Source organism: Bradyrhizobium sp. WSM2254 (genome assembly GCF_000472645.1).
GTDB classification, from domain to species: Bacteria; Pseudomonadota; Alphaproteobacteria; order Rhizobiales; family Xanthobacteraceae; genus Bradyrhizobium; species Bradyrhizobium niftali.
In genome coordinates, this window is the sequence record NZ_AXAB01000001.1 from 55,641 (window position 1) to 112,170 (window position 56,530).

Sequence of the window (56,530 nt, forward strand, 5' to 3'; positions counted from 1 at the left end):
CTCGTCGAGGGCAAGCTCGAAGTGCTCAAGAGCGACACGGTGGTCGCTATCATCGCCGAGCCCGGCGCCGTGTTCGGCGAGATGTCCGTGCTGCTCGGGCTGCCGCACACCGCGACGGTGCGGGCCAGCTCGGATTCGGTCATCTATGAGTTCGAGGACGCGGCGTCATTCCTCATCCAGAAGCCGGAGGTGGCGCTGCTGCTCGCGCGCACGCTGGCGCAGCGGCTCAACGCCGCCAATACCTATCTTGCCGATCTCAAGCGGCAATATGCCGGCCACGGCACGCATCTGGCCATGGTCGGCGAAGTGCTTCAGAGCATGATCAACCTGCCGCCGCTTGAGGTTTCGCCAGGCTCGGATCGGCAATCTGATCCAAGAATGTAAGCCAGTCCGGCGGTGCCTCGACAAAGGCTGCCGGCCGCTTCAGCGGCGCGTCGAGGTCGATCCACTGTGCCTCGCCCGCCGCCAGCCAGAACGCCTTGTTGGCATCGAGATCCAGCACGATATGCGTCGGCGGCCGACCCGGCTGCAGGCCCGCGTTGAACACCCAGGTCTGGCCCAGCCGGTCGAACCACGAGCCATCCGTGATGAAGGGCGACTGGTGCACATGGCCCGAAATCACCATCGACGGCTGATACTGCATGATCCACTGCACCACCTCGACATCGCCGAAGAAGCGCTTGCCGCCCCAGCTCGTCGGCGAATTCGCCGGCGGCGCGTGATGCGCCCAGATCCAGCGCTGCGGCCGGTTCGCCGCGGCATCGCGGAGCTGGTCGGCGATGCGCTGCTTGACCAGTGGTCCATCCCACCACGGGCACACCGTGAACAGGGTGTCGCCGATGGTGAGGCTGTCGCCGTCGCAGGCAATGCCGAGCTCCCGCACCTCCGAGATCCAGCGCGAGATCTTCTCCCCCTCCGCACTGCGCTCGTCGAGGTCGTGATTGCCGGAGCAGAGGATCACGCGGGTCTTTCCGGCAAGCAGCGCGAGGTATTTTTTCACCACCACGATCTGCGCACGAAAGTCCACCATCGAGCCGATGTCGAGCGCATCGCCGGCGAAGATCACGAGGTCGAATTGCGGCGCCGCGCTGACCAGCCAGTCGAACTGCGGCAGCGCGTAGTGCAGGTCAGCCACGACCAGGCAGCGCATTTGAAATCCGTTCGCGAGATTGAAAATGTCTGGGAATTCCAAAACGGCAAAAAAGCAAGAAGCAGACCAGCACGGCCGCCCCTTCGCGTCAATCCAATGAGGGCGAGCATGCCGCGGCGTCTCGCGGTATGCAAGGCGCCCGGCGTCGCAGGTCTGGACCGGACCATCGAATTCTGCTGTCGTGGCGCACCCTCAACCGCCCGTGTCCGCATGACCTCCTTCAAGACCATCCGTGCCCGCGCCGAGAAGCGCAAGGGCGGCCCCAAGGCGCTGGACCGACTGATGCCTGACAAGCCCGACCTCAAGCGCCTCGCGAAGCTCGGCGACGACCGCATCCTCGCCGAGATGACCAAGCGGGTGTTTTGCGCGGGCTTTGCCTGGAGCGTGATCGATTCGAAATGGGACGGCTTTGAAGAGGCCTTCCTGCATTTCCAGCCGGCCAAGCTGACCTTCCAGCCGGAAGACTATTGGGAAGGCCTGCTGCGCGATGCGCGCATCGTGCGCAACGGCGCCAAGATCATGTCGGTGCGCGACAACGCCGCTTTCGTCCAGGCGATCGCAAAGGAGCACGGCAGCTTCGGCAAGTTTCTGGCGAAGTGGCCGTCGTCCGAGGAGATCGGCCTGCTCGATCTCCTCACCAAGCGCGGCAGCCGGCTGGGCGGCAACACCGGCCAGATGCTGCTGCGCTTCGTCGGCTGGGACGGTTTCGTCACCTCCAGGGACGTCGTGGCCTGCCTGCGCGGTGCCGGCCTCGATATCGGCGAAGAGGTGAAGTCGAAGGGCGATCTCGCAAAAGTGCAGGCGCAGTTCAACGCCTGGGCCGAGGAGACCGGTCTGCCCTACACATATCTGTCACGCATCTGCGCGCTCTCGGTCGGCGAGGTCAGGAGCGAGTAACGGACCACGAGACATCAGGAGAAGAAGAATGGCCAAAGCCTATTGGGTTGCCACCTACCGCGCGATCAAGAACCCCGACGCCATGGCGGCCTATGCCAAGCTGTCGCGCCCGGCGATCGAGGCGGCCGGCGGCCGTGTGCTCGCGCGCGGGATACCGGCTGCGGCCTTCGAGCTCGGCCAGATGGAACGCGTCGTTCTCATCGAGTTCGACAGCGTCGAGCGCGCCAAGGCCGCGTATGCGAGCCCGGCCTATCAGGCTGCTTATGATTTGCTCGGCGACGGTGCGGACCGCGACATCCGGATCGTTGAAGCCGCAGATTAGGGCCGCGCACAGGCAGATCGTGGACATCCTGTGGCGATCCCGTGCCGTCTGCGCGGCAGATGCAACGCGCGATCACGAAATACATTTCACCGGAACATTTGCGCGCAGCATCCGTTCGGAAATTTGAGCCAGGCGAACCAGGGCGCAGGGAACGCCCGCTGTGGCCCAAATCAATGAAACCCGAAACGACAGAAACGGAGCAGCGCATGAAGCTCACATCCGCGCAGGTGAAGCAGACCATCACGCAACTCGGCGCCCAGGTGCTGCCCGACGAGCATCCCGCCGTGCCCCAGCTCAACAGCATGTTCGGTGAGCACACCTTCTTCGTCGACGAAAGCGGACTCAAGGTCCTCGAGCCCACGCCGTCGCCAGGTGCAGAACGCGAGACCGGCGAAGTCGTCAGCCTCGCCGACTGGGCCGATGCAGACCTGACACGCCTGACGGCGCACGAGCCCGAGCCGACCGGCGTGATCGTGGTGTTCGAGCAGATGAAGCATTGATTGGTGCGGGCCGATCGACACGTTTATTGGTGGCGGGTTTGAAAGATCCCGTCACCGGATCGCGAAAAGCCGCATTTGCTGCCTCTACGACAGGTTTGGAGACGCGTCGCGGACAAAGAGGTCGCGTTCGCTGAGCGCCCTGTCCATCCGTTTCAGATGCCGAAAGTCAGCTGCGGCTCCGGATCATCCCCGTCCTGGAGGGCAGACAGCGATACGCCCAAGAGCCTGATGCGCTTGGGCAGCGGCATCTCGACTTCGAGCAGGCCGCAGGCCAGCCGTTCCAGATCGTCCCGGCCTGCAACCGGTGTTGGTGCGGACCTGCTACGTGTGATGATCTCGAAGTCGGCAAATTTGATCTTCAAGGTGACGGTGCGGCCGCGGTTGCCGGTTGCCTCGCAATGGCGCCAGACCTTGTCGACGAGAGGCTTGAGCTCGGCGACCAGCGCGTCGAATTCGTCGAGGTCGGTTGAGAACGTGTTCTCCGCGCCGATGGACTTGCGGATCCGGTTGGCCCGGACCGGACGTTCGTCGACGCCGCGTGAGATCCAATAGTAATAGGCGCCCGACTTGCCGAAATTGGCGTTCATGAATTCCAGCGTCTGGTTACGCATGTCGCGACCGGTAAAGATGCCGAGCGCATTCATCTTCGCACTGGTCGCCGGGCCAATGCCGTGGAACTTGCCGACGGGCAGCGCCTCGACGAAGGCGGGTCCCATCTCCGGAGAGATCACGAACTGACCGTTGGGCTTGCGATGATCGGAGGCGAGCTTGGCCAGAAACTTGTTGTAGGAGATGCCGGCCGAAGCGTTGAGCCCCGTCTCGGCCTTGATCTTCTCGCGGATCCGCAGCGCGACGTCGCGCGCGAGCGGGATTCCCTGCAGGTTTTCAGTCACGTCGAGATAGGCCTCGTCGAGCGACAACGGCTCGATGATCGGCGTGTGCTCGGCAAAGATGTCGCGGATCTGCCTGGAGATCGCCTTGTAGACCTCGAAGCGCGGCTTGACGAAGATCAGATCGGGACATTGCCGCTTCGCAGTCACCGAGGGCATGGCAGAGCGAACGCCGAACTTGCGGGCCTCGTAGCTGGCGGCCGCGACGACGCCGCGTTCGGCGGAGCCTCCGACCGCGACCGGCTTGCCACGCAGGTCCGGATTATCGCGCTGTTCCACGGACGCATAGAACGCATCCATGTCGATATGGATGATCTTGCGCACCGGCGAAGTGTCGCCAGTCACCGTGTCGGATTCGCTCATGGGAAGATGATACAATCGCGCAAGGAGAAGCGCGAGATCGTGAGCAATTGGTTCCCGGCCACGCGTGTAGGAAGCTCCGGAATGAAACAGCTCATCCAGGGGCTTGCAGACTCTCAGGCTTGTGAGTGGCAAGCATGGGCACGCGATCTAATATGAGCCCGCGGAGGACAGCCCATGCAATACAGCTCCGAGCTCATTCAGACGATGCGTCAAGCGCTGGAGACCGTGATGGCGAGCGTACCGGCCCATCAATCGGTCTTTGGTCTGAAAGCGGCTGTGGCCGAATGCATCCTGAAGGCCGCCGCGCACGGCCAGACATCCTACGATGGGCTGGTCACGTCCGCCTCGGACCAGATCCAGACGATGATCTCGATGCTCAGCTAGGCGCTGGCGTAAAGACGGTCACAAGGCTGGCGCACCCGACACGATTCGAACGTGTGACCTTTGCCTTCGGAGGGCAACGCTCTATCCAGCTGAGCTACGGGTGCAGTGGGGCCTCATTTAGCCGATTGGCGAGGGGCGGGCAACCGCTTCCGCCGTGTTCGGCCGGGCTGATTTGCGGGCAATGCGGCCAGGAACCGGCAGGCTGTCGCGGCCAAGCCGTTTTGCCGCATAAAGCGCCTGGTCGGCCAGGTCCAGCAGCGGGTCGGGGGTGCCGTCGGCTTCGCCGGGAATGTGGCTGGCGACGCCGACGCTGAGGGTGACGTGGTCGCCGACTCCCTTGGCGCCATGGGCGATCCGCAAGGCCATGACGGCGATGCGGATCTCGCCATCTCAGGCCACCGCCGCCACCGGCATGGCATCGCTCGGGCCGAACAGCTTTCGCACCTCGCTGGCCGGCTTCGGCGCGCTGAACAGATAGCCCTGCATCTCGGTGCAGCCGAGCGTGCGCAGCAGCTCGCGCTGGGCTTCGGTCTCGACGCCCTCGGCGACCGTGGTCATGTGGCTCGCGGCGGCGATGTTCACCACCGCCTGCACGATCACCGGCGCGCCGCTCGTCTCCGCGATGTCGGCGACGAAGCAGCGGTCGATCTTGATCTTGTCGAATGGGAAGCGCTTCAGATAGCTCAGCGAGGAGTAGCCCGTGCCGAAATCGTCGAGCGCGATGCGCACGCCGATCGCGCGAAGCTGGTGCAGGATCGAGAGCGCCGCCTCGTCGTCGCGGATCAGCACGGCCTCGGTGATCTCGAGCTCGAGCCGGCGCGGATCGAGCCCGGAGGCGGCGAGCGCGCCGGCGATCCTGAGCGCCAGCGTGTCGCATTTGAGCTGCACCGGCGAGACGTTGACCGCAACCCGCGCATGCGACGGCCAGGTCGCGGCTTCGTTGCAGGCCATGCGCAGGACCCAGTCGCCGAGCTCGTTGATCAGGCCGGTATCCTCGGCGATCGGAATGAACTCCGCCGGCGAGATCCCGCCGCGTTCGGGATGGCGCCAGCGCAGCAGCGCCTCGCAGCCGGAGACCTCGCCCGAGCGCAGATCGACCAGCGGCTGATAGTGGATCTCGAAGCCGCCGTTCACCAGGGCCTGACGCAAATCCTGCTCCATGGTCAGGCGCGCCTTGGCGCACGCGTCCATCTCCGGCTCGAAGAAGCGGTGGGTGCGGCGTCCCTCGGCCTTGGCGCCGTACATCGCGAGGTCGGCGTTCTTGATCAGCTGGTCGAGATCGTTGCCGTCCTGCGGCGCCAGCGCAATGCCGATGCTGGCATCGGTGGAGAGCTGGTGGCCGAAGCAGTGATAGGGCTGCCGGATCGCCTCGTAGATCCGCGTCACGAAGGACAGCACGTCGGCACGGGACTGGATGGCGGTCTGGATCACCGCGAACTCGTCGCCGCCGAGCCGCGCGATCAGATCACTCTTCTTGAGGCAGCCGCGGAGGCGGGTGGCGATCGCCTTCAACAGCTCGTCGCCGACGTGATGGCCGAGCGAATCGTTGATGCCCTTGAATTCGTCGACGTCGATGTAGAGCAGCGCAAACTGCCCGCCGTCGGCGACCTTCGCCAACTCGCGTTCGATCTGCTCGCGGAACAGCGTGCGGTTCGGCAGGTCGGTCAACGCATCGTAATGCGCCATATGCGCGATCTTCTCGTGGGCGCGCCGCCGCTCGGTGACATCCTCGACGACATTGATGATGTAGCGCGGCTCGCCGGACTTGTCGCGAATGCCGATCCGGGTCGAGGTAATGTAGCGCCGTCCGGTGGTCGGGGTCGTCCAGACGTGCTCATCCAGAAACAGTCCGTCCGGAGATTGCAGCAGCTTGTCGTCGTCCCGGGTGACGATCTCGGCGGCGTCCGCCGGGTAAAGGTCGAACGCGGTCTTGCCGACGATCGTCTCGGGGAATGCGCCGAGTTGTTCCTCGGCCACGTGGTTGGCCAGGAGGTAGCGCCGCGTCCGGGCGTCCTTCACGGTGATGCGCGAGGGAATATGGTCGATGATCTCGCGCAGGAAGGTGTGGTTGCGATCGCGCTCCTGTTCCAGGCCGCGGCGCTCGGTGATGTCCTCGATCGTGGCGACCCATCCGCCCTGCGCGAGCGGCGTGTTGATGACCTGGAAGGCGCGGCCGTTGGCCAGCTGATGAGTTCGCGTGGAGACCGTGCCTTCGGCGACGATCCTCACGACGTCGGCGCAAAATTCCTCGACATCGCCGTCAAACGCGTCACGTTCCTTGCGATGGTACATCGCCTCGCGGATGTGACAGCCGGGCTTGATGACGTCGTGGGAGAGGCCGAACATGTCGGCGTATTGGCGGTTGCAGGTGACGATGTATCCGGCGGCATCGTACAGGATCAGCCCTTGCGACATGTTGTTCAAGGCCGTGTCGAGCCGCAGCCGCTCCGATTCGATCCGCGCCTGGGCTTCGCGGTTCTGCCGGTTGATCTGGCGGATGATCAGAAAGAGGATCAGCGTGATCACGGCGGCCGATAGCGCGGCGGTCGTGACCATGAAGCCGGTCTGCTGCCGCCAGTCGGCAAGCGCCGCGTCCGTGGTGTTGGTGGCAACGATGACCAGCGGGAAATGCTTCAGCGACACGGCCGAGCCGAGCCGCTCCTCGCCGTCGACCGGGCTCCTGACGCGAAGCGTTTGCTGGCCGCCCTTGGTCAGCACCTTGTGCATCAGCGGCGCAGTCTTGAAGCTCCTGCCGATCAGCTCCTCGACATGCGGATAGCGCGCCAGCATCTTGCCTTCGCGATCGAACAGCGAGATGGCAGTGCCTTCGGCGAGCGCCACCGATGCGAAATAGTTCTGGTAGCTGTCAGGATCGATCCGCCGGACCATCGCGCCGACGAACGTGCCGTCCGGCAGGCTCAGCCGTCGTGCGACGACCGTGGTCCATTTGCCGATGATGAAGCTGCGGACGGATTCCAGGATGACCGATTCGGCCATCGGATCGGATTTGAACGTCTGGAAGTAGGCTCGCGATGAGATGTTGATCTTGGGCAGCGGCTGGGCCCGCGACCAGTTGATCAGTTCGCCGTCAACATCGTAGATCGCGATGTCGCCGAGATAGGAGACCGAGCTGATCTTGCTGCGCAGCATCTGGTTTGTGGCAGAGCCGGACATGCGCTCGCGGAACATCGCGGGCGAGGTGATCCCCGGCAGGTTCATCTGCCCGATCAGATCGGCGGCGACGACGTCGGAATCCTCGAATTGCTGATCGAAATGCCGCGCGATCAGCTGCACGGTGTTTTCCAGCTCGCGCTCGCGGTTGGCGAGGGTTCGCTCGCGGAATTCGCCGACGGCCATGGCGGTCACGGCGAAGATCCCTGCCACCAGCAGCGCGCCGCACAGGGTCAGCCACAGGACAGGACCACGCCGCGCCAAGGCCGCCCAGCCGTTCTTCGCGGCTAAGGACATTCCGGCTGCTACCGTGGAAAAGACCTGGCGCATTCCCCCTCCCTGGAGGAACACGAATACACCGCACAAATGGCGTAAACCTTAGGAAAGCCAGTTACCTAAGCATTAATGCGGTTGTGCCGTCCCGGCCGCATGCAGCGGGGCGGGAATCGCTCCGCGGTTGCGCGATGCGCGCAACAATCGCTGCGCTGCATCGTTAGCGGCGGCTTAATGCGAGGTGCCCGCGCTCTTGTCACCGCCGCGATTGCGCAGCCGTCCGACCACGCCGGTCGGGAAGAAATAGACGCTGGCAATGAACAGCAGCCCGAGCCACAGCAGCCAGCGGTCGGGATGCAAAAGTCCCGGCAGCAGCGGCAGCCCGGCTTCCGACGCCGCCTTGGAGGCGACTCCCATCAGTGATTGCAGGTAGTTCTGCGCGAGGATGAAGATGGTGGCGCCGATGATCGCGCCGTAGATCGTGCCCATGCCGCCGATCACCACCATCAGCAGGATGTCGAGCATGATCGAGAAGCTGAGCGAGGTGTCGGGGCCGGCATAGCGCAGCCACAGCGCATTCAGGATCCCGGCGCTGGCGGCGACGAGGGCCGCGAGGCAGTTGGCGTAGGTCAGGTGGAACACGGTGCGGAAGCCGAGCGCTTCGGCGCGGAAACGGTTCTCGCGAATCGCCTGCAGCACACGGCCGAACGGCGAGTTCACCACACGCAGCAGGGCGAGGATCATCACGGCCGATATGGCGAACACGAGGTAGTAGGTGAGGATGCGGCCGTTGACCTCGAAGCCGAACAGGTTCCTGGAGATCAGCACCGTGCCGGGGCGCAGCAGTTCGGGCAGCTGGAAGCTGCGGCCATCCTCGCCGCCGGTCAGCCAGGACAGCTGCGAAGCCAGTACCTGGAAGGCAGAGGCGACCGCCAGCGTGATCATGGCGAAGAAGATCGCCGCGACGCGCAGCGAGAACAGTCCGATCGCGAGCGCGAGCAGCGCCGCAAGCGGCAGGCCGACGACGATGCCGGTTGCGACCGCGGCCCAATTCGGACCCATCCCGTACAGCGCGATCGCGATCGCGTAGCTGCCGATGCCGTAGAACATGGTGTGGGCGAACGACACCGAACCGGTATAGCCGAGCAGGAGGTCGTAGGAGGCGACCAGCGCGGCGAAGACGCAGATCTTGGCCGCGACGTTCAGCGCCCTGGCGCCGGGAAACAGGAACGGCGTCGCCGCCAGCGCCAGGATGATGAGGACGAGGACGAGCGTGAGCACGCGGCTGCGCGGCGGATCGCCGGAGAGGATCATCATCGGCTGGTCACCGCATAGAGGCCGCGCGGCCGCCACATCAGGACGGCGACCATCAGCAGGATGTTGGACACGAGGGCGAGTTTCGGCACCAGGAAGCCGCCGTAATTGGCGACCATCGCGACCAGGATCGCGCCGATGAAGCAGCCGCCGATCGACCCGAGCCCGCCAATGATGACGACGATGAAGATCAGCACGGTGAGGTCGTCGCTCATGGAGGCGTGGACCTGCTCGCGGTAGAGCGCCCACATCACGCCGCCGAGGCCGGCGAGCGCGGAGCCCGTCATGAACACGCCGAGGAACAGGCGGCGAATGCGATAGCCGAGCGCCTCGACCATCTCGCGGTTCTCGACGCCGGCGCGGATCAGCAGGCCGAGCTTGGTACGGTTGAGCACGAGCTGGATCGCGATGAAGACGGCAAGGCCGATCAGCGTCGCCAGCACGCGGTACTTGGCGATCGCGACGTCGCCGAAGATGAAGGAGCCGCGCAGCGAAGTGGGCAGCGGCATCGGGATGATCTGCGGCCCCCACAGCGCATAGAGCGCCTGCTCGGCAACGATCAGGCCGCCGGTCGTCATCAGGATCTGCTTCAGGTGCTGGCCGTAGACCGGCAGGATCAGCACGCGCTCGACGATCAGGCCGAGCGCGCCGGACACCGCCATCGACAGCAGCGCGGCCGGCGCCAGCACCGCGAGGTTCGTCCAGAGCGAATCGGCCTGAATGGAAGCCGCGAACGGTGCCAGCACCAGGGTTGCGACATAGGCGCCGACGGCGATGAAGGCGCCGTGGCCAAAATTGAGCACGTCCATCAGGCCGAACACCAGCGTCAGCCCGGAGGCCATGATGAAGATCATCATGCCCATGGCGAGGCTCGCGGCGGTCAGCGTCAGCCAGGTGCTGGGCGAGCCGACCAGCGGGATCACCAGGAGGGCGAGCGCGACCGGCAGCAGGATCGGCGCGATGTCGCGCTTCGGCTTCGGCAGCGGATCGTTTGCGGCAAATTCTGTCACTGATGCGCCTCCAGGCTCAGGCCGAGCAGCCGTTCCTGCAGCGGCACGTCGGCGGCGAGCGCCGCCATCTCGCCGCGATGGACGATGGTGCCGTTGTCCATGACCAGCACGTTGTCGCCGAGCTCGCGCGCGGCAAAGAAATTCTGCTCGACCAGGAGGATCGTCGCGCCCTTGCGCTTGATCTCCTTCAGGCACTCGATCAGCGCCATGACGATGGCAGGCGCCAGCCCCTTGGTCGGCTCGTCGATCAAGAGCAGCTTGCGCGGCTCGATGATGGCGCGCGCGATCGACAGCATCTGCTTCTGTCCGCCCGAGAGGCTTCCCGCGCGCGACAGCCAGAACCGGCGCAGGGCCGGAAAGAAGCCGAAGATCCAGTCGAGCTGGGCGTCGTCGAGCGGCCCGTCGCGCGCCGCCAGCACGAGGTTCTCCTTCACCGTGAGATCGGAGAACACCGCCATGCTCTCGGGCACGTAGCCGACGCCGAGCCGGGCGATGTCGGGCGTGGCGCGGCTCTCGATGCGCATCCCGGCGAGGCTGATCTCGCCCTTCGAGGCCTGCCAGAGGCCCATGATGGTGCGCAGCGTCGTGGTCTTGCCGGCGCCGTTGCGGCCGAGCAGCATCGTGGTCTGTCCCTGCGGGACCGTAAGATCGATGCCCTGGAGAATGTGGTAGCGGCCGATATGGGTGTGCACGCCGGAGAGTTTGAGCAGATCGGTCATGCTGCACTCTTCGGAGCGACGCCGAGATAGGCCTCCTGCACGATCGGCGAGGCGATCACCTCGGCCGGCGGCCCGTCGGCGACGAGCTGGCCGTTATGCAGCACGATGATGCGGTCGGCGAGCGAGCGCACCACGTCCATCTTGTGCTCGACGAGCAGAATGATCTTGCTCCTGTCCTGCTTGAGCTGTGCGATCAGGTTGAGCACGACAGGCACCTCGTCGATGCTCATGCCCGCGGTCGGCTCGTCGAACATGAACACCTTCGGCTCCAGCGCGATCATCAGCGCGACCTCGAGCTTGCGCTGGTCGCCATGCGACAGCGCGGTCGCGGCCACGCCGCGGCGGCTACCGAGCGCGACCTGGTCGAGGATGGCGTCGGCGCGCGCGATCAGGTCGCGGCGGACCATCCACGGCCGCAGCATGTCGTAATGGGTGCTATCAGCCGCCTGCACTGCGAGGCGGACGTTTTCCTCGACCGACAGATTCGGAAAGAGATTGGTGAGCTGGAAGGCGCGCCCGAGGCCCGCACGGGTGCGCAGCGGCGCGGAATGCTGGGTGATGTCGGTACCGTCGAACAGGATGCTGCCGTGTGAGGCGCGCAGCTGGCCCGAGATCAGGTTGAAATAGGTGGTCTTGCCGGCGCCGTTCGGCCCGACGATGGCGGTGAGCTCGCCCGGGCGGAACGTGCAGGAGACGTTGTTGACCGCGACGTGGCCGCCAAAGCGGATGGTGAGGTCGCGGGTTTCGAGAGTCAGCGGCATTCGATGTCTCGGCCGAGTTTGGCGAATAGAATGGAGATGTATCCGCGATCACGCTGCGCTCCCTCCCCCGCTTGCGGGGGAGGATTGGGGAGAGGGTGTCTCCGCGGGCGAGAACCTCCAAGAGGAAAGAGCCCCCACCCGGCCTCCCCCGCAAGCGGGGGAGGTGAAGTCAAACAGCTCAGCGCTTGTTGCGGACGGGGACGTCCATGTCCTCGAGCTTCAGCTCGCGCACCGGCTCGAGCACGGCCCAGGCGACGTTCGGATCGACCTTGACCTTGAAGTGATACATGCTCTGGAGCGCCTGATGGTCCTCTTTCCGGAACACCATCTTGCCCTTCGGCGTGTCGAACTCCAGGCCTTCCATCGCGGTGATCAGCTTCTCGGTGTCGGTCGACTTCGCCTTGGTGACGGCGGCGACGACGGACATCGCGGCGGCGAAACCGCCCGCGGTGAAGAAGTCCGGCGGTGCGTTGAAGCGCTTCTGGTGCTCGGCGACCAGCCAGTCGTTCACCGGGTTCTTCGGGATCTCGTAGAAGTAATAGGTCGCGCCCTCCATGCCGGGCAGGCCCTTATAGGCGGCGAGCGCCGGCAGGATGTTGCCGCCGGTGGAGAGCTCGATGCCATAGCGCTTCGGATCCATGTCCTGGAGCTTGGCCAGCGGATTGCCGGCGCCGGCCCAGATCACCCAGATCACCTTGCGGCCCGGCTTGTCCTTCAGCGCGTCGAACAGGCGCTGGCCGACCGCGGTGAAGTCGGTGGTCGAGGTCGGGGCATATTCTTCGGCGGCGAGCGTCGCGCCGGTCTTGGCGAGCGCTTCCTTGAAGGCGGCGACGCCGTCGCGGCCGAAGGCATAGTCCTGCGCCAGCGTTGCAACGGTGACGCCCTGCTTGCCGATCGCGACCGCGTTCGAGATCGCGTCCTGCGAGGAGTTGCGCGCGGTACGGAAGATGTAGCGATTCCACTTCTCGCCGGTAATCTGGTCCGCGACCGCCGGCTCGACGATCAGGATCTTCTTGTTCTCCTCGGCGACGGGGAGAATGGCGAGCGCTGCGGCCGACGAGGTCGTGCCGATCGCGATATCAGCCTTGTCGTCCTGATAGGCTTCCGCGAGCGCGGCCTTGGAGAGGTCCGGCTTGCCCTGGTCGTCCTTGGTGATGACGACGATCTTGCGGCCGTCGAGCGTCATCGTGCCCTTGGTGGCGTATTCGAAGCCCATTTGCAGGCCGGTCTCGGTCTGCTTGGCGTAGGCCTCGAGCGGACCGGTCTTGCCGTAGATGAGTGCGACCTTGAGGTCGTCGGCCTGTACGGAGGTGCCCGCGGCGAGGGCGAGGATGGTTGTTGTTATGATGAGTGATCGACGCACGATGGTCCCTCCTGATTCAAAATTTCTCGGTAACAGCGATTTGCACAACGTTACGAACATTGCAATTCAACCTTCCGGCGGACTGCGCCGGCACATCAACATGCATCATTTTTAGGCCTGCCGTGTCATGCGCGTGTCGCCGGACGCGGCGGGGCTGGCGGCCGACTCGATCTGCCGCCAGTCCGACTGCGCCTCTTCCGCGCTCTCGAAGATGTGCGGCGCGACGCCGCGCTTCTCCAGGGCTTCGCCGAGCTTGATGCGCAGGAAGCCCGACGTGGTGTAGCGCGACACACCGGAATAGAAGCGGTCGACGAGACTGCGCACCATGGCCGAATAGTCGTCCATCAGCTCCGGCAGGATCGAGAAGTTGTCGTAATTGACGATGGCGTAGACCCGGCGGCCGAGCGGGGCGAGCCTCGCCTCGACGAGGGCCGCGATCGCGTCGATCTCGGTCTTGCTGCGCAACGGATAGCGCTCCAGGTTGACGAAGAACAGGTTCTGCTGCTCGTCCAGGGTGAAGCGCTGGTCGAGTGGAATGGTCAGCAGCCGCTCGCGCAGGTCCATGGGGCCGTCGCGGAAGATGCGGGCGTCCATCAGGACGGGGTCGCGCGGGATCAATGGCTTGAAATCCATCAGGCGCAGGATATCGCGCTCGATGTCGATGCCGGGCGCTATTTCCATGAGTTCGATCCCGTCGGGCCGCAACGCGAAGACGCAGCGCTCGGTGACATAGAGCACGCGCTGCCCCCGTGCCGCGGCGAAGGGGCCGCTGAAGGTGACGTGCTCGACGCTGTCGACGAATTTACGCGACCTCGCCTCGTCGAGGATGGCGAGCCTCCCGTCGTTCACCGCGATGCGCTGCTTGCCGGCGCCGAACGTGCCGACGAAGACGACCTCCTTGGCGTTCTGGCTGATGTTGATGAAGCCGCCGGCACCGGCGAGTTTCGGTCCGAACTTGCTGACATTGAGGTTGCCGGCGCGATCGGCCTGGGCGAGCCCGAGGAAGGCGGCATCCAGGCCGCCGCCGTCGTAGAAGTCGAATTGATACGGCTGGTCGATCACCGCCTGGGTGTTGATCGCGGCGCCGAAATCGATGCCGCTCGCCGGGATGCCGCCGATCACGCCGGGCTCCGCCGTCAGCGTGATGAGGTCGATGATCCGCTCTTCGTTCGCGACCGAGGCGATTCCTTCGGGCATGCCGATGCCGAGATTGACGACGCTGTTGGCCTTGAGCTCGAGGGCGGCGCGCCGGGCGATGATCTTGCGCTCGCTGACCGGCATCACCGGCAGGGACGCGGCGCGGACGCGGATCTCGCTCGAGAAGGCCGCATTGTATTGCGTGCCGAAAGTCTGCCAATGGTTCTCCGGCTTCGCCACGACGACACAATCGACGAGGATGCCGGGAATCTTGACCTGGCGCGGATTGAGGCTGCCGCTCTCGGCAACGCGCTCGACCTGGGCGATGACGATCCCGCCGGAATTATGCGCCGCCATGGCGATCGCCAGCGCTTCCAGCGTCAGCGCCTCCTTCTCCATGGTGAGGTTGCCGTCGGGATCGCCGGTCGTGGCGCGAATGATCCCGACCTGAATCGGAAACGTCCTGTAGAGCAGGCATTCTTCGCCGCCGATCTTGATCAGCTCGACCATGTCCTCGGTGGTGCGCGCATTCAGCTTGCCGCCGCCATTGCGGGGGTCGACGAAGGTGCCCATGCCGACGCGGGTGATGTGCCCGGGCCGGTGCGCCGCGATGTCGCGGAACAGATGCGTGATGACGCCCTGCGGCAGATTATAGGCCTCGATCTGGTTGGCGATCGCAAGCTGCTGCAATTTGGGCGCAAGGCCCCAGTGCCCGCCGATCACCCGCCGAACCAGGCCTTCATGGGCGAAATGGTTGACGCCGCGATGCTTGCCGTCGCCCTGGCCTGCGGCATAGACCAGCGTCAGATTGTGCGGCTTGCCTTGAGTGTAGGGCGCGTCACCCTCGTTGGAGAGATAGAACTCCTCCAGCGCCACCGCGATCTCCTCGGCAAAGCCGATGCCGACGAAGCCGCCGGTCGCGACGGTGTCGCCGTCGCGGATCAGCATGACGGCTTCCGCCGCGGTGACGACTTTGCCCTTCTCGGCGTTGCGCAGGTAGGGCAAGGCAGGATGCTGGCTCATGGCATTCCCTCCCATGTCTGTTGCGGACCGCATGCCCGTTCTTCTCGCTTGGCCTTATTCGTATCGCGTGGAGCGGCTGGCGACCAGCCGCTCCAGCGTCGCGGGGTGCCGCACTCAGCCCATTCAGGACTGCACTATCTTGCGTGTTTCGGTGGCGAAATAGACCGAGACGATGGTGATGATCGCCAGCGCGATCATGTAGAGCGAGATCGGCCAGGTTGCCGGCGCGTACGCCGTCATCAATCCCGTCGCGATCAGCGGCGACAGCGCGCCGGCGAAGATCGAGGCGAGGTTGTAGCCGAGCGAGACGCCGCTATAGCGCACCTTGGTGCCGAACAGCTCCGACAGGAAGCTCGCCTGCGGGCCGTACATCGCGGCGTGGCCGATGGCGAGGCCCAGCACGATCGCGATCCAGGCATATTGCGGGTTCTTGGTCGAAAGCAGCATGAACAGCGGGAACGACATCAGCGCGGAGAATACCGCGCCGAAGATGTAGATCGGCCGCCGCCCGAGCCGGTCCGAGAGCGCGCCGAAGGCGGGAATGGTGAAGGTCTCGATCGCCGCGCCGATCAGCACGCCGTTGAGCATGTCCTGCTTGTTCATGCCGAGCGATTGCGTCGCATAGGCCAGCACGAAGGTCGCGTAGATGTAGAAGAAGCCGTTTTCGGCAAAGCGCGCGCCCATCGCGAGCAGGATGTTCTTGGGGTACATGCGGATCGCCTCGACGATCGGCATCTTGACCTCTTGCTTGGTGTCCTTGACCTTCTGGAACTCCGGCGATTCCGCGATGGTGAAGCGGATCCAAAGGCCGACCAGCACCAGCGCGATCGAGAACAGGAACGGGATGCGCCAGCCCCAGGAAAGAAGCTGTGCGTCGGTCAGCATCGCGGACACCACCGAGAACACCAGCGTGCCGAGCACGAGGCCGAGCGGCGCCCCGAGCTGCGGCCAGCTGCCGTAAAATCCCTTCTTGTCCGCCGGCGCATGCTCGACCGCCATCAGCACCGCGCCGCCCCATTCGCCGCCGAGACCAAAGCCCTGGATCAGCCGGCAGGTCACCAGCAGAACCGCGGCCCAGATGCCGGCGGTCTCGTAGGTCGGCAGGAAGCCGATCGCCGCGGTCGCGGCGCCCATGATCAGCAGGGTCAGATAGAGCATGGTCTTGCGGCCGATCTTGTCGCCGTAGTGACCGAACACGACGCCGCCGAGCGGGCGCGCGATGAAGCCGAGCGCGTAGGTCGCGAACGCCAGCAGCGTTCCCATCATGGGGTCGAAGGTCGGGAAAAACAGCTTGTTGAAGATCAGCGCCGCGGCGGTGCCGTAGAGGAAGAAGTCGTACCACTCGATGGCCGTGCCGATCAGGCTCGCGGTGGCGACCGTCACGTGCGAGGGCTGTCTCGCCTCAAGCTGATGGACTGAGATCGCTTCACTCATCTTGCGTCCTCCCTGGTTGCGAATGCGCATGTGCAGCACGCGTCATTGTGCAGAGCGAAGAGCAAGCTCCGCGCCAGATGCCACAGGTTTGCGCAAAATGGCTGAAAACCCAGCAGATTCAGCGGCGGCTCCGGGAAGGAACGGCACCGCGCCGTGTCAGGAATCCGAGACTCCGGACACGCGATGTCTCGCAATTCAGACGGATGCGGCTCCCGAGGCGAGGCCGAACTTCGCGAGCTTCTTGTAGAAGGTCGCGCGCGAGATCTGGAGCATCTTGGCCGCTTCCGAGATCTGGCCGTTGCTGGCGGCGAGCGCCTGTTCGAGCGTGTGCTTCTCGAACTCGGCCTCGGCTTCCGCATAGGGCAGGACGAGGCCGGCCGGCCGCGATGGTGCGGTGGGCGCCGTCTCCGCGCCAACGGGGAGAATGCGATCGAAGTCGTCGCTGGTGAGGCGCCCCGAATCGCTCAGGATCAGCGCGCGTTCCAGGATGTTGCGCAGTTCGCGGACATTGCCGGGCCAGCCATAGCGCGCAAGCGCAGCCAGGCCGCTCGGCGTGATCCTGGCATTGAGGTAGTCGCCGGATGCGCTGATGTCGTCGAGCAGCCGTCCACAGATCTCGGGCAGGTCGTCCAGGCAGTGGCGCAGGGGTGGCAGCACGATCGAGAGCACGTTGAGCCGGTAGTAGAGATCCGCCCGGAATGTCCCCTCGCTGACCCGCTTGTGCAGGTCGACATTGGTGGCCGCAATCACGCGCACGTCGACCCTGGTGACCTTGTCGGAGCCGAGTGGCTCGATCTCGCGCTCCTGCAGCACGCGCAGCAGCTTGGCCTGCAATTGCAGCGGCATCTCGCCGATTTCGTCGAGGAACAGCGTGCCGCCGTCGGCGATCCGGAATTTTCCGTCGCGACCCTTGCGGTCCGCGCCGGTATAGGCGCCCGGCGCGGCGCCGAAGAACTCCGATTCGATCAGCGTATCCGGGATCGCTGCGACGTTGACGCTGACGAACGGCTTTTCGGCGCGGGCGGACGCGTTGTGGATGGCCTGCGCCATCATTTCCTTGCCGGTGCCGGTCTCCCCGGTGAGCAGAACGGTGACGCTCTGGCGCGCGGCGCGCGCTGCAAGCGTCTTGGCCTGTGCGATGCCTGCGGTTGCACCGACATAGTCGTCGAACGTGAACCGGGCGGCACGCGCATGCGACAATTGCCGCCGCGCCAGCCGCAAATCGTTTTCGAGCTGGGCGACGCGACCGAGCAGTGGCTTCAAGCCCTCGAGGCGGTCGTAAAGCACGAAGCCGATCGCACCGATGATATTCCCTTTCTCGTCCTCGATCGGCATGCGGGTCACGACGAGTTGCTCGCCGCCGAGCTCCATGATGTCGAGGATGATCGGTTCACCCGTTTCCACGACCCTTCGCATCAGGCTGTTGGGGATGACCTCCTCGATGGGGCGGCCGAGCGCCTCGGATTCATGCGAGAGGCCCATCGCGGTGACGTATTTCTCGTTGACATAGACCACGCGTCCGCTGCGATCGATTGCGATGGCACCCTCGCACAGATGCTCCAGCCGCTCGAACAGCGTCTCCATGGCGCGTGCGCGGATATAGGCGGGATCGCTGACGACGGAAGAGGGACCGGACATGGCGTGCCTCGCGGGAAGCCCGCCTGTTTATTACCAAAAGGGCAGCAATTTCAAAGGGCGAAAACGGGGCTGGCTCCGAACTTGCCGTCGTCCCGGCCTAGTGCGCAATTGCGCACGGGGGGCCGGGACCCATAGCCACAGAGAGTGGTTTGGCGATGACAAGTGGTTACCAGCCCGCCTCACGACTACGCCCTCGGAGTATGGGTCCCGGCCTTCGCCGGGACGACATCCAGATAGTAGAGCCTACCTTCGATACCCGTTCGCCCGCGAATAGCCCTGCCGGTTCTGCTGCATCGGGCGGCTGGCCACGCTGGCGCGGGACTCGCTGGAGACGGGTGTTGCGAGCTTCAGCTCCTCCAGGAAGATCGGCCGCGAGAAATAATAGCCCTGCGCGTAGCGGATCTTGCTTGCGGCCTGGAGGTAGGCGAGCTCCTCGTAGGATTCGAGGCCCTCGGCGATCACGGTCATGCCGAGCGCTTCGCTCAAGGATTCGATCGCGCGCAGGATGCCCTGGCTGCGCGGCCGCTTATGGATGTCGGTGATGAAGGAGCGGTCGATCTTGATCTCGTCGGCGGTGATGTCGGCGAGCGCCGAGAGCGAGGAATAGCCGGTGCCGAAATCGTCGATCGAGATGCCGACGCCGAGCTTGCGGAACATCGGCAGGATTTCCGACTGGAAATGGCTTTTGGCGACGAAGGCCTCTTCCGTCAGCTCGATCATGAAGCGCTGGGGAAAGCCGGTGTTGTCCAGCGCCTGCGCGAAGCTGCGCATGAACTCGGGATTGCCGGCCTGCCTGGCGGCGACGTTGATGCTGATGGAGGCTTCCGCGCCGAACGTCTCGTTGATCAGGTCGATCGACTTGACGATCTCGGCGAGCACGAGATGGGTCAGCTCGTCGATCAGTCCGAGCTCGCCGGCAAGGTTGATGAACGAGCCCGGCGCCTGGATCACGCCTTCGTCGTCGCGCAGCCGCACCAGGGCCTCGATGCCCTTCACCGCCTGCGTGCGGATATCGACCTTGGACTGGAACGCGCAGCAGAAGCGCTTCTCGAGGATGGCGAGCCGCAGCGACTGCTCGATCTTGGTCCGCGCCAGCGCCTCGCGCTCCATGCTGGCGTCGAAGAAGGCGGCCGATCCCTTGCCGTCGTTCTTGATGCGGTACATCGCGATGTCGGCGTTCTGACGCAGCGTCTCGAAGCTGCTTCCGTGGTCGGGATAGAGGCTGATGCCGACCGAGGTCGAGGCGAAGACCTCCGAATGGTCGATGAAGAACGGCGCGGTCAGCCGCTCCAGCGTCGCCTGCATGAATTCGGCGACTTCCTCCTGGCTCTGGATCGGCGACAGCAGCAGCAGGAATTCGTCGCCGGAGATGCGCGACAGCATGTCGGAATCGCGCAGGTCGCGCCCGAGCCGCTTCGCCAGCTCGGCCAGCAGCGCGTCGCCGACGGCGTGGCCGTAATAGTCATTGATGTGCTTGAAATTGTCGACGTCGAGAAAGGCGAGCGCGAAGCGCTCGCCGCCGTGATCGCGCGCGAGCAGGTTGTTGGCGCGGTGTTCGATCACGCGCCGCGAGGGCAATCCGGTCAGCTCGTCGAAATAGGCCGAGCGGAACAGCTGGTCCTCGAAATTCTTTTGCTCGGTGATGTCGGAGGAGGCGGAGATCAGGAGCTCGCGTCCGGCGAGGCGAACCGGACGATGGGTCGTCAGCAGCACCTGGCGCGCGGCGCCGTCGTGCAGGGCTTCCTCGGTGACGACCGCCTGGCCGGCGCTCAGCGCCTTCAGGCAGGCTTCCCGGCGCGGCGCCAGATCGGGCGAGGGGCGGCTGCCGTCCATGCCGAGCTGCGCCGCTGCGGCATCGTTCACCAGCAGAAGCTCGCCATCGGCGTCCTGCACGGTCAGGCCGGCCGGCAGCATTCTAACGATTTCCTTGAGAAATCCGAGTTCGGCCTCGCTCGCGCCGGAATATCTGTTGTCGTTCATAGAAGTCATGAATCTTGTTGTTTCAGCGCGCCTGCAATGGACGCGATCTTGCGTGGTTCCCTCTTAAGTTTGGTTAAGGGGCCCGGAGAAATACGGGAGTGTCTTGCGACGATGCGACGCGCGACGCCCATCGTCATTAACAGAGGGTCAATGCGCCCAGCGAAACTGCGAGCGGAGCGCGAGAGGCTGCCTTCGCTTTGCCGAGCGGCTATTCGCTTCGCGGGATGCGGCATTGCATGATGCAATGCAGCCCGGTCTTCAGATACGAGATCTCGGTCCTGCCGTCGAAGGCCGAAAGTGCCGATTTCAGCAGCTTGGTGCCGAAGCCGGGCTCGGACACCTTGTCTACGGTCGGCCCCTCGGTTTCGTCCCAGGTGACGGTCAGGCGATCGTCGGCGACGGTCCACGACACCTGCAGCAGACCGCGCGGCGCGGAGAATGCGCCGTATTTGCCCGCATTGGTGGCGAGCTCGTGAAACATCAATGACAGCGTCACCGCGAGCTTCGGCGGCAGGAACAGCCGGTCGCCGTTGAGGGTGAAGCGGACGTGGCCGTAGGGGCCGAGCTCCGAGATCAGGAGATCGCGGATGTCGCAGCCAGCCCTGTCGATCCGCGAGATCAGATCGTCGGTTGCGGCCAGCGATCGCAGCCGCGGATCGACCCGGGCCCAGACCTGCGGCTGGTCATGCAGCACCTGGTGAATCACGGCGTGCACTGTCGAGAGCTTGTTCTTCAGCCGGTGCTGGAGCTCGTCGACCAGCAGCTTGCGATAGTCTTCTTCCTCGATCAGGCGCTTGGAGATCCGGCGCTGCTCCACCAGCATGGTGCGATAGTGCTCGACCCCCCAGATCGTCAGCGCGCTCACGGCCCAGTAGAGCGCCAGCAGGGCAAAACGCGCGTGATCGGCAATCGCATCGCTGAAATTCACGACGACGCCGAGCACGCCGCCGACGATCGCCGTCACGACGCCGATCCGGAGGCCTCCGAACGCGGCGGCAAAGAACACGGCCGGAAAGTACGGGGTGAAGTAGACGTCGGGCCGCACCTGCGCGAGACCCCAGCGCGCCAGCGTCGCGACCATCAGGCAGGCCACCGCAAAGGCAATGCTCAAGCCGAGCGACGGTGGCGCCGCGCCCTGCCAGCCCTTGCGGAATTCGTCGATCAGCTTCTCCATGCGCCGCCCGGTTGCGATGTGCGTTCGTTGCGATTGTTGCGCATCTCCCCGGCGCAAGCAAAGCTTGCCTTGTTCGGAGCCGGCAGGAATAGTGACCGTCGCGGCGCTGTCCGTCGCGGCGCCGTGGTCGATCGGTATCCGCCATTTGGCGTCAATGGGTTCGAAAACAGGGACATTCCATGGGCAGGCTGGACGGAAAGGTCGCGGTGATCACGGGCGCGACGAGCGGGATCGGATTGCGGACCGCTGAAGTCTTCGTTGCCGAAGGTGCCAAAATTGTGATCGCGGGGCGGCGCATACCGGAAGGCGAGGCGCTGGCGAAGCAGCTCGGGGCAACTTGTGTCTTCCGCCAGACCGATGTGACGGTCGAAGCGCAGATGCAGGCGCTGATCGCGCTCGCGGTGGACAAATTCGGCCGCATCGACTGCCTGTTCAACAATGCCGGCGGGCCGGCGCAGACCGGCGGCATCGAAGGTCTCGAGGTCGAGCGCTTCGACGCGGCGATGGCGACGCTGGTGCGCAGCGTCATGCTCGGCATGAAGCACGCCGCGCCCTACATGAAGAAGCAGGGGTCCGGCAGCATCATCAACAATGGCAGCATCGCTGGCCGGCTCGCCGGCTTCTCCTCGTCGGTGGTTTACGGCGCGGCCAAGGCGGCGGTGATCCATCTCACCAAATGCGTGGCGATGGAGCTCGGCGAATCCAACGTTCGCGTCAACTCGATCTCACCCGGCGCGATCGCGACCGGCATTTTCGGCAAGGCGCTGGGGCTGCCGACCGATGCCGCGGAGAAGACGCCGGCGGTGATGCGCGAGGTCTACAAGACCGCGCAGCCAATTCCGCGCGCCGGCATCCCCGACGACATCGCCCAGGCCGCGGTGTTCCTGGCGAGCGACGAATCCAGCTTCATCAACGGCCACGACCTCGTCATCGACGGCGCCATGACCGGCGGCCGCAACTGGAGCCAGCAGCAGCAGGGCTACGTGGCGCTGCGCAAGGCGTTCGATCAGGGGGCGTAAGCGGCACGTAATTTGGTTTCCGTCATTGCGAGGAGCCCTTGCGACGAAGCAATCCAGAATCCTTCCGCGGAAAGAGTCTGGATTGCTTCGCTTCGCTCGCAATGACGGTGAGGGCGGCTAAACCGCCCGTACTCTTACCTTCAACCCATCCCGCGGCTTCGGGATCGGCCACATCTGCCAGTCCGGCTTGTAGCCCGGCTCCAGCGACACCTCGATGTTCTGCAGGAAGTGGCGCGCGAAGCATTTGGCCTGCATATAGGCGAAGTGCAGGCCGAGACACATATGCGCGCCGCCGCCGAACGGCACCCAGGCGAAGCGGTGGCGGTTGCGCTGGGCCTCCTCGGTGAAGCGCAGCGGATCGAAGCGGTCCGGCTCCGGCCAGATGTCCTTCATGTGATGCGTATAGAGCGGATTGACGCCGACGGCGGTGCCGGCGGGAATCCTGAACCCCTTGAAGGTGAAATCGCGCATCGCGCGGCGCGGCATCGACGGCACCGGCGGCTTGATCCGCAGCGCTTCCTTGAACGCCATTTCGGATAGCGGCATCTTTTCGAGATCGTCGAAGCTGCTGGGTGCACCCGGAGCGAGCCCGAGCGCAAGAACCTCCGCGCGCAGCCTGTCCTGCCAGTCCGGGTTGGCGGCAAGCTCGCCGATGAAGGAGGTCAGCGACGAGGTCAGCGTGTCGTGCGCGGCCATCATCAAAAAGCTCATGTGGTCGATGATGTCCTGCTCGGACAGCAGGGCACCGTCCTCATGGGTGGCGCGGCAGAGCTGCGAGAACAGATCATCGCCGCCGTGATTGCCGCGGCGGAGTGGAATCTGCTGGCGGAAATAGGCGACGATGCGCTTGCGGCCCGCGACACCGCGCGCCATCTGCGTGCCGGGCAGGGGACGGCGGATCGGAGCGACGGCGGCCGCGACCATGTCGACGAAGGCGCGGTTGATCTCGTCGACTTCCGGCCCGATGTCGGCGCCGAGGAAGGACGCGGCGGCGAGATCGAGCGTGAGCTGCTTCATCGCCGGATAAAGCTGCATCTCGCCGGGCCCGGCCTTCCACTGCGCGACGCGCGCGGAGATGCCGCGGTCGAGATCGCCGAGATAGGATTTCATCGGCCCGGACTTGAACGCGACCGACAGCGCCTTGCGGTGCAGCCGGTGCTCGTCGAAATCGAGCAGCATCAATCCGCGCGGAAACAACAGGCCGAGCACCTTGTTCCAGCCGTGCGTCGACGAGAACAGCTTTTGCTGGTCGAACATCACGAGCTCGTTCGCTTCGGGTCCGAGCAGCACGACATTGGTCTCGCCGAAAACATGGGTGCGGTAGACCGGGCCGTATTTGGCGCCGTTCGCCTCGATATGCCCCTTGGGGTCGGCCAGCACCTGGAAGGTCTTGCCGATGATCGGCCAGCCCTCGTCGCCGGGGATGTGCGTCAGCTCGTTACGCCTGGGCGCGGTGAAGCCGAGCGCGGGGGCCACATTCTGCATCGACATGACGATTGCTCCGGTTGGCTCGCTGCCAACATAGCACAATACTGATACGATGACGTGCCAGTCGTCCTGTGTGCAAGTCGCCCGGCACACTATCGTCGTCCCGGCTTTCGCCGGGACGACAAGTGCGGCCTACCGCTTCGCCGCTTCCTTCTGCAAATCCGGGGCGTTGACGGCGGGAATGGCGACGCGGCCGGGACCGGTGACCTTCAGCGCTTCGGCAGCCTTCTCGTTCTCCATGATCTTGGCCATCACGGCCTGGCCCGCGCGCTCGAAGATCGCGCGATTCTCGATCACGAATTTTTGCGACCTGCGGAGACCATCGATATAGCCGTTGATCTCCGGCACCACGTATCGCGCGACCAGGTCCCAGCTTCGGCGCGTGTTCTCCGGGTTGGCCCAGTCGTGCACGAAGCCGATCACGGCGCCGACGCCACCGGAGACCTGCATCACGTTCTTGATCATTTTCACGAGGTCGTCGGGCGTGCCAATGACGGAGGCGGCGCCTTCGACGAAGGCGGTCTTGTCCACGGCCTCGTCGGGCGAGGCGAACGCGGTGAGGCCCGGCCGCTGCAACGTGCCGACATTATATTCGTTGTGCCAGCGCATGAGCCCGGCGCCGGCCTCGCGGCGGGCCTGCTCGCGGGTCTCGGCGACATGCCAGGTCAGGAGCACGCGCCAATCGGCACGGTTGACCTTGGTGCCGTGCTTCTTCGCGGCATCCTCGGCGAACTGCCATTGCTGCTGAAGCGACATCAGGCCCTGTGTCGTCATCGAGCCCAGCGAGATGATGCCGATGCCGTATTTGCCGGCGAGCGTCATCCCGGAGGGCGAGATCTGCGAGGCCACCACGAACGGCATTTCTTCCTGCAAGGGCAGGAGCTGAAGCGCGGCGTCGTTCATGGTGAACCAGTCGCTCCTGGCGGTGACGCGTTCGCCGTTGAACAGGCGACGGATCACGCCGATCGCCTCGTCCTGACGGTCGCGTTGCGTCATCGGGTCGATGCCGAGCGTGTGCGCGTCGGAGGCGAGCGCACCGGGACCGGAGCCGAAGATGGCGCGGCCGCCGGTCATGTGGTCGAGCTGCACCATGCGCTGGGCGACGTTGAAAGGATGGTGATAGGGCAGCGACACCACGCCGGTGCCGAGCCTGATCCGCTTGGTGCGCTCGCCGGCCGCGGCCAAAAACATCTCCGGCGAGGCGATCATCTCCCAGCCGGAGGAATGATGCTCGCCGCACCAGAACTCGTCATAGCCGAGGCTATCCAGCTGCTCGACGAAGTCGAGATCGCGCCGGAACTGGAGCATCGGATGCTCCCCGATCGGGTGATGCGGGGCAAGAAAGGCTCCGAACTTCAGGCGCGCCATGGCGTTCTCTCCGGCTGAATTTTCTGTTTGTTGAGACGGTGAGGCTACGTGCCTGACGGCACGAACGCAATCGCGCGATGTCCCGCGCGGCGGAATGCAGGCATGCGATGAAGTGAGGCGAGATGCCTCTTCTCCCTCTCCCCGCTTGCGTACAGGCGCTTTCACGCCGTCATGGCCGGGCTTGTCCCGGCCATCCACGACTTCGTCGCGGCACGAAGAACGTGGATGCCCGGGACAAGCCCGGGCATGACGAGAAGCGGGGTGAGGTGAAGATCGCCGCTACCTTGTCATCCTGTTCCACGCATCGAGGCCGGCGATCTTGTATGCCTCCGCCAGCGTCGGGTAGTTGAATGTGTTCTGGATGAAATAGTCGATGCCGCCTTTGAGGTTCAGCACGGCCTGGCCGATATGGATCAGCTCGGTGGCGCCTTCGCCGAGGATGTGCACGCCGAGCAGGCGGCGCGTCTTGGTAGAGAAGATCATCTTCATCATGCCGCTGTTCAGCCCCATGATGTGGCCGCGCGAGGTCTCGCGGAAGCGGGCGATGCCGACCTCGTAGGGGATGCCGCGCGTGCGCACCTCTTCTTCGGTGAGGCCGGCGGTCGAGATCTCCGGCACCGAATAGATGCCGTAGGGAAAGAACTCCGGCGGCGCCAACGGCTCCATGCCGAGCGCGTGGCAGGCCGCGACGCGGCCCTGCTCCATCGAGGTCGAGGCCAGGCTCGGAAAGCCGATGACGTCGCCGGCCGCGTAGATGTGCGGCACGCTGGTCTGCAAGGTAACAGGATCGACCGTGATGCGCCCGCGATGGTCGACCGCGATGCCGGCGGCCTCGAGGTTGAGCCGGTCGGTGGCGCCGACCCGGCCGGCGGCGAACAGCAGCATTTCCGTGGTGACGTGCCGCCCGTCCGACAAATGCGTGACGATGTTGCCCTGCGTATTCTTCTCGATCGCGTTGACCTTGGCGCCGAGCCGCAGCGCGACGTTGCGGTCGCGCAGCTCGTGCATGAACTCGTCGATCAATTCCTTGTCGATGAAATCGAGGAAGGTCGGCCGCGGCTCGATCAGGGTCACGGGCACGTCGAGTGCGCTGAAGATGGTGGCATATTCGACGCCGATCACGCCGGCGCCGATCACGGCGAGGCTGCGCGGCAGCTTTGGCAGCTCGATGATCTCGTCGCTGTCGAGCACGGTGGCGCCGTCGAACGGCACGTAGTCGGGCCGGAACGGGCGCGTGCCGCAGGCGATCAGGATGAAGGCGGCCGACACCACCTTGACCTCGCCGATCGCGCTCGTGATCTCGACCTGATGCGGCGCGACGAAGCGCGCCTCGCCGTTGGCGGTGCGTACCAGGTTGCGGCTGAACTGATGCTCGAGAACCTCGACCTCGTGGTCGAGCGTCTTCTGCAACCGGGTCATCAGGTCGCTTGCCGCGATGTCCTGCTTCACCCGGTAGGAGCGGCCGTAGAAGCCGCGCTCGCGCCAGCCGGACAAATTGAGCACGGTCTCGCGCAGGGTCTTGGAGGGAATGGTGCCGGTGTGGACGGAGACGCCGCCGACCCGCCGGCCCTTCTCCACCACCAGCACGGCCTTGCCGAGCTTGGCGCATTGCACCGCGGCCCGGCGCCCCGACGGGCCCGAGCCGATCACCACCATGTCGTAGTCGTACATCGGAAGACTTCCGAACCCCACGGGACCAGCGGGAACCGATATGCAGCAATCGGGCCAAAGCAGCAAGAAGGCGGCAAGTCCTACCTCGGAGGTAATCGCGCGGATGACGCCGATCTGGGAGCATCGCGCGTAATAAATTCCCGAAGGGCCGCGCGCCGATGCATCAAACCGTCACAAAGCAGATCGATTCGTCGCGCCGCTGGTGGGTGCTCGCCATCGTCGTCGCCGCCCAGTTCATGTTCGGCGTCGACGCCTTCGTGGTCAACGTCGCCATTCCGACCATCGCCGTCGATCTGCACGCAACGCCGGCGCAGATCGAATCCGTCATCGCGATCTATCTGATCGCCTATGCCACGCTGGTCGTCACCGGCGGCCGCCTCGGCGACATCCACGGCACCAAGAACGTGTTCCTGGGCGGCGTGCTCGGCTTCACCCTGACCTCGCTGTGGTGCGGGTTGGCGCAATCAGGCGCGGAGCTGATCATCGCGCGACTGGCGCAGGGCGCCACCGCCGCGCTGATGGTGCCGCAGGTGCTGGCGACGCTGCATCTGTTGTTCACCGACGGCCAGCGCAACCGCGCCTTCGCCGTCTACGGCATCGTGCTCGGGCTTGCGGGCGCCGCGGGCTTCCTGCTCGGCGGGCTTCTCGTCACGCTCGATCTCGCCGACACCGGCTGGCGCTCGGTGTTCTTCGTCAACGTTCCTTCCGGCCTCGTCATCGCGGTTGCCGCCTGGCGCATCATGCCGTCGGTGCCGCGCCGGGCCGGCACCAGGCTCGACATCAAGGGCAGTGTGGTGCTGTTCGCAGGGCTATTGTGCCTGATCGGGCCGCTGCTGTTCGGTCACGATGTCGGCTGGGCGCCGTGGCTGTGGGCGGTGATGGCGATCGGCGCTGTGATCCTCGCGGCGTTCCTGAAGCTTGAGCACGCGGTCGGGCGCGCCGGCGGCGTGCCGCTGATTGACCTCACGCTGCTGGCGGATGCGGCGTTCCTGCGCGGTCTCGGCGCCGCGTTCTTTTTCTTCCTTGCCAATCTCTCGTTCTACCTCGTCATGACGCTGTTCATGCAGCGCGGCCTGAAGATCCCACCGCTCGAAGCCGGCATGGCCTTCGTTCCGCTCGCGCTCGCCTTCGTCGTGGCCTCGCGGCACAGCGGCGCGCGGGCGCGCCATCGCGGCACCAAGGTGTTGATCGAGGGATGCGCGCTTCAGATCGCCGGTCTCGCCGCGCTTGCGCTTGTCGCAGTCTATGTCGACGCGCCGACGCCGACCGGGCTTGCGCTCACCATGATCATCTTCGGCTACGGTCAGGGCCTGGTGATGGCGCCGCTGTCCGGCGCGGTGCTCTCGACCGTGAAGCCCGTCGCCGCAGGCTCGGCGTCCGGCATGTACGGCACCATTGCGCAGATCGGAAATGCGGCCGGAGTGGCCGCGATCGGCGCATTGTTCTTCGCGCTCGAAGCTCTGCAATCACCGCGCGCAGGATTTCTCGTCTCGCTCGCGCTGTTTGTGACATTAATCATGATCTGCGCCGCATTTCTGGCGTGGATGCGCCGCGCATCTGCACGAAGTTGAGGCATTGCGGTGAATGTGTGCGGATTCTCCATGAATTTCCGGTAATTGACAGCACACACACTTTTCATTTTGCACTGCAGCAACTATCTGGTTTGGGTTGACGTTGGAAGTCGCCCACCAGGAGTTGCCGTGTCGTTAACCAGAAATGTCGATCTCTTGAGACGTCTGCCCAAGATGGACGGTCTGCGCTTTGCCGACTTCGGCCGCAGCGCGGATGCGTCCAGTCCGTTGGAGGAAGTCACGGACTTCGGCGACAATCCCGGCAATCTTCGCATGTTCGCATTCGCGCCGGCGCAGTTGCAGATGCCGCGCGCGCTCGTCGTGGTGCTGCATGGCTGCGGACAGACCGCAGCTGCTTACGATCTCGGCGCGGGCTGGTCGACGCTCGCACGGCACTACGGCTTCGCGCTGTTGATGCCCGAGCAGCAGCGCGCCAACAACGGCAACACCTGCTTCAACTGGTTCAATCCGGAAGACACTGCGCGCGACAGCGGCGAGGCGCGCTCGATCCGCGAGATGATCGCGCATATGGTCAAGACCCGCCGCATCGATCCCAGGCGCGTCTTCATCACCGGCCTCTCCGCCGGCGGCGGCATGACGTCGGTGATGCTCGCGACCTATCCGGACGTCTTCGCGGCCGGCGCGGTGATCGCAGGCCTGCCCTATGGCATCGCCTCGAATTTGCGCGAGGCGCTTGACGGCATGTTCCATTCGCCGGCGCGTCCCGCGCGCGAGCTCGGCGATCTCGTGCGCAACGCTTCCGATTATCGCGGCCCCTGGCCGAAGATGTCGGTGTGGCACGGCAGTGCCGACCGCACCGTCAATCCCGGCAATGCCAACGAGATCGTCAAGCAGTGGCTCGATCTGCACGACCTGCCAGACGTGCCGATGGCCGAGACCAATGTCGACGGCTATCCGCGCCAGGCCTGGTGGAACAAGGACGGCGAGACGCTGGTCGAGTCCTACGCCATCACCGACATGGCGCATGGCACGCCGCTTGGGTTAGCCGACAACGACCAGCGCTATGGCGTCGAAGGCGCGTTCCTGATCGAGGCCGGCATCTCCTCGTCCTATCACATCGCAAAGTTCTTCGGCCTGACCGGCTGGATTCCGGACGCGGCGAAGAAGAAGGCGGAGGCAAAGCCTGCAACGCCGAAGCCGGCGCTGACGCCCGCGCCGCATCTGGCCCGCTCGATCCGCGCTGCTGTTGCCGAACCGGTCGAGCCGAAGCGCGAGGACGCCCGTGGCTTCGACCTCGGCCAGATCATCACGCGCGCGCTGACCGCCGCGGGGTTGATGAAGTAACTGTCACTCGTCGTCCCGGCCTAGTGCGCAATTGCGCACTAGGCCGGGACGACAGCGGAATTCGTGGCGACGCCGTCGCGTCACTCCTGCAAAGGCAACGCCGTCTGATCGACCCACTCGATCGGCGCCACCGTCACCTCGCCGCCGGCGACCTGTCGCGTCATCTCCTGATAGGCCCTAAAGAAGTCGCGCGATTGCAGCGCTTTTTGCGCGGCATCGTCGGTGACGCTGGCGAGGTGGAAGTAGTTGCCGTCGTCGCGGTTCTTGAGGACACGATAACCGATCCGTCCCTTGAGCTCCGGATCGCCGTCGATCGCCTTGATGAAACGGCTGATCTCCTGGTGCCAGGCCTCCGTGGTGCCGTTCCTGAATTCGTATCGGATCATGAAGTGCTTCATGTGACGCTCCCTGTTCGTCATGTGCGTCATCATCTGCGCCTTGCGCGCGATCCTGCAAGTATGGACAAAATTGATAGTATGGACTTTTTCGCCGTCGCTCCTATCCTTGTCGCATAGCGTTTTCGAGCGAAGTGGATGCCGGTTCGCGTAAAGAAAACGCGTCAAAAAAGAATGGTCCGGCTGCGCATGGAGGAGACGACATGGCAAAGGTCATTCCGGCGCGCACCTGCCCGATCGCGGCCTTTCAGAAGTTGATCAGCGGCAAGTACAAGCTGCGCATCGTCTGGGACCTCAAGAACGGTCCACGTCGCTATGGCGAGATCAGGACCGGCCTGTTGCGCGGCACGGCCGGCAGCGCGGAGATCACCCCGCGCGTGCTCAGCCGCGAATTGAAGGCGCTGACGCAAAGCGGCCTGATCGACCGCAAGGATTTCGGCGAGGTGCCGCCGAAGGTCGAGTATCGCCTCACCCGCAAGGGTAAGAGTTTCGTGCCTGTGGTCGCCGCGATCCGCGACTGGGGCGACCGTAACCTGAGTGAACCCGCGGCCCTCGCAGACGCCGCGGAATAAGTGCTCACATCTCGCCGGTGATGAACGGATTGGTCATCCGCTCCTGGCCGATGCTCGAGCCGGCGCCGTGGCCGCAGATGAAGCCGACGTCATCGCCGAGCGGCAGCAGCTTGGTCAGAATCGAGTCGATCAGCGTCGCGTGACTGCCGCCGGGCAGGTCGGTGCGGCCGACCGAGCCTGCGAACAGCACGTCGCCGACATGGGCAAATCGTAATTCCTTGTTGAAGAACACCACGCTGCCGGGCGAATGGCCGGGGCAGTGCAGAATGTCGAACTGCAAGCCGCCGATCGACACGGTGTCGCCCTCCTCCAACCAGCGGTCCGGCGCGAAATTGCGCACGCCGGTCATGCCGAAGCGCGCGCCGCTCTCCACCACATTGTCGAGCAGGAACTTGTCGGCCGCATGCGGTCCCTCGATCGGCACCTTCAGCGCATCGCGCAATTCGGCGGCACCGCCGACATGGTCGATATGGCCGTGGGTCAGCCAGATCTTCTCCACGGTGACGCCGGTCTGCTTGATCGCGTCCAAAATCTTCGGCACGTCCCCGCCTGGATCGATCACCACGGCCTTCTTGCCGGGCTCGTTCCAGATGATGGTGCAGTTCTGCTCGAACAGCGTCACGGGGACGATGATCGCGCCGGCCTTGGCTTGCGAGGACTCTTGCGAGGATCCTTGGGTGTCATTTTGCTCGGTCATGGCGCCACAATGCCGATTTTTGCCATGCCGCCAAGCAAAAGATTCGTGGCCCAGCCCCGGAACGGCCGCCTCGGCCGTCACACGGCCGTCCCAATTCGCCTGCTGGTTTGAACCGGGGGCGTTGCTTCCGCGTTCTCTCGCGCGAGGCAGTTTTCGGGTGGGTTCTCCGACATGGCACAGGGCGAGGTGAATTGGTGGCGCGACGGCATCTTCTATCAGGTCTATCCGCGCTCGTTTCAGGACAGCGACGGTGACGGCGTCGGCGATCTCGCCGGCATCTTGCAGCGGCTGCCTTATGTGAAGTCGCTCGGCGTCGACGCGATCTGGCTGTCGCCGATCTTCTCTTCGCCGATGGCCGATTTCGGCTACGACATCTCCGACCATACCGGCATCGATCCGCTGTTCGGCACGATGGCGGATTTCGACGCGCTGCTCACTGCCGCGCACGAGAACGGTCTGAAGCTGGTCCTCGACCTCGTGCCCAACCACACCTCGGACCAGCATCCCTGGTTTGTCGAGAGCCGGTCCTCGCGCGACAATCCCAGGCGTGACTGGTACGTCTGGCGCGATCCGGCGCCCGATGGCGGCGTGCCGAACAACTGGGTGTCCGAGTTCGGCGGCAGCGCGTGGCAGTTCGACGAGACGACAGGTCAATATTACTACCACGCCTTCCTCGCCCAGCAGCCGGACCTCAACTGGCGCAACCCGGATGTCCGCGCCGCGATCTACGACGTGATGCGGTTCTGGCTTGAGAAGGGCGTCGACGGCTTTCGCGTCGACGTGATCTGGCACCTGATCAAGGACGCCGAGTTCCGCGACAATCCGCCGAACCCGCATTATGTCGAGGGCCGGCCGGCGCACGAGAAGATCATGACGCAATATTCCACCGACCAGCCGGAGGTGCATGACGTCATCGCCGAGATGCGGCGCGTCACCGATGCGTATCGCGCCCGCGTGCTGATCGGCGAGATCTATCTGCCGCTGCACCGGCTGATGGCCTATTACGGCAACGATCTCACCGGCGCGCAGATGCCGTTCAACTTCGCGCTGCTCTCGACCTTCTGGAGCGCGCGCTCGATCGAGAAGATCATCGACGATTACGAGAAGGCGCTGCCGAAAGGCGCCTGGCCGAACTGGGTGCTCGGCAATCACGACCGTCCGCGCGTCGCAAGCCGCGTCGGGCCGGAGCAGGCCCGCGTCGCTGCCATGCTGCTGCTGACGCTGCGCGGCACGCCGACGCTCTATTACGGCGACGAGATCGGCATGCATCAGCTCGCGATTGCGCCCGAGGATGTCCGCGATCCCTTCGAGAAGAACGTGTCCGGCATCGGCGTCGGCCGTGACGGCTGCCGCACGCCGATGCAGTGGGATTCCTCGAACTTCGCCGGCTTCTCGGACGTCCGGCCGTGGCTGCCGCTGCCCGAGGATCATATCCACGAGAACGTCGTCAATCTCGAAGCCGATACGCGCTCGATCCTCAGCCTGTACAAGCGGCTCATCGTGCTGCGAAAGAGCAGCTCGCCCCTGTTGGCGGGCAGCTATCATCCGATCGCGGCGCAGGGCGATCTCTTGATCTACCGCCGCGAGGCCGAGGGCAGGGCGGTGATCGTGGCACTCAATCTCGGTCCCGACCCGATCGCCGTCACCACCAGCGCGATCCGCTTCGGCAGCGAGATCCTGCTGTCGACGTTCCTCGATCGTGAGGGCGAGCGGCTGGAAGGGGTGTTGGATTTGCGCGGCAATGAGGGGGTGGTGGTCGTGCCGCCCGCCTAATCGTCGTCCCGGGGCGCGCGAAGCGCGAGCCCGGGACCCATAGCCACAGGGCGCGGTTTTGCGAAGACTCGGAGTTATCAGTTCGCGCCACACTCTTCCCTGGGGTTATGGGTCCCGGCCTTCGCCGGGACGACGGCGTTGTGTGTGGCTTACCCCGGATGCCTCTTCCCTCGCACCGTGGTCTCGTCGATATCACTGCGCTTCAAGAGATAGTCCAGCCCGCCGACCCGGTACCAGCGATAGCCATAGGGCTCCAGCACGACGCGGTGCTGGCCGCGCTTGTCGGCGTGGCTGTGGTCTTCCGCGAGCAGATTGATCAGGTGCGCGCCGGCATCATCGGGCAACCCCGTTGAAAACGCGATCTCGCGCGGCTTCTCATCGAGATTGTGCACGAACAGCACGGAATTGTTGCGCCAGTCGTAGCGCATGATGAAGACGGCGGGATCGCGCGTCGCAATGATGGCGAAATCGCCCCAGCCGATCTCCGGCACCTCCTTGCGCATGCGGACGATGCGTTCGGTCCAGTTCAGCATGGAATTGGCATCGCGCCGCTGCTTGGCGACGTTGACGTGCGGAAAGCCGTAAGGGCCCTTGTCGATGACGGGACACGCCGGCTTGTCGTTCTTGGTGAAGCCGCCATGCGGCTCGGTCGACCATTGCATCGGCGTGCGCGCGCAATTGCGCTCCGGCAGTGAGAGATCGTCGCCCATCCCGATCTCGTCGCCATAGCGGATCACGGGCGTCCCCGGCAGCGTGCACATCAGGCTGTAGGCAAGCTCGAGCCGCCTGCGGTCGCCGCCCAGCATCGGCGCGAGGCGGCGGCGGATGCCGCGGTCGTAGAGCTGCATGTCCTTGTCGGGGCCGAAGCTTTTGAACACGGTGTCGCGCTGCGCCGGGGTCAATCGCCCGAGATCGAGCTCGTCGTGATTGCGCAGGAACAGGCCCCATTGCGCCGAGGCCGGCCGCGGCTTGGTCGCCTTCAGCGCCTTCGCCAGCGGACGCGAGTCGCCGGATGCCAGCGCATAGAACAGATGCTGGTTGACGTGGAAGTTGAACATCATGTGCATGCGGTCGCCGTCGCGGCCGAAATAGTCCATGTCGGTTTCCGGCAGCACATTGGCCTCGGCGAGGATGATGGCGTCGCCCTGACGCCATTGCAGGAACTCGCGGAACGCGCGCAGCATGTCGTATTGCTCGACCGGCTTCTTCAACCTGGCGCCCTTGGTCGCGATCACGAAGGGGACGGCGTCCATGCGGAAGCCGGAGACGCCGAGCTGGATCCAGAACCCCATGATCTTCAGGATCTCGGCCTGCACGTGCGGGTTCGAGGTGTTGAGGTCGGGCTGGAAATCGTAGAAGCGATGGAAATACCAGGCGCCGGCGTCCTTGTCGCGCGTCCAGGTCGATTTCTGCACGCCGGGAAACACCATGCCCTTGTTGGCATTGGCCGGCTTCGTGTCGGACCAGACATACCAGTCGCGATAGGGCGAATTCCTGTCGCGCCGCGCTTCCTTGAACCAGTGATGCTGGTCCGAGGTGTGGTTGACGACGAGGTCGATGATGATGCGGATGCCGCGCTGCTTGCAGCCATGGGCGAACTCGACGAAGTCGCCGAGCGTGCCGTAGCGGGAATCGACGCTGTAATAATCGGCGATGTCGTAGCCGTCGTCGCGGCCCGGCGAAGTCTGGAACGGCATCAGCCAGATCGTGGTGATGCCGAGGCCGCAGATAGTCGAGCCGCCGCAGCAGGCCCTTGAAATCACCAACGCCGTCGCCGTCGGCATCCATGTAGGTGCCGACCGAGAGGCAGTAGATCACGCCGTTCTTGTACCAGAGATCGTCGATCATGCGCGAGCAGCCTCGATGCTCCGCCGAGGTGCGGCGGCTGCGTGATAAGTGCGAGGGCAGGGGGAGGTTCCCGCGCCACCGTCGTCCCGGCGAAGGCCGGGACCCATACCGCGTGATCTATCAATGGAGCGCGGTATTCGTAGCGCGGAACGGCCCACCACAAGTCTTCGTCAAACGTCTCCCTGTGGGTATGGGTCCCGGCCTGCGCCGGGACGACACTGAGAACGGAATCGGCTAAACTCGCCCCATGGACAACAGCGCCCGCAACATCGCCCTCGTTCCGCCGCCAGACCGCCGCCAGTCGGAGACGGCGCTCGCGATCGCGCGCGGCACGGCGCGGCTGCTGCGCTCGCTTGGTTTCTCCTGCATCAGCGAATTGCCGCTGCCCTCGGGCCGGCGCGCCGATCTGGTGGCGCTGAACGAGCGCGGCGAGATCTGGATCGTCGAGATCAAGTCGTCGGTTGAGGATCTGCGCGCCGATCAGAAATGGCACGAGTACCGCGCCCATTGCGACCGGCTGTTCTTCGCCTTCACGCAGGACCTGCCGTGCGAGATCTTTCCGCAAGACACCGGCCTGATCATCGCCGACGCCTACGGCGCGCATCTGCATTGCGAGGCGCCCGAGCACAAGATCGCGGCCGCCACGCGCAAGCAGATGACGGTGCGCTTTGCGATGGCGGCAGCGCTGCGGATCAACCGGCTGGTCGATCCGCAGGGGCACGCGGATTTCTGGGAATGAATGCGTAGGGTGGGTTAGCGTAGTTTCGTAGCCCGGATGGAGCGAAGCGCAATCCGGGACAATCCCATCCAGGCGCGACAGCCCCGGATTACGCTGCGCTCCATCCGGGCTACGCAGACGCCGTAGGGTGGGCAAAGCGAAGCGTGCCCACCATCCAAGCCGATCAGAATTTGAAACAGAGTTGGTGGGCACGGCGCTACGCGCCTTTGCCCACCCTACGACACCATTACCTTGGCGCGCGCTTGGCCAAAATCCGCTGCAACGTGCGGCGGTGCATGTTCAGCCGCCGCGCCGTTTCCGAGACATTGCGGTTGCACATCTCGTAGATGCGCTGGATGTGTTCCCAGCGGACGCGGTCGGCGGACATCGGGTTGGTCGGCAGCTCGGATTTCTCTGCGCTGGTCGACAGCAGCGCGGCGACGACGTCGTCGGCATCCGCGGGCTTGGAGAGATAATCGATCGCGCCCATCTTCACCGCGGTCACCGCGGTGGCGATGTTGCCATAGCCGGTCAGCACGATCGCGCGTGCATCCGGGCGCTTCTTCTTCAGCGCCGAGACCACGTCGAGGCCGTTGCCGTCGCCGAGGCGCAAGTCGACCACCGCGAAGGCCGGCGCCGCCTTGCCGATCTGCGCAAGACCGTCCGAGACGGTGTCACACGACGTCACCGCAAACCCGCGGGTCTCCATGGCGCGCGACAGCCGCTCCAGAAACGGCTTGTCGTCCTCCACGATGAGAAGCGAGCGGTCGGTCTGTTCGTTCAGTTCGGCGATTGCGTTCAAGGTTTGGTCCTCTCTCCTGCGCGTCCACATATGGCCTCGCAATCGGCCGGCGCCAAGGCCGCCAATGGTCGATCGGGCCCTCTGTGCGACGCAAGGTCGCGCCCTATCCTATTGTTTCTTCAAGCGTCTCGATAGCCTCAAAACGCTGTCGCGGCCACGTGATCTGGACCACCGCTCCGTGTTCCGGGAAGATCCGGTTGGTAAACGAGACCTTGGCGCCGGTGCGTTCGAGCAGGGTGCGCGCGATGAACACGCCCAATCCGAGCCCGCGCCGTTCGCCGCCGGCATCATCCTGGGTGCGCCGCCGCGACAGATAGGGCTCGCCGATCCGGTTGAGGATATCGGGCGGAATGCCGGGGCCGTCGTCGGAGATCAGGAGCTCGATCGTGTCCTTGTTCCACCAGGCGTTCACCTCGGCGGTGGTGCGGGCGAAATCGACTGCGTTCTCGACGATGTTGCCGACGCCGTAGAGGATCGCCGGGTTGCGCGAGCCGACCGGCTCGGCGAAGGCGGCCACCGCGATCCTCACCTTGATGTCGACGCCGAAATCGCGATGCGGGGCCACCACCTCCTCGATCAGCTCCGACAGCTTCATGCGGTCGAACGGCGCACCGGTGGAGGAGAGCTGGGTGATCTTGCTGAGGATGTCGCGGCAACGCTGGGTCTGCTCGCGCAGGGTTTTCAGATCGGCGGCAAAGCCCGGGTCCTTCACCGTCTTTTCCAGCTCGCGCGAGATCAGGAATATCGTCGCGAGCGGCGTGCCGAGCTCGTGTGCGGCGGCGGCGGCGAGGCCGTCGAGCTGGGTCAGATGCTGCTCGCGCGTCAGCACCAGCTCGGTCGCGGCCAGCGCATCCGCAAGCTTGCGCGCCTCCTCGGTCACCTGGAACGAGTAGAGGCTGGTGACCCCGATCGCGAGCACGATCGAGAGCCAGACGCCGACGAGATAGATCGGCGGCAGCACCAGCGGATCGTCGGAATCCCACGGCAACGGCAGGTGGTAGAAGAACAGCACCGAGGCGCAGGCGACCGCCAGCACGCCAAGCCCGAAGGTGAAACGGGCCGGCAGCGCGGTCGCCGAGATCAGCACCGGCGCGAGGAACAGGAACGAGAACGGGTTCTGGAGCCCGCCGGTGAAGAACAAGAGTCCGGCCAGCTCCACGATGTTCAGCGCGAGCAGTCCGGCCGCCTGCATCGGCTCCAGCCGCTGCAGCGGATTGGAGACGGCCTGGAGCCCCAGATTGAGCGCGGCCGACAGGGCGATGATGCTGACGCAGGGGACGATCTCGACATTGAACTCCAGCCCCTGCGCCACGATGAAGATCGCGGCGAGCTGGCCCAGCACCGCGAGCCAGCGCAGCCGCAGGATGGTGTCCAGGCGGATATGCCGCTGCGCGGGACGAAAGTCGGAAGCGGCAATTTCGGTCATGTCGGCCAATGTGGCGGTGCCTTCTTGTCACAAACGCGCGGCTGGTGGAACCACCCGGATTACAAGTCTTGCGCTGTCAGCTGCAATAGCAGAAGAACGGCCCAGCATGACCGGGAACGACAAAGCTTCAAGTCCGCCGACTGTCGCGGAGCGCAGCTCCTCTGCGGCAATTGCGGTCGATCACCTCGTCAAGGTCTACAAGCAGACCCGCGCCGTCGACGACATCTCGTTTTCGCTGCCGCGCGGCAGCATCACCGGGCTCTTGGGCGGCAACGGCGCCGGCAAGACCACGACCATCGCGATGATCATGGGCCTGGTGCTGCCGACCTCCGGCCGCGTGCAGGTGCTCGGTCACAGGATGCCCGAGGAGAGCGCTTCGGTGCTGGGCCGGATGAATTTCGAGAGCCCCTATGTCGACATGCCGATGCGGCTCACGGTGCGCCAGAACCTCACCATCTTCGGCAAGCTCTATGCGGTGAAGAATCTCGCGGGCCGCATCGCCAGGCTCGCCGACGATCTCGACCTCACCGAATTCATCGACCGCGCCAACGGCAAGCTCTCCGCCGGCCAGAAGACCCGCGTCGCGCTGGCGAAGGCGCTGATCAACCAGCCCGAGCTGCTGCTGCTGGACGAGCCGACCGCCTCGCTCGACCCTGACACCGCCGATTGGGTGCGAGCCCATCTGGAGCGCTATCGCAAGGAGAACAACGCCACCATCCTCTTGGCCTCGCACAACATGCTCGAGGTCGAGCGTCTCTGCGACCGCGTCATCATCATGAAGCGCGGCCGCATCGAGGACGACGACACGCCCGAGGCCATCATGGCCCGCTACAACCGCACCACGCTGGAGGAGGTGTTTCTGGACGTCGCCCGCGGCCGGGTGAACGGAGCTCAGGAGGCGGCGCGATGAGTGAGCCCCTGTGTTTCGGCCGTAGCCCGGGTGAGCGGAGCGATACCCGGGAACGCCGCCAGCAAAGTCCCGGATGTCGCTTCGCTCATCCGGGCTACGCGGTGCAGCCATGAGCGAGCTCTTGTGTTCTAGTCGTGATCGTAGCCCGGATGGAGCGCAGCGTAATCCGGGACCCCCGTCGCTTGTGGCACAATTCCCGGATTGCGCTTCGCTCCATCCGGGCTACGTGGTGCGCCGATGAGCGAGATCTCCCTTCACCGCGGCATCTCCATGCAGCGCATCGGCGCGATGATCCTGCGCTATTGGTACCTGTTGATGTCGTCCTGGCCGCGGCTGCTCGAGCTGCTCTACTGGCCGGCGCTCCAGGTCATCACCTGGGGCTTCCTCCAGCTCTACATCGCGCAGAACGCCAATTTCTTCGCGCGCGCGGGCGGCACGCTGATCGGCGCCGTCATCCTCTGGGACATCCTGTTCCGGGGACAGCTCGGCTTCTCCATCTCCTTCCTGGAGGAGATGTGGGCGCGCAACCTCGGCAACCTCATGATGAGCCCCTTGAGGCCGATCGAGTTTCTGCTGTCGCTGATGATCATGAGCCTGATCCGGCTCGCGATCGGCGTGATCCCGATGACGCTGCTCGCGCTGTTCCTGTTTCACTTCAACGTCTACAGCCTCGGCCTGCCGCTGATCGCGTTCTTCTGCAATCTGATCTTCACCAGCTGGTCGGTCGGCATCTTCGTCTCGGGGCTCGTGCTGCGAAACGGTCTCGGCGCCGAGAGCATCGTCTGGACCCTGATGTTCGCGATCATGCCGCTCGCCTGCATCTACTATCCCGTCAGCGTGCTGCCGGCCTGGCTGCAAGTCGTCGCCTGGGCGCTGCCGCCGACCTATGTGTTCGAGGGGATGCGCGCGCTGCTGATCGAGAACACCTTCCGCACCGACCTGATGCTGGAGGCGCTGGCCATCAATGCGGGCCTTCTGGTTGCATCTTTTGGGGCATTCCTTGCCCTTTTGCGCAGCGCCAGGAAGCACGGCTCGCTGCTGTCCGCCGGCGAATAGTTTCACTTTCCCGTGGATTCAGGCTGATTTAACCGTCTTCGCTACGTAGATGTACGGGGACGATGCATTGACGCAATATTACGCATTCGGCAGTATGCTGCGATGCGAAGAGGGATATAGCGATGCCTATTGGTGAGTTTGGCGGCGCGCCGCCCCTGGCTGCAGAAGGCAGTCCGGTTCTGACGACGCCGATGTACTGGATGTACGAGATGGCGCACGCCTCTCTCAATCCGGCACGTGCCGTCACCGACGCGACCAAGCTCCTGTTTCAGAATCCCCTCAATCCCTGGGCGCGCACCGAGGTCGGCAAGTCGGTCGCCGCGGCCTGCGAATTGTTCGAGCGCACCACGCGCCGCTACGGCAAGCCGGAATGGGGCCTCAACGACACCGAGGTCAACGGCATCCGCGTCCCCGTCGAGATCCGTTCGGTCTGGGAAAAGCCGTTCTGCCGGCTGCTCTATTTCGATCGCAAGTTCACCCGTCCGCTGCGCAGCCCGCAGCCGCGCGTGCTGATCGTAGCCCCGATGTCCGGCCACTATGCGACGCTGCTGCGCGGCACGGTCGAGGCCTTCCTGCCCGCGCATGAGGTCTACATCACTGACTGGGCCGATGCCCGCATGGTGCCGCTCAGCGAGGGCCGCTTCGATCTCGACGACTACATCGACTACGTCATCGAGATGCTGCACGTTCTCGGCGGCAACACCCATGTCATGGCGGTGTGCCAGCCCTCGGTGCCCGTCGTCGCCGCCGTCTCGATCATGGAGGCGCAGCGCAATCCGTTCGTGCCGACCTCGATGACGCTGATGGGCGGCCCGATCGACACCCGCCGCAATCCGACCGGCGTGAACGACCTCGCCCAGCAGCGCGGCATCGACTGGTTCCGCAACCACGTCATCACCAAGGTGCCGTTCCCGCATCCAGGCATGATGCGCGACGTCTATCCGGGATTCTTGCAGCTCAACGGCTTCATCAGCATGAATCTCGACCGGCACATGGATGCCCACAAGCAGCTCTTCGCCCATCTGGTGAAGGGCGACGGCGATCTCGTCGACAAGCATCGTGAGTTCTATGACGAATATCTCGCGGTGATGGACCTCTCCGCCGAGTATTACCTGCAGACGGTCGACACCGTGTTCGTGAAACACGCGCTGCCGAAGGGCGAGATGACCCATCGTGGAACCCGCGTCGATCCCTCCAAGGTCAAGCGTGTGGCGTTGATGACGGTCGAAGGCGAGAACGACGACATCTCCGGTCTCGGTCAGACCGAAGCTACGCACACATTGTGCAGCTCGATCCCCGATCATCGCCGCGTTCATTACGTTCAGAAGGGCGTCGGACATTACGGCGTGTTCAACGGCTCGCGTTTCAAGTCGGAAATCGTGCCACGGATTCACGACTTCATGGTCTCCGCAGCGAATCCGAGCTCGTTGCAGGCTCTCGCAGCCGAATAGAGCGTTTTCGAGCGAAGTGGCGACCGGTTCGCGTGAAGAAAACGCGTCAAAATTGGAATCCAGAGCCGTTCCGATTCGATCGGGACGGCTCTGGGCGCGTATTTCGGCTTTCCCGTCGAAAATTCGGCTGCTGCCGGAGGTTCCGGCAGGGCCTGTTGCCGTCCAGATTCGCGGTATTTAGGTAGCCTTATAGGAGTGAGTCCCCCCTCACCCCTTGGGGGTGTCGCATGCATCCAGCGGGGGCGAAAAAAGCGGGTTCCAACCCCAGTCTGTAGGGTCTCCCGGACGCCAGACCCCTGTATATTGGGCAAATGATTTGTTTTTGCGCCGAGCGCTTTCCCTGGCGGCGGTTATGGCAGAATCCGGGCGAACTCCTGCTCCCCGGACTCACAGACATGGCCACTCGCGCACTCCTCTATCGGCGGCCCCACGAGCCAAAGACCCTCGTCATCACCCATGGATCGCAGTTTTTTGCGATTCGGCTGCGTCGGCACAGACGCGCGCGCCGTTACACGCTCAGAATTCATCCGAGCGATCGCGAAGCCATCCTCACCATGCCGCCGCGCGGCACGCTCGCGGAAGCCAAGGACTTCGCGCAGCGTCACGGTGCATGGATAGCGGCACGTCTCGGGCGTTTGCCGAAGGCCGCGCCGTTCCAGCCTGGCACAGTGATACCGCTTCGCGGCGTTTCCCATCGTATCGTTCATCGCGCCGGTGCGCGCGGCACGGTGTGGACCGAGGTGCGCGACAGCGGCGAACGCATTCTCTGCGTCGCCGGCGGGGTCGAACATGCCGACCGCCGCGTCCATGACTTCCTCAAGCGCGAGGCGCGCCACGATCTCCAGCGTTCGGCCGAAGCCTATGCCGGCGAGCTCGGCGTCAGGGTCAAGCGCCTGTCGATCCGCGACCAGTCCAGCCGCTGGGGCTCCTGCACCTCGGCGGGCTCGCTGTCGTTCTCGTGGCGCCTGATCCTCGCGCCGCCCTTCGTGCTCGACTATCTCGCCGCGCATGAGGTCGCCCATCTCGTCGAGATGAACCACTCGGCGCGGTTCTGGCGTGTGTGCGGCAAGGTGTGCCCCTCGATGGAGCGCGCCAAGAAGTGGCTCGACACGCACGGCAATGACCTGCACCGGTACGGGGTCGAGGACTAGGGCCGCTGTTCGCCTCACTCTTCCGTCGTCCCGGCGAAGGCCGGGACCCATAACCACAGGGAGAAGTTTGGCGATGGCTGTTAGTTACTCCGCTTCGTTGGGGCAAGCACCGCGCATAATCGATAGATCGCGCGGTATGGGTCCCGGCCTTCGCCGGGACGACACCGAAGGTGGGCGAGAGCCTAACAACTCCCCGCCTTCGCGGGGAATGACAGCAGAGAGCGGGGCGGCATCAAGAGCGATTTGCGAGATTCTTGTCCTGCGCAGAGAAGATTGCGCGGCAAGCCTGATTTGCCTCTCTGCATCAAGCGCTTTTTCCAATCCGCCGCGCATCGCGCCGGCAATCACCGGCTACTGTGCATGGGGTTGTTTTCGCAGTTTTTGTTTTGAGGCATGGCGACCTCACGACGAAGCTATCGGTTCCCGCCAAACAGCCGGTCCATCAGCCAGCCATCGAGTCCTGCGGCGGCTTCCGGCCGCGCATTGGCGCGCGTGGGGGGCGGGCGATAGCCGCCATTGTTCGCCGGTGCGGGTCCGGGCGCGGCCGCCGTCGGCGGCGACACTTGCGATGCCGCCTGCGCGAGGTTCGACAGACCCCAGCCACCCGGCGAACTTGGTAGGTTCGCCACCTGCACGCCCTCGTGCGCGGTGCGCATGAAGCGCGACCAGACTTCCACCGGCAGGCCGCCGCCGGTGGCCTTCTTGGTCGGCGAGTTGTCGTCATTGCCGAGCCAGACGCCGGTGACGAGGTTGGCGGTGTAGCCGATGAACCAGGCGTCGCGGTAATCCTGGCTGGTGCCGGTCTTGCCGGCCGCCGGCCAGCCCGGGATCTCCGCCTTCTTGGCGGTGCCTGATATCAGCGTCTCCCGCATCATCGTGTTCATCATGCCGACATAGCGCGGGTCGATCACCTGGTTGCGCTCGTCCGCCTGGCGCATGTAGAGCAGCTTGCCACTGAGCGTCCTGATCCGCGTGACGACATGCGGCGTCACCGTGAAGCCGCCATTGGCGAACGGCGCATAGGCGCCGACCAGCTCGACGACCGAGACCTCGGAGGTGCCGAGCGCGATCGAGGCGTTGGGCTCCAGCTTGGAGGAGATGCCGAGCCGGTGCGCGGTGCGCACCACGTTCTTCGGCCCGACCTCGAGGCCGAGGCGGATCGCGACCGTGTTAAGCGACATCGCCAGCGCCTGGGTCAGCGTCACCGCCCCGAAATATTCATGGGTGTAGTTCTCAGGTCTCCAGCCCTTGACCTCGATCGGCGCGTCCTGTCGCATGGTATCGGGCGTCAGGCCCTGCTCGAGCGCGGTCAGGTACACGAACGGCTTGAACGAGGAGCCCGGCTGGCGCTTGGCGGTGACCGCGCGGTTGTACTGGCTCTCGGAATAGTTCCGCCCGCCGACCAAGGCGCGCACGGCGCCGTCGGGCGTCATCGCCACCAGCGCGCCCTGGCTGACATTGAACTTCACGCTCTTGGCCGCGAGCTCGTCGATGATGGCGGCTTCCGCCACGCCCTGCAGCTTCGGATCGATCGTGGTCTCGACCTTGATGCTCTCGTCGATCTGGCCGACGAGGTCGTCCAGCACCTCGCCGATCCAGTCGGCGACGTAATTGACCGTGCCGGCACCGACCGGCTTCACGTTGTAGGAGGGATGGCCGATCGAGGCCTGCGCCTGCGCGTCGGTGATGAACTTTGCATCCGCCATCGCCGTGAGCACGATCTGCGCGCGCGCTTCCGCGCCTTCCGGGTTCCGGTTCGGCGCAAGCCGCGAGGGCGATTTGACGAGGCCGGCCAGCATCGCGGCTTCTGCGATGGTCACGTTCTTCGCCGACTTGCCGAAATAGCGCTGCGCGGCGGCCTCGACGCCGTAGGCGCCCGAGCCGAAATAGACGCGGTTGAGATAGAGCTCCAGGATCTCGTTCTTGGAATGCTTGCGCTCCAGCCAGATCGCGAGCTCCGCCTCCTGCAGCTTGCGCTGCATGGTGCGCTCCTGGGTCAGGAACAGGTTCTTCGCGAGCTGCTGCGTCAGCGTCGAGCCGCCCTGCGACACGCCGCGATGGAGCACGTTGGTGACGAGCGCGCGCAGGATGCCGACGGGATCGATGCCGAAATGCGAATAGAAGCGGCGGTCCTCGATGGCGATGAAGGCCTTGGGCAGGTATGGCGGCAGATCCTTCAGCGCGATATTGGCGCCGGCCATCTCGCCGCGCTGCGCCAGCATGCTGCCGTCGATGCCGACGATCTGGATCGTCGGTGGACGCTTGGGAATCTCCAGCGACTGGATCGGCGGCAGATGGGCGCCGACCCAGACCACGACGCCGATCACGGCGATCGCGCCCCACAGGCCCAGCACCGCGCCCCAATAGACCAGGCGGCCAATGCTGGCGCCGATGCGCGACTTCGACCGGCGCTTGGCGCCGCTGCGGCCGGCCGATGCCTTCCGCTCGCGCGGCGGCTCGTCGGTGGAATCCTCAGCTTTGCTCTTGGCGGATGATTTCGTGGACTTCTTCGGCTTGTCCTCGCCGCCCGGGACGCGGTCGGCCGCGGTCAGGCGCAGGTCGGCGAGCGCCGCGGGCAAGCCGAACAGCGGCTCCTTCCGCCCACCCTTTTTCTTTCCCCACGCCATACGCAAACGCCCGGTCAGTCCGCCCCGCCGCACGCTAGCGGTCGCTGTTTAAGGCCCGGTTACCCAGACGTTAACGCGCGATTAGGAGGTGCGGCATTCGCCGGCCGCAGTTCCGCTCATCGGACGGTGAAGCTAGGATCGCCGCCACAAAACAAGAGGGAACACGCGAGGGAGTACCTATGGGCCACATCGATCCGACCAAGGAGATTTTTGCGCAATTCCGGGACAACGACCGCCCGGGCCCGATCCACATGCTCAATCTGGTGCGCTTGCGCAAGGACGCCGCCTATCCGGACGGCCGCAAGGTGAGCGGCGCGGAGGCCTATGCGGCCTATGGCCGCGAGAGCGGCCCGGTGTTCGAACGCCTCGGCGGCCGCATCGTCTGGCAGGGCAGGTTCGAGCTGATGCTGATCGGCCCGCAGGAGGAGCGCTGGGACCACTGCTTCATCGCCGAATACCCAAGCGTCGCCGCCTTCGTCGAGATGATCCGCGATCCCGTCTACCGCGAGGCGGTGAAGCACCGTCAGGCCGCCGTAGAGGATTCGCGGCTGATCCGGCACGCGGTGCTGCCGGTGGGGAAGAATTTTGGGGAGGTGCCGGCGTGAACGCCGTCGGGCGAATCTCTCTCCATCGTCATGGCCGGGCTTGACCCGGCCATCCACGACTTCCTTTGTCGCCCCAAGAACGTGGATGCCCGGGACAAGCCCGGGCATGACGTCGTTGAGGCAGTTGTTTTCAACCACTAACCCGCCGGACCCGCATCCTCCAGGATCGGGCCGAACAGCTCCCAGCGCTCGCCATTGAACTTCATCATCTGAAGCTGCTTGTTGACGCGGTAGTCGGTCGGCGAGGTGTTGGCCTTGATGCCGGGCAAGGCGGTGTCACCGACCACGTCCTTCAGCGACGCGGCCTGCTTCATGACGTTCTCGCGCGTCAGGTTGTCGCCGCACTGCTGCAGCACATGGGCAAGAAGCTGGGCGGTGCCATAGCCATACACGTTGAAGTTCGAATCCTTGTCGCCGTCCGGATAGTACTTCGCCATGAAGTCGAAATATTTCTTCATGCCGGCATCATCCTTCCAGGTCGGATCGAGCGGATCCTTGCCGTAGTTGACGCTGATCACGCCCTTGGCGGCGTCGAGACCGGCGGGCTTCATCACCGCGCCGACCGAGGTGGCGTTGATGTCGACGATCTGCACCGGATGCCAGCCGATCTCGGCGATCTTCTTGATCGCCTGCGCGGCCTGCTTCGGCGTGGTGGCGCTGAAGAACAGGTCGGCGCCGGCATCCTTGATCTTGAGGATCTGCGAATCGATGGTCGGGTCGGAGACCTCGTAGGACGCTTCGGTCACGATCATCTTGGCGGCCTTGTCGCCGAGGCCGGCCTTGATGCCGTTCAGATAGTCCTTGCCGAGGTCGTCGTTCTGAAAGAGCACGCCGATCTTGGCGTTCGGATGCTCCTTCAGGATGTATTGGCCATAGATGCGGCCTTCGACGAAATAGTTCGGGTTGTAGCCCATGGTCCACGGGAAGTTCTTGGGGTCCGTGAACTTCGAGGCGCCGGTGGCCGCGAACAGCTGCGGCACCTTCTTGGAGTTGAGATATTTCTGCACGGCCGCGTTCGAGGGCGTGCCGATGATCTGGAACGTCAGCAGCACCTCGTCGCTCTCGACCAGCTTGCGCACCTGCTCCACTGCTTTCGGCGGCGAATAGGCATCGTCGTATTGAATCAGATTGATCTTGCGGCCGTTGATGCCGCCCTGGTCGTTGATCATCTTGAAATAGGCGGCCTGGGTCTTGCCGATCGACGCATAGGCCGACGCCGGTCCCGAGAACGGCACAGTCTGGCCGACCTTGATCTCGGTGTCGCTGGCGCCCGGATCGTATTTCTTCTGGGCATTGGCCGCAGAGACCGACAGCGCCAGAGTCAGCGCCGTTGCCGTGGCCAGATGCAGCATTCCATTCCTCATTCGCAATTTCCTCAGCTTGTTATTGCCGATGATCGATCCCGTGCGCTCTTGCACACCGGACGTCACCGCTGAGGGCGATAGTGGAGGAGGGGTAACTGCAACGCAAGGTGGGGCGCGCACCGCAGTTCGTAGGGTGGGTTAGCTTGGCGGCTGCGCGAAGCGCAGTCCGCTAGGCGTAACCAACCACTTCTGTCACCGCGGATAGAGCCAGTGATGGGTTACGCCGAGCAGATTCGCTTCGCGCATCTGCTCGGCTAACCCACCCTACGAAACCGTTTGTGTCGCTAGCCTGCCGGGCCGTTGTCCTCGATGATCGGGCCGAACAGCTCCCAGCGCTCGCCGTTGAACTTCATCATCTGCATCTGCTTGTTGACGCGGTAGTCGTTCGGTCCGGTGTTGATCTTGATGCCGGGCAGCGCGAAGCTCGGGGTGAAGTCCTTGATGTTGGCGACCTGCTTCATCACGTTCTCACGCGACAGGTCGTCGCCGCACTGTTTCAGCACCTGCGTCAGCAACTCGGCGACCGAATAAGCATAGGTGTTGACCGTGTTGAGCTTGTCGCCTTCGGGGAAATACTTGTCCATGAAGGCGAAGAAGGCCTTCACGCCCGGATCGTCCTTCCACTGCGGGTCACTCGGCTCCTTGCCGTATTGGGTCGAGATGATGCCCTTGGAAATGTCGAGGCCGGCCGGCTTCAGCGTCGCCGAGATCGGACTCGCATTGATGTCGAGGATGTGCACCGGCGTCCAGCCGAGCTCGGCCACCTTCTTGATGGCCTGCGCCGCGAACTTCGGCGTCGAGGCATCGTAGAAGAGATCGGCGCCGAGCGACTTCAGCTTGACCACCTGCGAATCGACGGTCGGGTCGGTGACCTCGTAGGACACCTCGCCGACGATCATGCCGGCGGCCTTGTCGCCGAGGCCGCTCTTGAGGCCGGCGAGATAGTCGCGGCCCATGTCGTCGTTCTGGTAGAGCACGCCGATCTTGGCGTTGGGGTGATTGGCGAGAATGTACTTGGCGTAGATGCGTCCCTCGGACACGTAGTTGGGATTGTAGGCGATGGTCCAGGGATAGTTCTGCGGATCGTTGAAGCGTGCGGCGCCGGTCGAGGCCAGCAGCTGCGGGATCTTCTTGCTGTTGAGATATTTCTGCACGGCGGCGTTCGCGGCCGTACCGATGATCTGGAAGGTGAACAGCACTTCGTCGCCTTCGACCAGCTTGCGCACCTGCTCGACCGTCTTCGGCGGCGAATAGGCATCGTCGTACTGGATCAAATTGATCTTGCGGCCGTTGATGCCGCCCTGATCGTTGATCATCTTGAAGTAGGCGGCCTGGGTCTTGCCGATATTGGCATAGACGGAATAGGCGCCGGAGAACGGCACGGTCTGGCCGATCTTGATCTCGGTGTCGCTCGCGCCGGTGTCATACTTCTTCTGGGCGAGGGCTTGGCTGGCGGAGAACGCGAAGGCGAGCGCCGCCGTGGCAGTTATGAAGGCTCTGCGATTGCTCATGTTGGGTTGTTCCTCCTGACGGAATTTCCGGCCGACGGTCTTTTTCCGTTGATTGCAACGGTCGCCATCGCTGCCGAGGAGTGTGGAGGAACGTTCGCCGCCGCGCAAGGATCGCGGCGCTGCGCCGTAGCGTCTCAGGCCAGGGATATTAACCAGCAGTCTTAGGCCAGGAACAATGCCACCAGCGCGATGGCCGCCGGCAGCGCCTGCACGATCAGGATGCGCGTGCTGACGGTCGCCGCGCCATAGGCGCCGGCCACGATCACGCAGAGCAGGAAGAACGCCTTGATCTGGAATGCGAAGGCCGGGTTGCCGTGAAGCAAGCCCCAGATCAGGCCGGCGGCGAGGAAGCCGTTATAGAGGCCCTGATTGGCAGCCATCACCTTCGTGATCGCGGCCTTCTCCGGCGTATTGCGAAAGACCTTCAAGCCCTGCGGCTTGTCCCAGAGGAACATCTCCAGGATCAGAAAGTAGGCGTGCAGTGCGGCGACCAGCGCCACCAGTATATTGGCGATCAGGATCAAGTTGAGCTCCCCCAGCGTCAGCTTTCGGGTGGACGGTAGCACGTCCGGCATGGCAATTGCGATGCCTGTTCCGAATTGATGGTGTCGCAATGGCCGGTCGATCAACATCTCCGCCCGAGAGTTTCGGCCTCGATCGCCTGGCAACGCCGATCGGAACCGCTCTGCTCGTCACTGATGCCGAGGGCGCCCTGCGCGCGCTCGACTGGGACGACTACGAGCACCGCATGCGCGAGCTGCTGCGCCTGCATTACGGCGCGGTGGATTTGAGCGAGCGCTCCGCGCCGGCAGCGATGAAGGCCGCGCTGTCGGATTACTTCGCCGGCGATCTCGGAAGGCTTTCAGCCATCGCATGGCGCATCGCCGGCACACCGTTCCAGCAAAAGGTCTGGACCGCGCTTGCCAAGATCCCCGCCGGCACCACGATGAGTTACGGCGCGCTCGCCGCTGGGATCGACATGCCCAAGGCCATTCGCGCCGTCGGCCATGCCAACGGCTCCAACCCGATCAGCGTCGTGCTGCCCTGTCATCGCCTGATCGGCGCCGACGGCTCGCTGGTGAAATACGGCGGTGGGCTGGAGCGCAAGCGCTGGCTGCTGCGGCATGAGGGGGTGGAGGTTTGAAGGCTTAGCGCGCGCAACCTCTCTCTCCTCGTCATTCCGGGGCGCCGCGCAGCGGCGAGCCCGGAATCCATCGCGCCACCGACTCCGCGGATGAATGGATTCCGGGTTCGCGCTACGCGCGCCCCGGAATGACGAGGGGAGAGAGGGGCGCGACCGACCTCACGCCGCCGGTTGAACCGCCTTGTCGGCGGCCATCACATGGGTCAGCGCGCTCTTGATCGCGGACTGCCGGGTCGGCGCGTTGATCTGCGCGCCGAGCAGGTCGGTGACGTAGAACACGTCGCGCGCGCGCTCGCCGAAGGTCGCGACGTGGGCGGAGGCGATGTTGAGGTTGAGCTTCGAGATCGCGGTGGTGAGCTCGTAGAGCAGGCCGGGCCGGTCGAGACCGGACACCTCGATCACGGTGTAGCGGTCGGACCACTGGTTGTTGATGGTCACTTCCGGCTCGATCACGAAGGGCCGCGCCTTGCTGCGCACGGTGCGCCGCGCCACCACCTCGGGCAGGCGCAGCTTGCCTTCGAGCACGTCCTCGATCATCTCGCCGATCCGGGTGGCACGCCGTCCCTCGTCCTCGTCGCGGTCGTATTCCCGGGAGATCGAGATCGTGTCGAGCGCGCGGCCGTCGGTCGTGGTGTAGATCTGGGCGTCGACGATGTTGGCGCCGGCGGAGGCGCAGGCGCCCGCGATGATCGACAGCAGCCAGGGATGGTCGGCGGCGAAGATGGTCAGCTCGGTGACGCCGCGCACTTCGTCGAAGCCGACATTGATCGCGAGCTTGTGGCCGGCCTGCTCGCTGGAGCGGACGAAGCGGGCGTGGCGGATCTTGCGCGGCAGCTCGACCTTGAGCCAGTAGGCCGGGTAGTGCCGGGCGATATAGGCATCGAGCTCGTCCGCCGGCCATTCGGCGAAGGCCATGCGGAATTCGGCATGTGCGGCCACGAGGCGTTTTCCCCGATCGACCTCCGAGAAGCCGCCGGTCAGCACCGGCTCGGTCTCATAATAAAGCGAGCGCAACAGCTGCGCCTTCCAGCCGTTCCAGACGCCGGGACCGACGCCGCGGATGTCGGCGGTGGTGAGGATCGTCAGCAGCTTCATCTGCTCGACCGACTGCACCACGGCGGCGAAATTCTCGATGGTCTTGCGATCCGACAGGTCGCGCGACTGCGCGACCGTGGACATGGTCAGATGCTCCTCGATCAGCCAGGCCACGAGCTCGGTGTCGGCCGCGCTGAAGCCGAGCCGCGGGCACAGCCGCCGCGCGACCTTGGCGCCTGCGATCGAGTGATCCTCCGGCCGGCCCTTGGCGACGTCGTGCAAGAGCGTGGCGATGTAGATCACGGAGCGGTGCTCGGGCCGGGACTTGCGCATCAGGTCGCTCGCCAGCGCGAACTCCTCGATGCCGCCCCGCTCGATGTCCTGGAGGAAGCCGATGCAGCGGATCAGATGCTCGTCGACGGTGTAGTGATGATACATGTTGAACTGCATCATCGAGACGATCTTGCCGAAGGCGCGGATGAAATGGCCGAGCACGCCGGTCTCGTTCATGCGCCGCAGCACGATCTCGGCGTTGTCGGAGGTCAGGATCTCCATGAACAGGCGGTTGGCTTCGGGGTTCTCGCGAAGCTGGGCGTTGATCAGGCCGAGCGAGCGCGTCACGTCGCGCATCGCATCCGGGTGGAAGGCGAGGTTGTTCTTCTGCGCCAGGCGGAAGATGCGGATCAGGTTGACCGGATCGTGCTTGAAGACGTCGGGCGCGGCGACGTTGATGCGGTTGTTGTCGACGATGAAGTCGTCGCTGTCGGGGACGCGTCGCTTGACCGGAGTCGGGCGCAGCCGCGCCATCATTCGGCTCAAGACCGGCGCGGGCTTGGCCTGCTGGTCCTCGAGCTTGGCGCAGAGAATGGCGGTGAGATTGCCGACTTCCTTGGCGACCAGGAAGTAGTGCTTCATGAACCGCTCGACGTCCTGCATGCCGGGATGCGAGGTGTAGCCGAGCCGGATCGCGATCTCGCGCTGGAGGTCGAAGGAGAGGCGCTCCTCGGCGCGGCCGCAGTAGAAATGCAGATTGCAGCGCACCGACCAGAGGAAATCGGCGCAGCGGCGGAAGCTGCGATATTCCTGCGCGTCGAACACGCCGCGCTCGACCAGCTCGTCGGTATCGCGGACGCGGTAGACGTATTTGGCGATCCAGAACAGCGTGTGCAGGTCGCGCAAGGCGCCCTTGCCGTCCTTGACGTTGGGTTCGACCAGGTAGCGCGACTGGCCGCCGCGGCGGTGCCGCTCCTCGCGCTCGGCGAGCTTTGCAGTGACGAATTCGGACGCGGTGCCCTGCACCACTTCCTTGTCGAAGCGTTCGACCAGCTCGTCATAGAGCGGCTGGTCGCCGGTCAGGAAGCGCGTCTCCAGGATCGCGGTGCGGATCGTCATGTCGCCGCGCGCCTGCCGGATCGATTCGTCGACCGAGCGCGTGGCGTGTCCGACCTTCAGCCCCATGTCCCAGAGGCAATAGAGGATCGCCTCGGCGACCTGCTCGCCCCAGGCCGTCTGCTTGTAGGGCAGGATGAAGAGCAGATCGATGTCCGATTCCGGTGCCATCAGGCCGCGGCCATAGCCGCCCGTCGCCACCACCGCCATGCGCTCGGCGCCGCTCGGGATCGGCGAGCGGTAGAGATGGCGGGTCGCCGCCGAATAGAGGATGCGGATGATCTCGTCCTGCACATGGCACAGCCGCTCGGCGCAGCGACGGCCATGGCGGTCCTTCAGCAGGATCGCCTGTGCGGCGGCGCGCGCCGCGATCAGCTCGGCCTTGAGCAATTGCGCCATGGCGGTGCGGAACGCGTCCTCGCGTCCGTGGTGCTTTTCGGCAAGCGCATCGACCGCGGCGGTAATCCGCGCGGTGTCGAAGCGATCGTCCACCTCTTGCTTGTGCTGTGTCGTGACGCTGTCCATGCCTCATCGGATATAAGAGGTGACAGGCGCTGTCACCCGCCATTCGCTGGCAATAGTCGTTCCATGCTTGAAAAGCCCGGCATCGGGCAAAGTTGTTCTCGGGCGACCCGCCTTCAAGGGTGGGATTTTCTCGTTGACCTCTAGATATAACTCATTGAAAAACAATGAAGTTTTTGAGGAGGCCGGGCATGACCAAGGTGACACGACGCATTCTGTTGGCGGCAGCAATGGCGCTCGCCATGACCCCCGCCGCGCGGGCGGCCGATCCGCTCAAGGAAATCCGCATCGACTGGGCGACCTACAACCCGGTGTCGCTGGTCCTGAAGCAGAAGGGGCTGCTGGAGAAGGAGTTCGCCAAGGACGGCATCACCATCACCTGGGTGCAGTCGGCCGGCTCCAACAAGGCGCTCGAATTCCTCAATGCCGGCTCGATCGATTTCGGCTCGACCGCGGGCTCGGCGGCGCTGGTGGCGAAGATCAACGGCAACCCGATCAAGTCGATCTACGTCTATTCGCGTCCCGAATGGACCGCGCTGGTGACGGGCAAGGAGTCCAAGATCGCAAGCGTTGCGGATCTCAAGGGCAAGCGCGTCGCGGTGACGCGCGGCACCGATCCGCACATCTTCCTGGTGCGCGCGCTGCTTGGTGCCGGCCTCACCGAGAAGGACATCACGCCGGTGCTGCTCCAGCACGCCGACGGCAAGACCGCGCTGATCCGCGGCGATGTCGATGCCTGGGCCGGGCTCGATCCGATGATGGCGCAGGCCGAGGTGGAGGAAGGCGCCAAGCTGTTCTACCGCAAGGCCGACGCCAACACCTGGGGCATCCTCAATGTGCGCGAGCAGTTCCTGAAGGACTATCCGGACATCGCCCGCCGCGTGCTCGCAACTTACGAAGAGGCGCGCAAATATTCGTTGGCGAACTACGACGATCTCAAGAAGACCTTCATCGCCGTGACCAAGCTTCCCGAGGCCGTCGTCGACAAGCAGCTCAAGGAACGCACCGAGCTGACGCATAGCCGCACCGGTGCGCCCCAGCGCGAGTCGATCCTCGCCGCGGGCCTGGCGTTGCAGCAGGCAGGCGTCGTCGACGCCAAGGTCGACGTGAAGGCGACGCTGGATGCGCTGATCGACGACCAGGTCCCGCTGCCGACGAATTAGTTTGGCGCGGAAGAGGCACGCGCAAGCAACATACTCCGCCGTCGTCCCGGGGCGCGAAGCGAACCCGGGACCCATAACCACAGGGAGTGGTTTGGCGCGAAAGCGGTAACTCCGAGTCCCCGTAACCACGTCTCCCTGTGGTTATGGGTCCCCGCCTTCGCGGGGACGACGCAAGAAAGCGCGGCAATAGTAGTGTTGCATTCCCTGACCAGACACGCTTCCTACCGGCCATGATCACCGACGCGCCTGCCTTGCAACGATCTTCTGATACGGCCGAGAGCGCCGCCGCGCCCTCGCGCGTCGCGCGTTACGCGCGGCCGGTGCTGGGTGTGCTGTTGCCGCTTGCGCTCGCGCTCGGCTGGGAGCTCGTGGTGTGGTCTGGCTGGTCCAACGGCCGGCTGGTGCCGCCGCCCTCGCGCGTCTTTGTCACCATCGCTGATCTCGCCCGCTCCGGCGAACTCGTCCGTCACATCGCCGCGACGCTGTGGCGCGTCGGCCTCGGCTTCGCGTTCGGCGTCGTCGCCGGCACGGTGCTCGGGGCGATCTCAGGCTATTGGTCGCTGGCGCGCCGGCTGCTCGATCCGACCGTGCAGGCGCTGCGCGCGATACCCTCGCTGGCCTGGGTGCCGCTGTTCATCCTCTGGCTCGGCATCTTCGAGACCTCGAAGATCGCGCTGATCGCGGTCGGCGTGTTCTTCCCGGTCTATCTCGGCGTCATGGGCGCGATCCTCTCGGTCGATCGCAAGATCGTCGAGGTCGGCCGCACCTTCCGCCTGTCCGGCCCGGCGATGATCCGCCGCATCCTGCTGCCCGCAGTGCTGCCGGCCTATGTCGTCTCCTTGCGCGTCGGCCTCGGTCTCGGCTGGATGTTCGTGGTGGCGGCCGAATTGATCGGCGCCTCCGAAGGCCTCGGCTATCTCCTGCTCGACGGCCAGCAGCTCGGCAAGCCCGCGCAGATTCTCGCCGCCATCGTGATCTTCGCCATCCTCGGCAAGCTCACGGACTGGCTGATCGAGGTCGGGTCCGCGCCCTTCCTGCGCTGGCAGGACGCCTTCGGGCGCGCCGGGGGAGCGTAACGCGATGCTGGCGCTCGACCGGGTCGGCAAGACCTATCCCAACGGCGTCGAGGCGCTGGCGCGCTTCTCCGCCGAGATCAGGCAGGGCGAGATCGTCGCCATCATCGGCGGCTCCGGCTGCGGCAAGTCCACGCTGCTGCGCGCCATCGCCGGCCTCGACCGCGCCTCCTCGGGCACGGTAACGCTCGACGACGAGGCGATCAGTTCGCCCCATGCCAAGATCGGCATCATCTTCCAGGAGCCGCGGCTTTTGCCCTGGCTCAGCGTCGCCGACAATATCGGCTTTGGCCTTGCCGATCTGCCCGCGGCCGAGCGGCGCGAGAAGGTGGCGCGCGCGCTCGCGCGCGTCGGGCTCGCCGACAAGGCGCAGGCCTGGCCGCGCGAGCTCTCCGGCGGGCAGGCGCAGCGCGTCGCGATCGCCCGCGCGCTGGTGCCGCAGCCCGAGGTGCTCTTGCTCGACGAGCCGTTCTCCGCGCTCGACGCTTTCACCCGCAGGGATCTCCAGGATCATCTGCTCGATCTCTGGGCCGACACGCGCCCGACCTTGATCCTCGTCACACATGACGTCGACGAGGCCGTGGTGCTGGCCGATCGCGTGCTGGTGATGCGGCCGCGGCCGGGGCGCTTGTTCGACCAGATCGAGATCAATCTCGGGCGGCCGCGCGACCGCAATTCGCCGCTGTTCGAGAACTTCAAGCGAAGTGTGCTGACGTCACTCGACCGTTCGCTCGACCGCAGCGTGCCCGACCGTGACGCAACCCTGGGTCCCGGTCAGGCCATGTGGTGGTGACAATCTCTCCCCAAGCCGGTACATCGAGAGGCGATTTTTCCGGGAGAGAACGAAGATGGACGCTGCCCAACTGCGCCAGATGCAGGCCCCGATCAAGGAACGCTACAAGACCGATCCCAAGACCGCGCTGATCACGTTGAAGGCGAAGGGCTCGACCGACAGCGATGGCATCGCCTGCAAGGTCGAGACCGGCCGCGCCATCGCGCTTGCCGGCCTGCATCCGGCCACCGGCGGCTCCGGCCTCGAACTCTGCTCCGGCGACATGCTGCTCGAGGCGCTGGTCGCCTGCGCCGGCGTCACGCTGAAATCGGTCGCGACCGCGATCGAGGTGCCGCTCAAGACCGGCAACGTCTATGCCGAGGGCGATCTCGATTTCCGCGGCACGCTCGGCGTCGACAAGGAGACGCCGGTCGGCTTCGCCGAGATCCGTCTCCGCTTCGAGGTCGACACGCCGGCGCCGCAGGACAAGCTCGATCTCCTGCTCAAGCTCACCGAGCGCTATTGCGTGGTCTACCAGACCATCAAGAACGGCCCGAAGGTGTCGGTGTCGATGCAGCGGATGTGAGTAGCGAAAGCCGCT

The 56,530-nt window shown here is 64.8% G+C and carries 47 protein-coding genes, 1 tRNA gene and 1 pseudogene (1 of these 49 running past the window's edge); 21 read left to right on the forward strand and 28 right to left on the reverse strand.

Translation table 11 applies throughout. The features are described 5' to 3' along the window. Positions 1 to 384 carry the 3' portion of a Crp/Fnr family transcriptional regulator gene (locus A3M7_RS0100285; RefSeq protein WP_027542104.1) on the forward strand. It extends 105 nt beyond the left edge of the window, so 384 of the gene's 489 nt are visible here — the last part of the coding sequence; its start codon lies off the left edge, out of view; the stop codon is at positions 382 to 384. Here the strand turns inward: A3M7_RS0100285 and A3M7_RS0100290 are convergent. After that, positions 323 to 1,150 carry a metallophosphoesterase gene (locus A3M7_RS0100290; protein WP_027542105.1) on the reverse strand — a complete coding sequence of 276 codons (828 nt, stop codon included), beginning with the start codon at positions 1,148 to 1,150 and terminating at the stop codon, positions 323 to 325. The two genes, A3M7_RS0100285 and A3M7_RS0100290, sit on opposite strands and share 62 nt — an antisense overlap. Positions 1,151 to 1,360: 210 nt before the next feature. Here A3M7_RS0100290 and A3M7_RS0100295 point away from each other — a divergent pair, with 210 nt between their 5' ends. From A3M7_RS0100295 to A3M7_RS0100305, 3 genes are all read left to right on the forward strand, one after another. After that, a complete protein-coding gene (locus tag A3M7_RS0100295; protein ID WP_027542106.1) occupies positions 1,361 to 2,047 on the forward strand; it encodes a DNA-3-methyladenine glycosylase I in 687 nt (228 codons plus the stop codon). Between the two features lie 28 nt (positions 2,048 to 2,075). After that, positions 2,076 to 2,369 (forward strand): DUF1330 domain-containing protein, encoded by a 294-nt coding sequence (locus A3M7_RS0100300; RefSeq protein ID WP_027542107.1) that lies wholly within the window; start codon positions 2,076 to 2,078, stop codon positions 2,367 to 2,369. Between the two features lie 206 nt (positions 2,370 to 2,575). Next, on the forward strand, positions 2,576 to 2,869 hold the full coding sequence (locus tag A3M7_RS0100305; RefSeq protein WP_027542108.1) for a hypothetical protein: 294 nt from the start codon (positions 2,576 to 2,578) through the stop codon (positions 2,867 to 2,869). 152 nt (positions 2,870 to 3,021) lie between these two features. On the opposite strand, the gene dinB is transcribed toward A3M7_RS0100305, so the two are convergent. Further along, positions 3,022 to 4,122, reverse strand: coding sequence for a DNA polymerase IV (gene dinB / locus A3M7_RS0100310; RefSeq protein WP_027542109.1), 1,101 nt, complete (start codon positions 4,120 to 4,122; stop codon positions 3,022 to 3,024). Between the two features lie 174 nt (positions 4,123 to 4,296). Here dinB and A3M7_RS0100315 point away from each other — a divergent pair, with 174 nt between their 5' ends. Further along, positions 4,297 to 4,506 carry a hypothetical protein gene (locus A3M7_RS0100315; protein ID WP_027542110.1) on the forward strand — a complete coding sequence of 70 codons (210 nt, stop codon included), beginning with the start codon at positions 4,297 to 4,299 and terminating at the stop codon, positions 4,504 to 4,506. A 27-nt stretch (positions 4,507 to 4,533) separates the two neighbouring features. Here the strand turns inward: A3M7_RS0100315 and A3M7_RS0100320 are convergent. From A3M7_RS0100320 to A3M7_RS0100380, 13 genes are all read right to left on the reverse strand, one after another. After that, positions 4,534 to 4,610 (reverse strand) — tRNA-Arg (locus tag A3M7_RS0100320). 13 nt (positions 4,611 to 4,623) lie between these two features. Then, positions 4,624 to 4,872, reverse strand: a complete 249-nt coding sequence (locus tag A3M7_RS0100325; protein ID WP_027542111.1) for a diguanylate cyclase domain-containing protein — start codon at positions 4,870 to 4,872, stop codon at positions 4,624 to 4,626. 24 nt (positions 4,873 to 4,896) lie between these two features. Beyond that, positions 4,897 to 8,007, reverse strand: coding sequence for an EAL domain-containing protein (locus tag A3M7_RS0100330; RefSeq protein WP_027542112.1), 3,111 nt, complete (start codon positions 8,005 to 8,007; stop codon positions 4,897 to 4,899). Positions 8,008 to 8,181: 174 nt separating this feature from the next. Beyond that, the gene (locus A3M7_RS0100335) at positions 8,182 to 9,267 is read right to left on the reverse strand and encodes a branched-chain amino acid ABC transporter permease (protein ID WP_198033676.1); all 1,086 of its coding nucleotides are present in this window, start codon (positions 9,265 to 9,267) and stop codon (positions 8,182 to 8,184) included. After that, a complete protein-coding gene (locus A3M7_RS0100340) occupies positions 9,264 to 10,274 on the reverse strand; it encodes a branched-chain amino acid ABC transporter permease (protein WP_027542114.1) in 1,011 nt (336 codons plus the stop codon). The genes A3M7_RS0100335 and A3M7_RS0100340 overlap by 4 nt, the downstream gene beginning before the upstream one ends. Further along, entirely contained in the window at positions 10,271 to 10,993 is a 723-nt protein-coding gene (locus A3M7_RS0100345; RefSeq protein ID WP_027542115.1) for an ABC transporter ATP-binding protein, read from the reverse strand. Before A3M7_RS0100345 ends, A3M7_RS0100340 begins: the two co-directional genes overlap by 4 nt. Continuing rightward, positions 10,990 to 11,754 carry an ABC transporter ATP-binding protein gene (locus A3M7_RS0100350; RefSeq protein ID WP_027542116.1) on the reverse strand — a complete coding sequence of 255 codons (765 nt, stop codon included), beginning with the start codon at positions 11,752 to 11,754 and terminating at the stop codon, positions 10,990 to 10,992. Before A3M7_RS0100350 ends, A3M7_RS0100345 begins: the two co-directional genes overlap by 4 nt. Positions 11,755 to 11,932: 178 nt before the next feature. Continuing rightward, positions 11,933 to 13,117 carry a substrate-binding domain-containing protein gene (locus tag A3M7_RS0100355; protein WP_027542117.1) on the reverse strand — a complete coding sequence of 395 codons (1,185 nt, stop codon included), beginning with the start codon at positions 13,115 to 13,117 and terminating at the stop codon, positions 11,933 to 11,935. A 111-nt stretch (positions 13,118 to 13,228) separates the two neighbouring features. Beyond that, positions 13,229 to 15,277 (reverse strand): acyl CoA:acetate/3-ketoacid CoA transferase, encoded by a 2,049-nt coding sequence (locus A3M7_RS0100360; RefSeq protein ID WP_027542118.1) that lies wholly within the window; start codon positions 15,275 to 15,277, stop codon positions 13,229 to 13,231. Positions 15,278 to 15,400: 123 nt separating this feature from the next. Next, positions 15,401 to 16,711, reverse strand: a complete 1,311-nt coding sequence (locus A3M7_RS0100365) for an MFS transporter (RefSeq protein WP_049823172.1) — start codon at positions 16,709 to 16,711, stop codon at positions 15,401 to 15,403. Positions 16,712 to 16,906: 195 nt separating this feature from the next. Beyond that, positions 16,907 to 18,349 carry a sigma-54-dependent Fis family transcriptional regulator gene (locus tag A3M7_RS0100370; RefSeq protein WP_027542120.1) on the reverse strand — a complete coding sequence of 481 codons (1,443 nt, stop codon included), beginning with the start codon at positions 18,347 to 18,349 and terminating at the stop codon, positions 16,907 to 16,909. Positions 18,350 to 18,592: 243 nt separating this feature from the next. After that, positions 18,593 to 20,329 (reverse strand): bifunctional diguanylate cyclase/phosphodiesterase, encoded by a 1,737-nt coding sequence (locus A3M7_RS0100375; RefSeq protein WP_027542121.1) that lies wholly within the window; start codon positions 20,327 to 20,329, stop codon positions 18,593 to 18,595. A 208-nt stretch (positions 20,330 to 20,537) separates the two neighbouring features. Next, positions 20,538 to 21,503, reverse strand: coding sequence for a sensor histidine kinase (locus A3M7_RS0100380; protein ID WP_027542122.1), 966 nt, complete (start codon positions 21,501 to 21,503; stop codon positions 20,538 to 20,540). Positions 21,504 to 21,682: 179 nt separating this feature from the next. On the opposite strand from A3M7_RS0100380, the gene A3M7_RS0100385 reads away from it, so the two are divergent. Beyond that, complete coding sequence (locus A3M7_RS0100385; protein WP_027542123.1) at positions 21,683 to 22,522, forward strand: SDR family NAD(P)-dependent oxidoreductase; 840 nt, start codon at positions 21,683 to 21,685, stop codon at positions 22,520 to 22,522. A gap of 117 nt (positions 22,523 to 22,639) precedes the next feature. Here the strand turns inward: A3M7_RS0100385 and A3M7_RS0100390 are convergent, their stop codons facing one another. The 3 genes from A3M7_RS0100390 to sthA form a co-directional block, all read right to left on the reverse strand. Further along, positions 22,640 to 24,013 carry a cytochrome P450 gene (locus tag A3M7_RS0100390; protein ID WP_027542124.1) on the reverse strand — a complete coding sequence of 458 codons (1,374 nt, stop codon included), beginning with the start codon at positions 24,011 to 24,013 and terminating at the stop codon, positions 22,640 to 22,642. 129 nt (positions 24,014 to 24,142) lie between these two features. Continuing rightward, positions 24,143 to 25,378 (reverse strand): LLM class flavin-dependent oxidoreductase, encoded by a 1,236-nt coding sequence (locus tag A3M7_RS0100395; protein WP_027542125.1) that lies wholly within the window; start codon positions 25,376 to 25,378, stop codon positions 24,143 to 24,145. A 279-nt stretch (positions 25,379 to 25,657) separates the two neighbouring features. Then, positions 25,658 to 27,049: a Si-specific NAD(P)(+) transhydrogenase gene (gene sthA, locus A3M7_RS0100400; protein ID WP_027542126.1), complete on the reverse strand. Its 1,392-nt coding sequence runs from the start codon at positions 27,047 to 27,049 to the stop codon at positions 25,658 to 25,660. Positions 27,050 to 27,207: 158 nt separating this feature from the next. On the opposite strand from sthA, the gene A3M7_RS0100405 reads away from it, so the two are divergent. Further along, a complete protein-coding gene (locus tag A3M7_RS0100405; RefSeq protein WP_027542127.1) occupies positions 27,208 to 28,620 on the forward strand; it encodes an MFS transporter in 1,413 nt (470 codons plus the stop codon). A 129-nt stretch (positions 28,621 to 28,749) separates the two neighbouring features. Then, entirely contained in the window at positions 28,750 to 29,925 is a 1,176-nt protein-coding gene (locus A3M7_RS0100410; RefSeq protein WP_027542128.1) for a PHB depolymerase family esterase, read from the forward strand. Between the two features lie 80 nt (positions 29,926 to 30,005). On the opposite strand, the gene A3M7_RS0100415 is transcribed toward A3M7_RS0100410, so the two are convergent. Beyond that, positions 30,006 to 30,323, reverse strand: a complete 318-nt coding sequence (locus A3M7_RS0100415; RefSeq protein WP_245284182.1) for a hypothetical protein — start codon at positions 30,321 to 30,323, stop codon at positions 30,006 to 30,008. A 200-nt stretch (positions 30,324 to 30,523) separates the two neighbouring features. Here A3M7_RS0100415 and A3M7_RS0100420 point away from each other — a divergent pair, with 200 nt between their 5' ends. After that, complete coding sequence (locus A3M7_RS0100420) at positions 30,524 to 30,892, forward strand: helix-turn-helix domain-containing protein (protein WP_027542130.1); 369 nt, start codon at positions 30,524 to 30,526, stop codon at positions 30,890 to 30,892. Between the two features lie 4 nt (positions 30,893 to 30,896). Here A3M7_RS0100420 and A3M7_RS0100425 read toward each other — a convergent pair whose 3' ends face one another. Continuing rightward, complete coding sequence (locus tag A3M7_RS0100425) at positions 30,897 to 31,589, reverse strand: MBL fold metallo-hydrolase (RefSeq protein ID WP_027542131.1); 693 nt, start codon at positions 31,587 to 31,589, stop codon at positions 30,897 to 30,899. Between the two features lie 171 nt (positions 31,590 to 31,760). Here A3M7_RS0100425 and A3M7_RS0100430 point away from each other — a divergent pair, with 171 nt between their 5' ends. Next, positions 31,761 to 33,362: an alpha-amylase family glycosyl hydrolase gene (locus A3M7_RS0100430; protein ID WP_027542132.1), complete on the forward strand. Its 1,602-nt coding sequence runs from the start codon at positions 31,761 to 31,763 to the stop codon at positions 33,360 to 33,362. Positions 33,363 to 33,511: 149 nt separating this feature from the next. On the opposite strand, the pseudogene A3M7_RS0100435 reads toward A3M7_RS0100430, so the two are convergent. After that, a pseudogene (locus A3M7_RS0100435) lies at positions 33,512 to 35,210 on the reverse strand (alpha-amylase family protein). 247 nt (positions 35,211 to 35,457) lie between these two features. On the opposite strand from A3M7_RS0100435, the gene A3M7_RS0100440 reads away from it, so the two are divergent. After that, the gene (locus A3M7_RS0100440; protein ID WP_027542133.1) at positions 35,458 to 35,949 is read left to right on the forward strand and encodes an MmcB family DNA repair protein; all 492 of its coding nucleotides are present in this window, start codon (positions 35,458 to 35,460) and stop codon (positions 35,947 to 35,949) included. A gap of 226 nt (positions 35,950 to 36,175) precedes the next feature. Here A3M7_RS0100440 and A3M7_RS0100445 read toward each other — a convergent pair whose 3' ends face one another. Both A3M7_RS0100445 and A3M7_RS0100450 read right to left on the reverse strand, forming a co-directional pair. Further along, the gene (locus A3M7_RS0100445) at positions 36,176 to 36,730 is read right to left on the reverse strand and encodes an ActR/PrrA/RegA family redox response regulator transcription factor (RefSeq protein WP_008141807.1); all 555 of its coding nucleotides are present in this window, start codon (positions 36,728 to 36,730) and stop codon (positions 36,176 to 36,178) included. A gap of 103 nt (positions 36,731 to 36,833) precedes the next feature. Further along, positions 36,834 to 38,156, reverse strand: a complete 1,323-nt coding sequence (locus A3M7_RS0100450) for an ActS/PrrB/RegB family redox-sensitive histidine kinase (protein WP_027542134.1) — start codon at positions 38,154 to 38,156, stop codon at positions 36,834 to 36,836. 106 nt (positions 38,157 to 38,262) lie between these two features. Between A3M7_RS0100450 and A3M7_RS0100455 the strand changes: the two genes are divergently transcribed. The 4 genes from A3M7_RS0100455 (at position 38,263) to A3M7_RS0100470 (ending at position 42,724) form a co-directional block, all read left to right on the forward strand. Then, positions 38,263 to 39,066 carry an ABC transporter ATP-binding protein gene (locus A3M7_RS0100455; protein ID WP_027542135.1) on the forward strand — a complete coding sequence of 268 codons (804 nt, stop codon included), beginning with the start codon at positions 38,263 to 38,265 and terminating at the stop codon, positions 39,064 to 39,066. A 237-nt stretch (positions 39,067 to 39,303) separates the two neighbouring features. Then, on the forward strand, positions 39,304 to 40,122 hold the full coding sequence (locus A3M7_RS0100460) for an ABC transporter permease (protein ID WP_027542136.1): 819 nt from the start codon (positions 39,304 to 39,306) through the stop codon (positions 40,120 to 40,122). Between the two features lie 122 nt (positions 40,123 to 40,244). Further along, positions 40,245 to 41,573 carry a polyhydroxyalkanoate depolymerase gene (locus A3M7_RS0100465; RefSeq protein WP_027542137.1) on the forward strand — a complete coding sequence of 443 codons (1,329 nt, stop codon included), beginning with the start codon at positions 40,245 to 40,247 and terminating at the stop codon, positions 41,571 to 41,573. A 311-nt stretch (positions 41,574 to 41,884) separates the two neighbouring features. Further along, positions 41,885 to 42,724: a M48 family metallopeptidase gene (locus tag A3M7_RS0100470; RefSeq protein WP_027542138.1), complete on the forward strand. Its 840-nt coding sequence runs from the start codon at positions 41,885 to 41,887 to the stop codon at positions 42,722 to 42,724. 413 nt (positions 42,725 to 43,137) lie between these two features. Here the strand turns inward: A3M7_RS0100470 and A3M7_RS0100475 are convergent, their stop codons facing one another. Further along, positions 43,138 to 45,351 carry a transglycosylase domain-containing protein gene (locus A3M7_RS0100475; protein WP_027542139.1) on the reverse strand — a complete coding sequence of 738 codons (2,214 nt, stop codon included), beginning with the start codon at positions 45,349 to 45,351 and terminating at the stop codon, positions 43,138 to 43,140. A gap of 179 nt (positions 45,352 to 45,530) precedes the next feature. Between A3M7_RS0100475 and A3M7_RS0100480 the strand changes: the two genes are divergently transcribed. Beyond that, positions 45,531 to 45,956, forward strand: coding sequence for a DUF1330 domain-containing protein (locus A3M7_RS0100480; RefSeq protein ID WP_027542140.1), 426 nt, complete (start codon positions 45,531 to 45,533; stop codon positions 45,954 to 45,956). 137 nt (positions 45,957 to 46,093) lie between these two features. On the opposite strand, the gene A3M7_RS0100490 is transcribed toward A3M7_RS0100480, so the two are convergent. The 3 genes from A3M7_RS0100490 to A3M7_RS0100500 all read right to left on the reverse strand — a co-directional run bounded on the left by A3M7_RS0100490 (position 46,094) and on the right by A3M7_RS0100500 (position 49,406). After that, a complete protein-coding gene (locus A3M7_RS0100490; RefSeq protein WP_027542141.1) occupies positions 46,094 to 47,320 on the reverse strand; it encodes an ABC transporter substrate-binding protein in 1,227 nt (408 codons plus the stop codon). 284 nt (positions 47,321 to 47,604) lie between these two features. Next, positions 47,605 to 48,831: an ABC transporter substrate-binding protein gene (locus tag A3M7_RS0100495; protein ID WP_027542142.1), complete on the reverse strand. Its 1,227-nt coding sequence runs from the start codon at positions 48,829 to 48,831 to the stop codon at positions 47,605 to 47,607. Between the two features lie 161 nt (positions 48,832 to 48,992). Next, complete coding sequence (locus A3M7_RS0100500) at positions 48,993 to 49,406, reverse strand: DUF1304 domain-containing protein (protein WP_049823155.1); 414 nt, start codon at positions 49,404 to 49,406, stop codon at positions 48,993 to 48,995. Positions 49,407 to 49,444: 38 nt separating this feature from the next. Here A3M7_RS0100500 and A3M7_RS0100505 point away from each other — a divergent pair, with 38 nt between their 5' ends. Continuing rightward, positions 49,445 to 49,975 (forward strand): methylated-DNA--[protein]-cysteine S-methyltransferase, encoded by a 531-nt coding sequence (locus A3M7_RS0100505; protein WP_027542144.1) that lies wholly within the window; start codon positions 49,445 to 49,447, stop codon positions 49,973 to 49,975. A 159-nt stretch (positions 49,976 to 50,134) separates the two neighbouring features. Here the strand turns inward: A3M7_RS0100505 and A3M7_RS0100510 are convergent, their stop codons facing one another. Continuing rightward, the gene (locus A3M7_RS0100510; RefSeq protein ID WP_027542145.1) at positions 50,135 to 52,924 is read right to left on the reverse strand and encodes a [protein-PII] uridylyltransferase; all 2,790 of its coding nucleotides are present in this window, start codon (positions 52,922 to 52,924) and stop codon (positions 50,135 to 50,137) included. A 188-nt stretch (positions 52,925 to 53,112) separates the two neighbouring features. Between A3M7_RS0100510 and A3M7_RS0100515 the strand changes: the two genes are divergently transcribed. From A3M7_RS0100515 to A3M7_RS0100530, 4 genes are all read left to right on the forward strand, one after another. Further along, positions 53,113 to 54,084, forward strand: coding sequence for an aliphatic sulfonate ABC transporter substrate-binding protein (locus A3M7_RS0100515; protein ID WP_027542146.1), 972 nt, complete (start codon positions 53,113 to 53,115; stop codon positions 54,082 to 54,084). Positions 54,085 to 54,314: 230 nt separating this feature from the next. Beyond that, entirely contained in the window at positions 54,315 to 55,160 is an 846-nt protein-coding gene (locus tag A3M7_RS0100520; protein WP_027542147.1) for an ABC transporter permease, read from the forward strand. 4 nt (positions 55,161 to 55,164) lie between these two features. Continuing rightward, positions 55,165 to 55,950 carry an ABC transporter ATP-binding protein gene (locus A3M7_RS0100525; protein ID WP_027542148.1) on the forward strand — a complete coding sequence of 262 codons (786 nt, stop codon included), beginning with the start codon at positions 55,165 to 55,167 and terminating at the stop codon, positions 55,948 to 55,950. 55 nt (positions 55,951 to 56,005) lie between these two features. Next, positions 56,006 to 56,515, forward strand: a complete 510-nt coding sequence (locus A3M7_RS0100530; RefSeq protein WP_027542149.1) for an OsmC family protein — start codon at positions 56,006 to 56,008, stop codon at positions 56,513 to 56,515. Positions 56,516 to 56,530: the final 15 nt, after the last annotated feature.

Excerpts from the sequence above, each read along its gene's own strand:
- A3M7_RS0100375 (WP_027542121.1), bottom strand. The coding sequence starts at position 20,329 with ATGAACGACAACAGATATTCCGGCGCGAGCGAGGCCGAACTCGGATTT.
- A3M7_RS0100325 (WP_027542111.1), bottom strand. The coding sequence starts at position 4,872 with ATGGCCTTGCGGATCGCCCATGGCGCCAAGGGAGTCGGCGACCACGTC.
- A3M7_RS0100460 (WP_027542136.1), top strand. The coding sequence starts at position 39,304 with ATGAGCGAGATCTCCCTTCACCGCGGCATCTCCATGCAGCGCATCGGC.
- A3M7_RS0100510 (WP_027542145.1), bottom strand. The coding sequence starts at position 52,924 with ATGGACAGCGTCACGACACAGCACAAGCAAGAGGTGGACGATCGCTTC.
- A3M7_RS0100395 (WP_027542125.1), bottom strand. The coding sequence starts at position 25,378 with ATGGCGCGCCTGAAGTTCGGAGCCTTTCTTGCCCCGCATCACCCGATC.
- A3M7_RS0100475 (WP_027542139.1), bottom strand. The coding sequence starts at position 45,351 with ATGGCGTGGGGAAAGAAAAAGGGTGGGCGGAAGGAGCCGCTGTTCGGC.
- A3M7_RS0100430 (WP_027542132.1), top strand. The coding sequence starts at position 31,761 with ATGGCACAGGGCGAGGTGAATTGGTGGCGCGACGGCATCTTCTATCAG.
- A3M7_RS0100350 (WP_027542116.1), bottom strand. The coding sequence starts at position 11,754 with ATGCCGCTGACTCTCGAAACCCGCGACCTCACCATCCGCTTTGGCGGC.
- A3M7_RS0100370 (WP_027542120.1), bottom strand. The coding sequence starts at position 18,349 with ATGTCCGGTCCCTCTTCCGTCGTCAGCGATCCCGCCTATATCCGCGCA.
- A3M7_RS0100500 (WP_049823155.1), bottom strand. The coding sequence starts at position 49,406 with ATGCCGGACGTGCTACCGTCCACCCGAAAGCTGACGCTGGGGGAGCTC.
- A3M7_RS0100480 (WP_027542140.1), top strand. The coding sequence starts at position 45,531 with ATGGGCCACATCGATCCGACCAAGGAGATTTTTGCGCAATTCCGGGAC.
- dinB (WP_027542109.1), bottom strand. The coding sequence starts at position 4,122 with ATGAGCGAATCCGACACGGTGACTGGCGACACTTCGCCGGTGCGCAAG.
- A3M7_RS0100450 (WP_027542134.1), bottom strand. The coding sequence starts at position 38,156 with ATGACCGAAATTGCCGCTTCCGACTTTCGTCCCGCGCAGCGGCATATC.
- A3M7_RS0100330 (WP_027542112.1), bottom strand. The coding sequence starts at position 8,007 with ATGCGCCAGGTCTTTTCCACGGTAGCAGCCGGAATGTCCTTAGCCGCG.
- A3M7_RS0100470 (WP_027542138.1), top strand. The coding sequence starts at position 41,885 with ATGATTTGTTTTTGCGCCGAGCGCTTTCCCTGGCGGCGGTTATGGCAG.
- A3M7_RS0100300 (WP_027542107.1), top strand. The coding sequence starts at position 2,076 with ATGGCCAAAGCCTATTGGGTTGCCACCTACCGCGCGATCAAGAACCCC.
- A3M7_RS0100345 (WP_027542115.1), bottom strand. The coding sequence starts at position 10,993 with ATGACCGATCTGCTCAAACTCTCCGGCGTGCACACCCATATCGGCCGC.
- A3M7_RS0100505 (WP_027542144.1), top strand. The coding sequence starts at position 49,445 with ATGGCCGGTCGATCAACATCTCCGCCCGAGAGTTTCGGCCTCGATCGC.
- A3M7_RS0100530 (WP_027542149.1), top strand. The coding sequence starts at position 56,006 with ATGGACGCTGCCCAACTGCGCCAGATGCAGGCCCCGATCAAGGAACGC.
- A3M7_RS0100405 (WP_027542127.1), top strand. The coding sequence starts at position 27,208 with ATGCATCAAACCGTCACAAAGCAGATCGATTCGTCGCGCCGCTGGTGG.
- A3M7_RS0100525 (WP_027542148.1), top strand. The coding sequence starts at position 55,165 with ATGCTGGCGCTCGACCGGGTCGGCAAGACCTATCCCAACGGCGTCGAG.
- A3M7_RS0100465 (WP_027542137.1), top strand. The coding sequence starts at position 40,245 with ATGCCTATTGGTGAGTTTGGCGGCGCGCCGCCCCTGGCTGCAGAAGGC.
- sthA (WP_027542126.1), bottom strand. The coding sequence starts at position 27,049 with ATGTACGACTACGACATGGTGGTGATCGGCTCGGGCCCGTCGGGGCGC.
- A3M7_RS0100490 (WP_027542141.1), bottom strand. The coding sequence starts at position 47,320 with ATGAGGAATGGAATGCTGCATCTGGCCACGGCAACGGCGCTGACTCTG.
- A3M7_RS0100495 (WP_027542142.1), bottom strand. The coding sequence starts at position 48,831 with ATGAGCAATCGCAGAGCCTTCATAACTGCCACGGCGGCGCTCGCCTTC.
- A3M7_RS0100295 (WP_027542106.1), top strand. The coding sequence starts at position 1,361 with ATGACCTCCTTCAAGACCATCCGTGCCCGCGCCGAGAAGCGCAAGGGC.
- A3M7_RS0100315 (WP_027542110.1), top strand. The coding sequence starts at position 4,297 with ATGCAATACAGCTCCGAGCTCATTCAGACGATGCGTCAAGCGCTGGAG.
- A3M7_RS0100425 (WP_027542131.1), bottom strand. The coding sequence starts at position 31,589 with ATGACCGAGCAAAATGACACCCAAGGATCCTCGCAAGAGTCCTCGCAA.
- A3M7_RS0100305 (WP_027542108.1), top strand. The coding sequence starts at position 2,576 with ATGAAGCTCACATCCGCGCAGGTGAAGCAGACCATCACGCAACTCGGC.
- A3M7_RS0100440 (WP_027542133.1), top strand. The coding sequence starts at position 35,458 with ATGGACAACAGCGCCCGCAACATCGCCCTCGTTCCGCCGCCAGACCGC.
- A3M7_RS0100385 (WP_027542123.1), top strand. The coding sequence starts at position 21,683 with ATGGGCAGGCTGGACGGAAAGGTCGCGGTGATCACGGGCGCGACGAGC.
- A3M7_RS0100365 (WP_049823172.1), bottom strand. The coding sequence starts at position 16,711 with ATGAGTGAAGCGATCTCAGTCCATCAGCTTGAGGCGAGACAGCCCTCG.
- A3M7_RS0100515 (WP_027542146.1), top strand. The coding sequence starts at position 53,113 with ATGACCAAGGTGACACGACGCATTCTGTTGGCGGCAGCAATGGCGCTC.
- A3M7_RS0100290 (WP_027542105.1), bottom strand. The coding sequence starts at position 1,150 with ATGCGCTGCCTGGTCGTGGCTGACCTGCACTACGCGCTGCCGCAGTTC.
- A3M7_RS0100335 (WP_198033676.1), bottom strand. The coding sequence starts at position 9,267 with ATGATGATCCTCTCCGGCGATCCGCCGCGCAGCCGCGTGCTCACGCTC.
- A3M7_RS0100420 (WP_027542130.1), top strand. The coding sequence starts at position 30,524 with ATGGCAAAGGTCATTCCGGCGCGCACCTGCCCGATCGCGGCCTTTCAG.
- A3M7_RS0100415 (WP_245284182.1), bottom strand. The coding sequence starts at position 30,323 with ATGAAGCACTTCATGATCCGATACGAATTCAGGAACGGCACCACGGAG.
- A3M7_RS0100380 (WP_027542122.1), bottom strand. The coding sequence starts at position 21,503 with ATGGAGAAGCTGATCGACGAATTCCGCAAGGGCTGGCAGGGCGCGGCG.
- A3M7_RS0100455 (WP_027542135.1), top strand. The coding sequence starts at position 38,263 with ATGACCGGGAACGACAAAGCTTCAAGTCCGCCGACTGTCGCGGAGCGC.
- A3M7_RS0100360 (WP_027542118.1), bottom strand. The coding sequence starts at position 15,277 with ATGAGCCAGCATCCTGCCTTGCCCTACCTGCGCAACGCCGAGAAGGGC.
- A3M7_RS0100390 (WP_027542124.1), bottom strand. The coding sequence starts at position 24,013 with ATGTCGATGCAGAATGTGGCCCCCGCGCTCGGCTTCACCGCGCCCAGG.
- A3M7_RS0100520 (WP_027542147.1), top strand. The coding sequence starts at position 54,315 with ATGATCACCGACGCGCCTGCCTTGCAACGATCTTCTGATACGGCCGAG.